The following is a 57,296-nucleotide window of genomic DNA, read 5'->3' as shown; positions in this document are numbered from 1 at the left end:
GTCAACTTAGACCATAAAATTGTCAACTTCCGCAATGAAGTATTTACCCTCGTTAATAATGAGATTAACCAAAACTTCACGGAGTCTCTCAAAACGACGATTTTATCAGATATCAAAAAACAGCAGTTCTACATTGATATGCAGTCAATCAAAGCTGAGGTGGAGAAGTTCTACGCCCGTTTAGGACAGTTTGAGAGCCAATTATATTTACGTGTTGAGCAGGGAGATACCCAACTTTATAATTGGACTCTCGAACAACTTATTGCCCTTCAAGGTTGCTTAACCGATCGCCAAGCTCTGGTTGAGATATTTGAGGTCTTTGCCAGTAACCTTAAAGACGAACTGAATGGTGCTGAATGTGTTCATCCTAGTCGGTTTACCCCTTGGGTAAGAAGAACTTCGCAAGCACAACTTGAGCCTAAGCGGTATTGAGTTAGGTCGAGGGGAAGATAATACTTCCCCTCGACCTAACTCAATACCTTCTAGCTTATAAAAATGTAAGCGTATTTCTTTATTGACTGGGTTGAAAACTGTTTCTACGTATTTCAATCGCCAGGACACTCGAAAATTGTCGATCTGTGCAAACTCATAAATCTTATCTGGCTCAAAAATTAATTCACTCATGACAACTCTGATACAGTTTACAGTTCATTTTCGGCTGACGAAAATCCTCAAGGCCCTATTGTTACTTAGCTCACTTGTTCATCAAAAATCGTCAATACATCAGGATGGCAGCGTTTAACGACGACTTTTATCCCCAAGGCTCCCTCGCTTTTAAGGTCATCAACGTATCCGGGGCAGGCAGCTTTCGCTTCAACAAAACTTTGAAAAGGACCAAAATAGTAGATGCAGTCAGGGCATTGGGTGGTAACTTCTGCCCAGTAATCACTCTTCAGTCCTTGGATAAATCCTCGAAGCAAAAATTTGATTCTGTTAAACACAAAGGAAAAGGTGAGAAGAATAGTTGCTATTAAACAGCATGACTATTGCTGTGATAGCTATCCTCTGCCGAAAGGATGAGGATATATAAAGTCAAATCACCACTTACTTCTAGTCGAGTAACAAAGAATAAATTGAGAAATTTCTAGATTCTACGAACGCTAATGTACAGCTGATTATTTCGTGAGCGGGTTTAACCTACTCGGTATCACCGTGGTCGGGTAGCAGGACTATATCGCTATAATCTTATTTCCCGACATCCACTTAAAAGCATCTACAGTAAAGCATTCAGCCGACTAACGCCGTTTTAATTTCTCCCTGACTTAAAGCCTTCACCACTTAGAAATTCTTCATTGATCAGCAAGAGAATTTTATCTGTGTCCTTTCCCTTGTTGGCATAGCTGGCAGGATTACTGGGGTCTTTCTTGTTCTCCATGCCGAACTTAGCATTATGGCTAATCACCTCATCCTTGTGAGCCTCAATCCAATCACGTACCAGCAACCCGTTACAGCCCGATAAATCTCTGAGTGCTTGGTTAGTAATTGCGAGGCGATCTGAGTCCCCAGTTGCCACAGTGTCATTGTAAAGACAGATAGCTTGATAAGACCTGCGGATTTTTTCTACAGCTGCTAAGGTTGCTTTACTTCCCCAGACCTCAACATCGGTTTTGGCTTGCCAGTCAATCTCTTCTTTGATGGGTGCAACCTTGGCAGGTGTGGCAGTAGTAGCAGGTGCTATTGCTCCCCCGTGAGTTACCTTGTTCACCACCTCAATAATTTTTTGTTCTAGCCAAGAATCTAACTCAGTGACATTTAGAGTAACTGTTTGGGGAAGATGTGCTGTGGTTTCCATTACTGCTTTCTCCTGTTGTAGTTGTTGGTTAGTTGTTTCTAATTGGTTATTGACTTGCTCTAACTGGTTATTGGCTTGGCGTAACTGCTTAACTTCCGCCTCTAGTTGAGCAGTTACGCGCTGTGCTTCTTGCAGAAGCTTTGCAACGTCAACGCGATTTTTGTGGTGTTCAATTAAGCGGCTAACTACTGATTGCTGGTTGGGTAATTGCCATTCACCCTGTAATTCCTTGAGATATTCAAAATCAGCAGGAATAGCGCGAATTTGAAATAATTTTTCTTTCTCTGGTGCATCTGGGAAGCCTACAGGCTTGGTGGTGTAGTAGTCTGCATACCCCAAAGTGGTTACAAGACTTTGTAAATCCTGATCAGTGGGAGCATCCTTGACAAAATGTCCGGCTAACCTTGCAGCATGGAGCATTTTAGAACCCGTTGAACGCTGGCAATCTCTCTCTGTAGCCAGCGCTAAATATGCAGCCCGGAGCGCTTTGCAGTTGTCTTGTTCTTCACCGTGTCGAAAATTTAAGATGGGGGCAATGTCTCCCTTGTCCCCAAAGTACCCACGCACAACCCGATTCAGGGAACCGTTGCGACGGCTGTCAATGGCACGATTTTGGGCTGCAATATCAGTTGGAAATTCATTTGCCACCTCTGCCAACAGTGCTTTAGTTGATGGTTCTTTTCTTAGCCAGTTCAACCGCTCGATGACGTAACTAGCAGGGTAAAGGGTAGCGATCGCAAATACTGGCTGATCTCCCCGTTTCTTCCCTTGTCCAGTGAACATTACCTGATAGCTTTGACCCTCAACAGCTGCAAACTTAGCACGAGCGAGAATTTCATGGGGACGGCGGCCAGTGGCAGCAATCAAGCCTACTGCTACCTCATGGAGGTCTTGGGATTCTAGCAGTTTACCCGTTACCTCTAAATATTCGTCTGGGCTGATTTCTTGAGCATTGTCCAAGCGTAAGCTTACCCGTGTGGTTTCGTTGCGTTCTTCCCAGTCTTTCTTATCCAGACCACACAGCAATAAAACATAGTGCTTTAACTCATAACCTGTTACGTTGCCTTGGGCATCATGCTTGGGTACAGAATCAGCGTTTTTCCCTTGATCTAAGGGGAGTGACTTGAATTTTTTATAGAAGCCAGCCCGACTCAGCACAGTGCCTAAGCTTTTAATGCTGTAGCTGGTTTTGGTGTTAATAAACTCGTTAAAAGCTTCGCAGTGTGGCTTGATCTCTTCAAGGCTTTGCAAATCCTTGACCGCTTCAAAAAGTTGCTCCACTTGCTCTTGAACTGCTTTTGACATCTGACTGACTCCCTTTTATTTATAAGCTGTTATTAATTTAACTAACAAGTTATTTAGTGTCAATAACCTGTAAGATATATTTAACAGGTTATTGACACTAAATAACAGGTTAAGCTACGCTAATAACAGGTTGAAAAACCACAGAAAAAGCGGGCTACTAACCCGCAGCTTAAAAATAAAAGGTATTCTCATGTTACTCACAATTGCTAAACCTCAACAATTCCAACCTACTAGCGACTACTTTGACGGAGAATTCGACGCGGCGATTGGATTACCACCCAAAAGCCAGGATGGAGACTACTGGCGGGGATATCTCGCCAAGGTAAACGAGACTGGTAACACACCGTTCTAAAACCCAAAGGGAGGCTAACAACCTCCCTTAATTTTGCTTACTTTGTCAATTTCTCTTGTGGCTGTATCACGGAGTTAACTGGTTGATTTGTAAATCTGCCAGCGATCGCACCCACGGACAATAGCCCGATCATGCTGAAAATGATTAGCTTAATTGGCAAGTCGCTAATGCTAAAGACGTGTAGCGATCGCTTCTCAAATTCCCAGTTAACCATCATAAATTGCACTGGATTAAAATCAAACCACTCTTGACTTTTGATTAACTCAACATTGCATTGGCTAAATTGTTGATGCAATTCACCCTCTACATCTGCCATATCCTCTACATAAATAGTCTTGAGGATTTTCACGTTACAAGGTGGTTGATTCCTATGAAAGTTATCAAGTCGAGCTTCGGGATTACGAGATAACCCAATTTTGCAACGACGGAGGTAACAACCAGGAATTATCCCGTGATAGCCCTCTGCTTCCATTAAATAGATAAATCCCGGCTCATGTTCATTTTTAGGCTGATAGATAATTGTCGTAATATCATCCAATTCCATATATTTATTTCCAAATTATTTTATTAGAAACTGTTATTTTTTTGCAGTTCAAACAGTAATATCTTTTATCCTTTCTTACGGTTAAATTTGCGTGGCCACAGTGGGGACAATAAGGCTTTGTGTCACTTTGGCAGCTACCCCCTATAGTCGGAAATCTAAATTGCGAGTCAATTTAGCTAGGTTAGACTCGCTGTTTTTGCCCTTTCCGTAGGTATTTAGGTAATGTCTAATTTTGGAAATGCCAATGATGATTTCGGTAAAAAGTGACCGATCATCGTTGGTAAAACCTGGGATTTGTTTGGTCATCACTGATTGACCCGACACAATCCAGCCGATGTTATTATGACCAAACTGTTTCAGAATCTTCTTGAGGTTTTCCCCTGCCTTGTATGGCTCACTGCAAGAATTCAGCGTGTTATCTAATTCATCCCATGCCCAAATTTGAAAGAAGTTAGCAGCGAATGTGGGGTTTTGAACTCGAAAATTTCCGTCGTCTAGGCAATCATCAAAGGATTTAATCGCGGCTGTTGTGTCGCCATACTTAAGGAAATGCTCTAAAGGATAATTACTATCTTTGAGTGAAGCAACAGCACCGGGGTAAGATACCGTAACCAGAGTATGAGGTACTTTTTCACCCTTGCCAGTATTGCCGCGAGTGCATCCAGCCTTGACAATTTCGCTAATCATTACCGCAGTGGTTGGGGTTTTACCAACGCCCGGATCTGCTATCAGCCGATAGCGGATAGGGTGACTGACTACATAGTTGATAAATTCGTCAGGAGTGCCAACCATCAGCTTAATTTCATCTGTTTTGATGGCTGGGCCCATACGGTAACTGACCACAATACAATCGGTTATTTCCAGCTTGCGAACGCTTGTTATTTTGAATAGCCCTAACTTTTTAGCCAGGGTTTCAGAATGCTTGCTGATAGCCTCTACAATCGCTTTAGGATGCACAGAGCGCGAATACCCATAACCAATGTCTACAACGCCGTCAGGCTTCACCTGGAACCCTTTAACGCTTAAAGCTAGCCTGAGATCACTAAACAAGGTACGCGCTATTTCGTTGGCGATTTTCCCGTTGATATCAAAGCCAAATTCACCATACACAGGTTCTAATAAATCACCAAGCAATTGTTGCTGTAGCTGACCTACACGCTCGTTCAGTAGCTCGATTTGCTCTATATAGTTTTGGCGCTCACTGGTGATCGCTTCCCCAACCTCATCTAAATTTTCGTTGTAGCTACTTGCCAAACTCTTGATAATTTCAGCTTTACTTTGATGCCCGTGGTGTACTTTCTCACCCCAGTTTTGCAACCTTCTGAATAGCTGCATAGCTTCAGAGGTAATAGAATCGTGTTCATGATAAATCTTTTCTAATTCCTGTGACTTGGCAAGTTGAAAGCGTTTGTTAGCCTCCGCTTCTACTTGAGTTTTAAAGTTCAATTCCCATTGCTCAGTCTCACTTTCCAGATATTCAATACGCTGGGTATCTTTTTGAGTCTGTGTAGATAATTGATTTAACTTGGCTTGCAGTTGAGCAATGAGAGCTGTGCTTTCTAGTTTGTTATGACCTAACGAGTTGATGGTATTTCTCGCTTCTTTGAGTTCATCTTTCAAAGATTCTAGCTGGCTAGTAACAGTGGCTAACCTTGACTTGCTCCTTTCAAAATCCCTGATGATTTTATGCAGAGTTTGACCTGCTTGTTCATTCTTACTTTCGGCATGGGTTAATAGTCTTTGTGATTTAGTATCCGCGACTAGATAAGTAATAAAACTTGCTGGCAACGCCCCTATACCAAGCATAGAGATTAGTTTGGCTGTATCGTTGGTAAACCCTCCAGAAGCAAATGCCAAGCCAGTACAGAAGCCAAATACACCAAGTCCTAACCCGTGTATTGCTTTCATTGCTTCACCTCTATATAATCGCCTAACTGTGCCTTAAAGCTTGATAATTTCCCTTGAGACTCAACAGTTTTTAGCCGTGATTCCTCAGCTTTAATGGAGGCTTGCAACAGCTTTTGATTTAGTTCGTCTTTGCTATGAATGGAAATGCTTGTATCGGCAACCGTCTTCACTTGGTTGACATCTAAAACAACTGATTTTTGGGTAGTTACTTCTTTTTGATTAAGGTAATCTAAATAATTCCCTTTGACTTTCTCAATCTCGGTAGCGGCTTGGATGCCAGCACCAAAAGCCTTTGAGTGTTTACCAATTACAGTGAATTTCTCGCGTGTCAGGTCAAGCGCTGCTCCGGTAAGTTTCAATGCCCGTGTAGAACCTTCATAGATTTTCATACCTTTATCTAGCTGGCTTTGGCTTGCCTGCGGAAGAGTTTCAGGAGGATTTAGCGGATCTGAAATATGATACTGATTGGGCTGGAATGGTGGCATCATTCCCGGTACTAAGTCAGGGGTGACAGTTAGTAAGCCAGGAATGCGACTATCTATCGGAATAGTGGCAGGTGATGTGGCAGATGTGGAATTAGTGCTAGATGTCGAGTTCTGTTTACGTCCTGCCAACTTTTCTGCTACAGCAATAGCAGCTGCTTTTGTAGTGTTAATTTTAGCCATTGTTCAAAAATTTTCTGGTGTTGACTAGGGATTGATATTTAATTTCCAATTGCCTAAATGCTTTGTCGATTTCGCTAAATTCAAGCGCTAATTCCTCATCTAAATCGTATTTTTTGAGGACAAGATTTAGCTCTGTTTCATCCGTCTTTGCATCCTGAATTTGGCTGTTTAAGTCATCTTGCATGGTAGTATTGACGGGTATCTGATGCTTAAAAGCTCTCAAAACTATTGAGAGTATTAATTCTGGCTTTATCTGCTACCGACTGTGTTCTGTGGAGTTGGCAGCAAGAATTATTCTGTAAAACCTTCAAACTTAGCTACCTCTGAGTCACTAGCAACAGCCCATTCGAGGTAGTTGAAATACTGCTTAACGTCACCAATAGCTACATCACAATCGAAGCGTAAGCCTTTAAATTGTGGATGTTGGCGGATTTGACCAAGTAATTCTTGGGCAAGAGAAACTAATTCTGGTAAGGAATTAGCGCTTATGCTTGCCTCTGGTTCAGTGCCGGAAATTGTAAAAGTCATGGCGTTAGTACTCTTTCTAATAACCAGTTAACAAAGTCGAGGGGAGATAACAGGATGTTGATCGCTCTCACACGATTAGCTTTTTTCCCAGTTCGGTGATGATGCCTTCAATTTCTTGGGTCAGGTCAGTTTCATCTGGGGTAACTTCTGGCTTTTGCTGTGCAAGTCCAGCCAAATCTCTAATCGCTCCCAAATATCCTTGCTTTTGGTGTTGCCAGTGCTGATTGATACCCTCTGTTAGTTCCGCATCTCGCACAGCCAAGTTATTTAGAATCAGTTGGTTCTTAACTTGGGCTATAGCGTCTACTGCTGCAATTTCTTCTGATGCCTGTCTAGTTAGCTGGTCAATCAGCGTCAGTTGGGCGTTAGGGCTTGAGTCGGGGGTAGGGGCTGTTAGATGTTGCTGTTGCCCTTGTAGAGATAGGGCATTTTGTGGCTGTTCTGTAGCTGGCTCAGATGTTTGCTGTGTTAAATTTTGTGAATTTTCAGGTAACTCTGAGGTGCTAGCCACAGTTGGTAATTCTGGCTGAAAGTATGAGGCGATCGCTTCTAAATCTAATTCCGAAACTGCCTTTACAGTGTCGAAATCATCAGGGCGAACATGGCTTAAAGCCAGTCTCAAACTCTGTTCCGTGGTCATATATCTTAAGCAAGCATCATGAATGCTTACTGTGTCTGCTGTTGGTGCTGTGGTTCTCTTCCGTGTTGCCATGATTTACGCTCCCTTTTGAATTTTTTGGATTTGCTGGAATGCTTGCTGATAGCGGTATCTAGAAAAATCATTCGGGTTTTTGGCGATATAGCCTTTGACGCGATCGCTGCGTCGGAGTTGAGCCATTAATCGCCCTACTCTCCCCAAAACCCATGCTTGATATGGCGACAAGGGCGACTCCCGATCGTGAGTGTTGTCGGCTTTTTTCGGGTAAGCATCTCTGAAACTAGGGATTCTCCAGAAAGCTAAATTCTCCCAAGTGACCAAAGTCGAACGGCTAACACCCAAGACCTCAGCTAAATATGTCTTGGTAGATGGGAAATCAAGGAAGGAGTCTAGGTCTGTAGAATGTTTGCTCCGTCTAGGTTTCATGGGTTTACTACAGTAATCAATGTGAATCAGATAGTAACTAGCTAGCAATCAGAATAAGTACACATCACAATGTCGCTCCTAATCGCTAAACCCCTTACTGTGTAAGTTGCTGGGGTACTCGTAGGACGCTAATTAGTGGCTTGTTGTTGATCGATTGCCTTAGATGCTAATATAGCAACAGGTGCGTCACTTAGTCAACTAGGAACTAAAAACCGCTCTTGGTAGGTATTTGGAGCCATAATTGAACAAAAGTGTTTATATAGTTGCTCTTATGCCTTCAAGCAAGCCACGAATAACCTTGAGATTAGATGAGGAGGATATAAAATTTCTAGACCATTGGGCGAATAAAGAGTTTTTAACGGTTCCCCAATTGACCAGGGTGCTAGTAAAACGGGCGATCGCAGAACAAAGGAAAGCAGAACAAGATAAATCAGTATGACAGAAGCACAAATTCAAGATATTTATTCACGCCAAGTTGCGATTGCCAAAATGATTGAGGCAGGACAATGACCGATATACCAAGACAATATAACGGGGGACAACCCAGCAGACTTGACCGAATTGAAGCACTCCTAGAACGGGTAGCCGAACAGCAAAATAATTTAATAGACAGGCAAGCTACCACACAGCAACAGTTGGATGATTACATCAACACCGCCCAAACAGTTTTAGCTCGTAATGCTGTTATGGATGATGTTTTGCTGGAACTACGCGACAGCCATGAGGAACTTAAGCAAAATTTTCTAGAGAATCAGCGCACTACTAACGCAGCATTAAATCAACTTGGCGCAATATTGGTACAGCTAACACGGATTGATCCGCAAAACTAGCGATGCCTACGGCGGCAAGCTACGCAATGGTGCTACTAGTATATGAAGAGATTCCCAGAGTAGGTGATCACCTTACCAATAGTTTGTATTTTGGAGGACTAGACAAAAGATATAAAACTTTAGCTCAATTCATCTAAAGTTCACAGAATGAATAGCAAAAAAAAATGCTAGTTACACAGCCTTCAGCTTTTTGAGTGCGATCGCAAGGATTAACCAACGGTAAGCACAAGCACGCACAAAGAAACGTCTGATAAACGTTTCACCACAAGACAATGCAACAAGCAAGTCTAACGAATTTATATATTCTTCTAGCTTACCGACTAATCCCTACAATCTGCAAATTTAAAAGTTAAGGGGCTGTCCAAACCAACAAAGGACAACCCAATGAATAAACCCCTCACTTCTGACAGACAGGGGTTTGCGAATGAAAAGCCTACTATTCTAACGCAAACTTTCCCCAACAATCAAGAATCTCGAATTTCGGAATTATCAAACCATATAAGCGATCGCCGAACTAGCACCAAATATTTAAAAGTGGGTTGCTGTGACGTTGCTCTAAGACCATGCCCCGACCCGGATGAGTTACTGCAATCACCTAACCTCAACTTAGAGGAGTCCTTTTACTTACAGCGATTAGTCAAGCTTGGCTGGTTTAGTGGTCAGGTGGCCGCCGTACTTCTCCAAATTGAAGCCAAGGTTGGAGGGGTGGCAGTATGAATCACAAAGGATTCGGCAAGATAGCCTCACCCCAAAAATCACTAAATCAAGAACTAAGGCAGGTTTTTAGAAAATTCAACAAGCGAGGTAAGCTCAGAAGTACCCCTTGGGCTTTGCATGAAATCTCAAGACTTGAGTCCAGAGATGGAAAAGTCCATCAATTTGTTGTAGCCTCCAGCCAAAATGACATGGCGCAAGGCGATGCCTGCTCTGGGCGTAGCCATCACCATGATAGCGAAATTCAAGCACTGGGTAATTATCAAGGATTCAAAGAGCCATCCGCACCTTATACTTTGCCAGCCAGAGAAGATTTTGAAGCAAGCCACTGGCAAGAGTGGGGTGAGAGTGGGATTGACAGTGAGATAGCGGCACTTAACTTCAAATCGCTGTCAGGGAATGCCGCTTTTGATTATCTCCTCTACTCCGATAAAATCAGCCGCCGCAACGATGGGCGGCTACGCGATGGGGATATGCGGCGATATGCTCACCTGTCTAATGGTGGTTGGTGGTGTAGCGGAATAAATATTATCACTGGTGAAGATTCCGATTGGGGATGCTTCAAGCCCAACACGCCAAGAATAGATGAGGGTAACAGCAAGGCAATTAAGTATGAGCATCCCCCCAAAGTTGACACAGAAATTTTTGCCTTACGGATTCCCGCCCGGATCTGGGAATTAATTAGCCGCCGCTACGATGTGGCACTACCAGAAAATTACCAAAGTTTACCTTTTGGTGATTTTTGGCGATGGGTGAGAGAGAATACCCAAATTCCCGTTATCATCTGCGAGGGTGCTAAAAAAGCAGCTGCAATCTTATCTTGTGGTTATGTCGCCATTGGTATACCCGGAGTATGGGGAGGCCGTCGCCAACCAAAGGATGAATACGGCGAAAATAACGGCGCACCATACCTGATCCCACAGTTAGCCGCTTATGCTCAATCAGGCAGGCGAATTTATTTCTGTTTTGATGCCGATGTGAAGCGCACCACGGTTAGAAGCGTGAATGGTGCGATCGCTAAAACTGCCAAGCTTTTATCTTTGCGTGGCTGTGAAGTCCGAGTAATGGGGTGGCATCTGGCATTAGGCAAAGGGATTGATGATGTACTAGCCGCTTACGGCCGCGACCAATTTGATACTATTTACTGCGATGCCCTGAAATTGGATGAATGGAATACCAAGCAACTAAGACGGCTCACATACACCCCAGATTTGAGCTTAAATCAGCGTTACTTGGGTGAGTTGGCTATTCCTTCTCTTAAGCAGCTAATAGGCTTGAAATCGCCAAAGAACACGGGAAAAACTCACTTACTCCAGTGGCTAACTGACCCGATAATTCGCGCTGGTGAGAGGAGAGTGTTAGTAATTACCCATCGGGTGCAACTGGCAACCCAGCTTGTAAAAAAACTGGGATTACCTTTCATTACCGAAGTGAAGCAGACTGAGCAAGGCTCACATTTCGGAATGGGGTTAGTAATTGATAGCTTACATCCAAAAAGCCAAGCCAAATTTAACCCTGATGAGTGGAAAGGGTGCTGGTTGATTTTGGATGAAATCATGCAGCTAATCTGGCATTTGTTGAGCAGTTCGACTTGTCAGACCGATCGCGTAGCCATCATCAAAAATTTCAAACGCCTGCTACAAAATGTTGTTAATTATGGTGGGAAAATCTTCATTGCCGATGCTGACTTAAACGATATTGGCATTGACTTTATCAAAGGACTAATTGGGCAAGAGATTGACACTTTTCTCGTGGAAAACACATTTAAGTTTGTAGAGCCTTGGCAGGTAAATTTAGTACAAGGTAATAATCCAGCACAATTAGTAAAAATCCTTACCCAAAAACTAGAGAATGGAGATAAGTGCTTTGTTGCTTTGTCTGGACAACGGGCTAGTTCTAAATGGGGTTCTCGCAATTTGGAGGCGTACTATAAAAAACTGCTACCACACCTGAGAATTTTACGAATTGATTCTAAAAGTACAACTACTCTTGGTCATCCGGCTTTTGGCTGTACAGATGATTTAAATGAAGTAATTAAAAACTATGACCTCGTTCTAACTACCTCGACCATTGAGACTGGGGTATCAATTGAAGAAAAACATTTTGATTATGTTTTTGGGATTTTTCAAGGCGTACAAACTACCGATGGTGTTAGACAGCATTTATCACGTTATCGCCCTCCAGTCCCCCGTTATATCTGGCTTAATCCAGTAGGCATCAATAGGGTAGGCAATGGCTCCAATAGTGTCAAGGCATTACTAGCAGGTGAGTACATCAAGAATAAAGCTAATATTAAAAAGCTTGTTGATTTGGGATTTGAGGAATCGATAGAAGGCAAATTTGAGAGCATTTGCATTAATACTTGGGCGAAGTTAGGGGCAATCATCAATGATGGGATGAATAGCTATGAATTGCAAATTATTAGTGATTTGAAATCTGAGGGACATATCATCTGTGAAGTCAGCGCGGATGAGTTACCTGAACCCGCAGAAGTAGAGACTACTAAGCAAGAAATTTACAACAACTGCAAATCAGAATATGCAGGACACTGTGAGAATGTAACTGCATCTGAAAGCATTACAGATGAACAGTTTTTGAAACTAGATAAACAGAATTGCAAAACTGAGTCCGAACAGTTAAAACACAGAAAAGGTGAGATTGAAAGGCGTTATAACGTGACCGTTACTCCCGAATTAATAGAGAAAGATGATCAAAACTGGTATTCTATAATTCGACTAGATTACTACCTTGGCGTGGGTAGGGAATTTCTACCGGATAGAGAAATAAACGTCATGTCTACCGCTTTAAAAAATGGCGGTGGAGATTATTTTATTCCCGATACTAATAAAAGCTTTATTGGGAAAAAAATTGATGCTTTAGACTGGATTGGGTACAAAGAGCTTCGAGAAACGGACGGATTGAGCAACAATCACCCATTAGCACAAACAGTATTTGAGAAAGCAAAAACTCATCAGTCCGATTTGAGCTTAATTCTTGGCGCTAAGAGTAATATGTTTGCAAAGCTAAATACTCCCATGCAAGTCTGTCAAAAACTAGCATCTCTTACTGGGTATAAATTCCCCCGATTGCGGCGAGAGGGAACACGAGGCAACCAAGTCTGGATTTACGGTGTCGCCGCGCCAGACTTCCAAAAAGATGATGAGGGGAATCTGGTTTTGGTCGATGGTCGCGCTGTTCCCGTTAGCGATCGCCGAGAAGAAGTTTTCACGGCATGGGTAGAGCGCGATATCCTAGCCAGAGAAAAAGCCGCCAAAGCAAAACTAGAGGCACAAGTACAAGCAACAATTCCCAATTCCCAATTGTCAGCACTTGCAGAAACCGAAATTAATACGCTGACCACATTACAAGAACAGTACGCAGAGCAAAAAACACAGACCCTAACAGAAGAAGTTGAGTCAATAGTCATCACTCATGACTCAGAAAGTCAGGTAATCATAGCTGAGTTACCAGTTGAAAATCATCAGCAGTACACAGAAGCAGTAATTGAGAAACTACTAAAAATTTCTAATTGGGGAGAAGTTGCGGCGAACCAAGCCGAGATTGATCAAGTTTGGCCGCTACTTTCAGAAAACCAGCGTTCGCATCTCTGGCAACTTCATCAAAAATATCAGCAGCAATTGTCTTTAGAGGAATTGGCACAGCAGGCCATCGCTACACAAGCTGAAATTAAGGAAACGGGTTTTGGTTCCCACTTCCGAAGCTATGTTTTGAAAGCTGTTAGAGGGGGAATAGCGATCGCTCGTAAATGCTGGGGCGACAAGCAAGAATGCTCAATTCCTTTAAATCAACTATTGCTAGCCACTGGTTAGAGTTTGTGTACCTAGTCAATTTTCAGAACACCAAACAATCATGACAAAAACAAAAATATCATATTTAGCAATCCCTGAAGAGGTAGCGGATTATTGGCAAGTCCTTTTGCAGACTTTCTGATGGATTAGACCAGATAAAAAACAGTTGAAATCCATCACAGATGTAACCAGAGCGGTTGAGGAGTGATTAGTCAGTGCGATCGCCGTCGCTGTGTGGTATCGAAATAATCCGCACTATGCATTATATAGTTGTGATACTGTACCTGTGTTCAATCATACGCAATTAATCCCGAACAAAATTTTTCTAGTTTACTGGGATTAAGCCCTTGGTGACTAACCTACTTTTCATCCCCTCGTGTTTTTGATCAAGTCTAAGGGCATGACAAATGGGGCAAAGGGTTCTCAAATTTGAAGCGTGGTTGTGTGGGCAGGATTACCCGGATCTGGTAGAGTAACTTCTGCTTCTAAATTTTTACACTTCTGGTGGCAACCATTCTCTATGAATGAGTATCGCTTCAGTTTCCCTGTTCAATAATCCACCACTCGCTAATTTCGTGTTCAAACTTGATAAATAACGGGAACAATAATTATGTAGATGTATAAATATATAAAATAACAATGAGTGGAAAAAAGAAACCCTGGCTGCCTATAGTTATCGCAGCACTTTTAAGTTGGTTTGGCGTTAGTAAAATCCTGCAAATTACGAAAGATTATTCAGCACACCAACAAGCGATTACCGATGTACAGGCAATCGTTAATGAAAATAGTAATATTAATAGTATTCCCAATTTGGATGCTTTAAAAGCAAACCAAACCAAGATACAGCAAACCATTGAAAAGCTAAAACTCGTTCCAAATCTACCAGGATATCCATATCAGAATGCCCAAAATCAAATATCACAGTTAAATCAATTACTTGCTAAAATTGACTCAAAAATCCAGGTTGAAGAAGCAGCTTTCAATAATTTACAAGCTGCACTTAAATTAGATGAGGAAGCAGCAATACTAGTCCAAGAGAAAGCTTACTCCAATAATTGGCAAGAAGCGAAAGGTAAATGGCAGCAGGCAATTAGCATTTTAGAGAAAATTCCTAGGGCTTAATCAATATATTGAAGAATCTGCCAAATATCTCAATAAATCTCCTGAAGACTGCAATATTATCTTTGCAGCCCTATCTGAAGCTCTCGAAGATATTGGTACTGTTGAATATTTAATGTCTTTGTGCCATTATCAATCTGCTTTTTGTCCAATCGAAAGTATTGCAATGGATGAGGATGGCTGCTACGACCATAGAGGTGAAGCAGTCGATATAATCTACCGCATATACCCAACAGAATGGATGGTAGAAGATAAAGACCCCGAATTTGGAGTAAGTCTCTGGGATTATTTTGAACCATTAGTCTATTCAAGGAAGCTAGCTTTAATTAATCCTGTCAGTGCTTTTGTAATGCAAAATAAAGCTTTAATGGCTTTAATTACAGAATTAGGAGTTGATTTTTTTAGTCAGAATAATTTGGCAGGATTTGAACATTTTCTACCTACATTTATGGAACAAGATAAAATCAATCCTCCCTTAGTGTCAAAACCCACTTGGGGGAGAGAAGGGAGAGAAGTTAAAGTTATTAAAAGTAATCAAGAAATAGCTTGTAACCCAGACCCAGAGTACGCTTATTTTGCTAAAATTTACCAAAAATATGCTGATTTACCAATTATCAAAGTAGAAGGAGAAGAGTATAGATTGCAGTTATCTTGCTTTTTGATCAATGGCGTTGCTGAAGGAGTGGCAGCAAGAATTGGTAAAGATGTGATTAATAATAACTCGAAATTTCTGCCAATTGGGTTTTAGGGGGAGAAGGGAAGAAACGGGAAAGTCGAATTTAGAATTTACCACCCAGCAGGCAAGGTAAGAAGGCGAACGCTTAACTTTGGGATTGAATCATGAACACGCTCTAAAGACTTGATAAAATTCTGAAAAGTCATAATTGTAGACAATTAAGATTGAATCAGACCATACTTGCAACTTACTGGGATTCCCAATTTGGGAATCTGGAAGTTTCGTTGTAGATTCCACTTCGGTCTGGTCATGCAGGGATCGCTCTTTTTCCTCATTGACTTGCTCAATATGACTGTGGTTTATATGCGTCGCTCTTTTTGGGATGTAAGCTAAAAGCACAAAAGATATGAGTTAACATCCTATGCAGCAGTCCACAAAAGGCAATTACCGGGATCTTTGGCGGCAGCTTGTTACTTTGGCTGCAATCTTTGGTGCTTTCGTTATCAACGTAGTATCGAACATTTTTCCGCTCAATGGACTCAGCATAGGGGAAATTTCCAATACTTTGTTTAAAAATGTCCTGATTATCCCTGCTAATTACGCCTTTGCTATTTGGGGGCTGATTTACCTTGGGTTGTTTGCTTTTGGGGTATACCAAGCTCTACCTGACCAACGAGATGACCCTGATTTACGTAAGACAGGTTATCTGTTGGTGATTGCCTGTGTTGCTCAAAGTATCTGGGTTTATCTGTTTTTGTCTCGGCTGTTTGCTCTTTCTGTAATTGCAATGCTTTTGATTCTGTTGCCCCTGATTGCTGTCTATGTGCAGTTAGAAATTGGCAATAAGCGTGTACCTCGGCTCAAGAAATGGTGTATTCAGTTTCCGATTAGCATTTATCTAGGCTGGATTAGCGTGGCAACCATTGTCAACGTAGCGTGTGCCTTGTATTTTCACGGGTGGAATGGTTGGGGGATTTCTGCTGTAATCTGGACTCTCATAATGTTATTGATAGCAACAGCAGTTGCAGCATTTATTGTCATCCAGCGTCGAGACATCGCTTATACAGGAGTAATACTCTGGGCATTGGTAGCGATCGCACTCAAACACTTTGATAACTCAATGCTCAGAAATGCTGCGTTGGTTTTGGCAATTGTCCTAGTTTTGACCGCTACGATTAACAGCTTACGCCCCCAACAAGAACATATTTAAGTGCGATGGCGTACCCGCCCACTGTAGGCTCACGCCCAAAAATTAACATTCATTGATGATGTCCTCACTAGCACCCTATTGGCGTAATACACTCAAAGTAAGAAGTCGGGTAGTTGACCGTGGAATTATCAACACTACAAGGACAACCAGCAAGTATTCTCGGTTTAGCAGGGCAATCGATAGATGCTGCAACTGTTTTGTTGGCATTTGAGGCGGGAATTAATTACTTTTTCTTTTACAATCTGGAATCTGAAAACTTTTTGGGTGGCTTAAAACCTCTGTTGCTAACAAAGCGTGAGCAAGTCTTGGTGGCAACGGGGAGTGAAAACCGAGATATACAATCTTTACGCCTTTACCTCGACTCTGTGCGCCATTGTTTAAATGTCGAAATGGTAGATGTATTTTTTATTGAATATGTCTCCCCTGCTGATGACATGACCCAGGTTCAGGTGTTGCTTGATGAACTTCGTTTGTGGAAGGATTCTGGACTTGTACGCTACGTGGGAGTTACCACACACAATCAAGCCATAGCTTTAGAAATGATAGAACGTCATCAGTGTGATGTGTTAATGCACCGTTACAATATGGCACATCGCAAGGCTGAACAAAACGTTTTGCCTGCCGCTCAAAAAGTTGGTATTCCCGTGGTGGCATTCACTTGCACGCGCTGGGGAACGTTACTCAAAGGTCATCACAACTGGTACGGAAAGTTACCCACGGCAGCAGATTGTTATCGCTATGCGTTAAATCATTCAGGGGTGCGTCTGGCGCTGACCGCCCCCAAAACTAGGCAGCAATTAGAAGAAAATCTTGCTGTTCTGTACGCACCCCAAATTGAAGCCCAAGAAGTAGCTAAATGGCACTCATACGGGAACTTAATTTATGGAACTGGGCAAGATGCGTTTGATACTCAATGGGTTTGAAAGGTGGAATGGTTGAGGGGAGCGATCGCACTGTGAGATAGCCACGTAATAGATGCTTGAATATAGAAGTCAACAAAAACCAATTATACCCATGTCAGAAATTGAAAACTTAGGAGTGAGTGTAGAGGAATATTTGGATGGATTGGCAGCAGGGATTGATGTTTTGGAATTGAAGCGGTTAGAAGCAAGGGGAATTCCCACAAACCTAGCTTTAGAAGTGATGGCGATTATGCCAAAGGTAATTGATGGCACGGCTACTCCTGAAGAGGTTGTCCGAGGGCTAATGATTATGTCGCCATCCTTAAGAGAGCAAATTGAATAGTTTCGAGAATTACCACATTGGTTTACTTTGGATTGTCGCCTTGCATCAGTGCATCCAACTGAGCTAACAACTTCTCTACTTTGGATTTTTTCTTCGGATCATCCCACACTTTAGCTTTTTTGAAGCGTTGAAAGGTATCATCAACGCGGTCTTTTATGGATGCTGATTCTGTTTGCTTTGATGACTCTGATTTAGACTGCTGCTCAATTTCTTGAATCTTACGCTTGATTTCGCTCAGTGAGAGATTGTAAGCGATCGCATCTTCTAAGAATTGAATTCTAGTTTTTTCATCTTGAATTCGGGCGATCGCTTTGGCTTTACTTGTCTCCAGTTTCCCCTGACGTAATACCTCTAAAATGTCACTGGGAAGATTCAGCAAGGGCAGACGATTGCTGATAAAAGAATCTAGCTTGATATTACCAAGGGAAGTAAGAACCTCCTGCACCACATCAATTACATCATTGCCAATAACGTTATTGGCAGCAGTTCTACCTCGCTGTTGATTTTGAATGTGATGTAGCAGTGGTGGTACTTCTTGGAGTGAAATCTTTAATTTGACAGCCAAAAGCCGCACAATCCCATCAGTTTCTTCAAGGTCAGTGAGTCCCGAACGAGCGAAGTTTTCAATTAGGGCAATTTCTAGAGCATCTTCATCACTGAGTTGACGAATGACTACAGGGACTTCTGCCAATTCCAGAATGTGTCCTGCTCTGTAGCGCTTTGCCCCTGCCACTACTTCGTGTTTGTCACTACCGGGAATAGGACGGACTAGGAGTGGTTCTAGAATGCCGTTTTTTCTGGCAGTAGCAACAATTTTGTCTACCTCTTCTGGGTCGATGTAGTACCGCAGTTCTGCTGTGGGCAGCACAATCAAACTGAGGGGCATAGTTGCCTTAGTTTGGTTAGCATCATCCCTAAAGATAAACTCTTCTACCATGCGTCTATCTCTTGCCATTGGTTACTCCCAAGGCTTCGGTAAAAAGTGCCTCAAAATCTTTGGCGGCGCGTTTAGCAGTTGCTCCTGGTAGTCCCCAAACCGTCGTGCCTTGCCCTGGTGCATCAGCAATTACTTGAAGGTCATACACCATTGTTTTTAGTAAAGGAAACCCTGTGTTTTTTTCGGATATTGCTCTTTGGGCATCTTTGAGTAATACAGTTCCTTTTTTTGCGTGATTTAAAAATAAACCAACATGGGGCATACCACCTCGCAGTTCTCTTGCCTGCCGCAAAATTCTTACCATCTTTGATGTACTGTGCATATCTAGACCTGCTGGTTTACAGGGTACTAGGGCTAGGTCACATCTAGATAAGATTGCCTTGGTTGTCTCGCTGAGGCTACCTGGCCCGTCTACAACTACAGCATCATATTGTTCTGCTAAAGTCGGCAGTTCATCAAATAAATCATCCGGGTCTATCATTGTTTTGCAGGGCAGTTGCAGGTCTTTCATCCAGTTAGTACTACTTTGTTGTGCATCTGCATCCACAATCATCACTGTTCCACGCTGGCTTAACCAATATGCCAAATGCCCAGATACGGTGGTTTTGCCTGCTCCCCCTTTTTGGTTCGTTAACCCGATAATCATAATTTTTCACGCATCTACGTGCTAAATTTACTACTGCGCTTGTATCCGTCACAATTAACTGTCACTGTTTATTTAGCAGCAATAGTATCAGTTTTTTTATGAGATGACTTGATAGTACTGCGATCGCATCCCATTTATGTGGTTTTGAAGATAGACCCGTTGCCAATAACGTTATTGGTAGAAATGCTTTTATTTAGAGAAGCTGATGCAAGTGAAAATCTTAGCTGGTATTGAGCCGATAGAAAAAGTAATCCACCAGGGAGGTACTGCCCCTCCTATGTCTGTGTTATCAGCACAGCGCCTCACTTTTCGGCTTCTGGTGGAAAGCGGAAGATGGAGGAATTGAACCCCCAGGTGTTACCCTGCTCTAGTTTTCAAGACTAGTTGCCCTCCCTTGAGCAGCATCTTCCATATAAGGGGTGTCTGGCGGGACTTGAACCCGTTATGACTGGTTCCACAAACCAGCGCCGCGACCACTTTGGCTTCAGACACCATCAATGGAATCAATGGGACTTGAACCCATAACCTCCTGCTTGCAAGGCAGGCGCTCTAGCCAATTGAGCTATGACCCCATGTGGCAGGAGTGACAGGATTTGAACCTATATAAAACCGTTTAGAAGACGGTTGCCTTATCCATTAGGCGACACTCCCATAAATTGGTAGCCCCGGCAGGGATTGAACCCGCGACTTCCTCTTTGTAAGAGAGGCACTCTCCCAACTGAGTTACAGGGCTAAGAAAGCGATCGACGAGACTCGAACTCGTACCGTGAGTTTGGAAGACTCTGATGCTGCCGTTACACCACGATCGCATTAGTCAAGCTGGTGACAGGAGTTGAACCTGCAACCTACTGATTACAAGTCAGTTGCTCTGCCAATTGAGCTACACCAGCATTTGGTAGCGGAGCCGGGATTTGAACCCGGTATGTGAAGGCTTATGAGACCCCAGAGCGCACCATAGCTCTATCTCCGCGATACCCCTGACTGGATTTGAACCAGCAACTTCCAAATTTTAAGTTTGGCACCTCTTCCACTTGGGTTACAGGGGCAAAATTTGGTGGGCGCTACAGGGGTCGAACCTGTGTCAGCCTGATTAAGAGTCAGGAGCATAACCGTTCTGCCAAACGCCCAAGATTTGGTGGGTCGCCCAGGGGTTGAACCTGGATAAGTCTGCTTAAAAGGCAGCTGCATATCCGCTCTGCCAACGACCCAATTTGGTACTCCCGACAGGAATTGAACCTGCAAAAATTCCGTCCCTCAAACGGAAGCGTTTACCAATTTCGCCACGGGAGTATGCTTGGGCAAATGCCCAGTACCCTTGGTGGGAGTTGAACCCACAAAATCTGGTTTCTAAGACCAGCACGTTTGCCAGTTTCGTCACAAGGGCAAATGGTCGGGATGGTAGGATTTGAACCTACGGCTCCTTGTCCCCAAAACAAGGCTTCTAGACCACTGAATTACATCCCGATATCTGGTACTCCTGACGGGAGTCGAACCCGTACACAGACTGTTTTTGAGACAGCCGCCTCTTCCAGTTGGGCTACAGGAGTATGTATAGGCTGGGAAGGAAGGAATCGAACCCTCAAACTTCGCATTCAAAGTGCGACGGCTTTGCCTATTTGCCTACTTCCCAATAAATGGCTGCCCCAGTAGGACTCGAACCTACAACCTCGCGGTTAACAGCCGCTTGCTCTGCCATTGAGCTATGAGGCAATGTGCCAGTCCCCCAGATCCGGATTGAACGGATGACCTCCTGTTCTTCTCCTATCGGAGACGCTACGCGAACAGACAGGCGCTACTACCAACTGAGCTACCGGGGGATAAGGCGAGAACGGAGAGAATTGAACTCCCAATCTTCAGTTTCGTAATCTGAGATGTTATCCAGTTACACCACGTTCTCATAAGGCGGAGAGAGAGGGAGTTGAACCCACAGTGAGATGATGAATCTCACGACTGTTTAGCAAACAGCTTGCCCTGCCAATAGCAATCTCTCCATAATGGGCCGGGCTGGAATTGAACCAGCAACACTGAACGCGGCGGTTTTACAGACCGTTACCTACACCAATAGGTGAGCCGACCCATGAGGCAGTGCCGACGGGAGTTGAACCCGCAAACCCAGGATTGAAAGACCTGTGGCTTTACCAATTTGCCTACGGCACCACAAACGCAGAGACTAGGATTTGAACCTAGAACAACAGTTTTGGAGACTGTGATGTTGCCGTTACACCATCCCTGCATTTGGTAGCAGTGGCGAGAGTCGTTCGCGCCAGTGTTCCCGAAGGGTACTCGCATATACCAAGTTATGAGCTTGGGGCTTTGCCGTAAATCGCTACACTGCAACGTTTGGAGTCCAGGGCGAGAATTGAACTCGCACAGTCGGTTTTGCAGACCAACACCCTACCATTAGGCGACCTGGACATACTACGAGGACGACAGGAATCGAACCTGTGACCACTTGCCTCGGAAACAAACGCTCTTTCCGACTGAGCTACATCCTCATTTGGAAGCCTTGACGGGAGTTGCACCCGCTTCTCCGTGCTTGAGAGGCACAGCGACTTGTCTATTTGTCCACAAGGCTACACGGGGATGATGAGATTTGAACTCACGGTCTTTCGCTCGACAGGCGACTGCTTTAAACCGGACTAAGCTACACCCCCACGTTGGATGGCAATTATTTAGTTTTCATGGTTCAGAAGTGTTTGCGCTATGCCTTTTTGAGAGGCTGTAGTGCTTTACTACATTTATGCTACATAATGTATTACAAGATGTCAAGGGCATACTACAAAATTTTTTGAGAACTGAGAGGGCAGTGTTATGTAATCGCGGTATTGCCCTCTCTGATTGAGTTTGAAGTAAATTACTCAGATTCACTTAGGCGTTGTGCGCTCCAAAACTGTTCAGCAAATGCTACTGCTGGGTGAATTGGGGCTTTAGGCTTACTTTTGAGAACCATTTCAGCTTCATGAGGTAAGCGATCGCTCTTAGTTGAATTACACTTCTCACACGCAGTTACAACGTTGTCCCAACTGTGCTGTCCACCTTTTGAGCGGGGTATTACATGGTCAAGCGTCAGATGCTTGCTGCTACCGCAGTATTGGCAGGTGTGGCTATCACGCTTGAGTACCTCACGCCGATTTACAGGTGGTACTTTCCAGTGGCGTTCGGGATTACCAACGGTCAAGCGAATATGTTCAGGAACTTGTAGTACAACACTGGGTGAGCGGACTTCCCACTGCTTTGTAGTGCCAAAATTCAACGATTCTGCCTGACCTGTGACTAATAGCACGATTGCTCGTTTAATGTTGATACGTGCTAGTGGTAAGTAGTTCTTGGAGAACACTACCACTGAATTTTGTAGTATTTGTGATTGCTGAAAAGGTGGTTGAGCTTCCATAAGTTGATTTACTCCTCAAAAAATAACCCCCGCCTCTGGTGAAAAGAAGCGGGGGTCACGTAGTTAATACTTTTTGACCTATGTCGGTGCTAGACAACATTTGCACCTCCCGCTTTGGATAAGTTGATCTGGATTCAGCCATCCGGCAATTGCTCCAAAAATACTTTCATGCTGCAATTTACAGCCGACAAAACAATACATTCCCTCAAACGCAAACAGCGCGAATACTCTGCCTAAACCCTTGTTGGGTCGGCAATGCATCACGCTGCTAATGGTTGAGGAGAATCTGCTTATCATTGAAGGTTTGTAGTATTTGTAATTGAGACTTATATCAATAATACAGTTGTAGTATGCGTTTGTCTACTGCACAATTCTGGGGACGGGCGAACGCTGCGTGAATGCCTTGGCGGTAAAGGCTAAATTTGCAGATGGGGCATCATTTTTTCTCAGCACAACCTTCTAAAACCTTATTCCCCAGGATAAAAATTGCCGAGTATGGATACTGTTTATCTGACATACCATCGCTACAGGCATCGACTTTTTTTATGATTAAGATATTGTTGCCTTTGCCTTGAAGTCGGTAAACTCGCACCAAGTCTGCGGGACGCGCCTCTGCTTTTAGAGGTGCAACGTAGGAGAAGGTTTGCTGTTTTGTGTCTGGCGAAGAGTAGACAATTCTCTTCTTGCTCACAGTAACACTCCAAAAGGGTTCTGTACCCCTAGCGATGAATTCTTCACTACTCGTAGTTTCTGCAACAACGAGACTATTGCTAGTAATAGATGATTCATTGGCAGTACTGGGACAGTTAGCTAGTAAGCTAGCGCCAAATAAGAGCAGAGTAACATAACAGATGAAACTTTTCATGTATCGAGGTATAGCTACTAATTTGCAATATTCTTGTATGTTATTGGACAACTGTAAATATACGGCACTCAAAAGACGTGGAACAGTTCTGCCCTAATGCTCCCCTCAAGTATCCGATTATCCTCTAAGAAATGGAGAAATATGATGGATGAAGACAAGCCCACAAAATCTAGAGTTATTACAGGAACATTTAAATATTGTAATTCTGGCAGAGAAGAAGAAAAAACAGTTACTTGTTTATTTACTGAAAGGTCAGAAAAGTTTGAATTAACAAAGGTGTATGTTGTTGAGTTTGGATGTGAGCTAATTTTTTGTAAATCAGATAACCACTTTTTAGTTAATGATTAGTGCGATGCCCACGGCACAATTTCCACAGTATAAATACTGTAATAATATGAAAATCCTAATTAAAATTTGGCTGAAACTTCTACTAGATGACACCCTTTATTTATTAGAAGAGGAGTGTTTTAAATAGATGGTAAATAGAAAACTTATCGTTTGGGAAGAAGATATTAATAATATTGAGCAGAATTGAATTAATGGCGTTGCTTGCCGCCGTAGGCATCGCTCCCACTTTCCTCTAAGAAAATTGTTTTATATAAAGGTGGGTAGAGTTTGAGATACTACTGCTACACTGTTGTTTTCAGTATTCTGTGAAACAGTAGCATATCAAATGACAAATTATCTTTTACCAGAAGACTTTAGGGTATACGTTAGTGACGAAGGGAGTGTTGTCAACTGGGCAACGCCTGGATATACAGAGAAAATTCTGCCCACCGTCAACAAGTATATGTTGCGAGATGGCGGTTATATTGCTTGTTATTCTCGCAATGAAGAAGGAAGTATTTATTCTGTTGGTGGTGGAATTTATGTAATGGGTCAAATCCGATTACAAGGTCGATACATTGGGCGGATATTTCACCCCTTGGGTTATGAGGGTAAAGATATTAGTGCTGCTGTTGAGTTCAAAACCCTTTGCAATCAAACATTTGCTGCTGCACGCAATGGCGGCTGGGCTGGTGGTGATACTGGCGGTTGGTTTGGAATCGAGTAATATCGTTTTTAATTTTCCGGAATCGCTAACTTTACTGTGGTAGTAACACACAGACAAGCAAATATAACGCACTTTCTATAATTAACCTTTGGGAATATACCCAACTCAAGCCTAGTCGTTATGACTAGGCTTTTGAGTTTGAGTCTGTTACCCGAAGAGTTAAAGCAGGTATCGCATTTACCACAACGATAACTGCCCCGGTGAAACATTAGACTTACCGCCTCTATGGTATAAAAGGTGACAAGCACTGCACAGAGCTATAAGGTTGCCTCTGTGATTATTTGCTGGATTTCTGTCCCAATGGTGTACCTGTAGCGTGTACACTCTACGTTTTGAGCGTGTAAGTTTTGCTGTGTTTTCTCCTGGGGGGATGCACTGTAACCCGCACTTTTGACAACGCCACTGGGCTTGTTGCTTAACTGAAGTGGCAAGTTCTGACCAATTGTCTGGGTACAGAGAATGGGTAAACGTCATCAGTGTAATTCAACTAAGGCTTGACCAATTGTAATGCGAATAGCAGCGCAAAAGCCTATTCTTCATCCTTATCGAAGGACACACAAGGACTATCAATTACAATTGCACTTTGGAATGAATTACAGAAAATGGCGGTTGAACAATTAACCCCAAACTCGTCAGGGTGAATGCACTGTATGGCTCCTTCTACATTGATATGAAAAGCACAGTCATTGCAAATAGTTTTAAATGGCAATGGTTGACAGTCGATTGAGTCGGACATCAGCTAATTTCGAGTTCGGTATCGGGGATGATGATAATATTTTAAATTTGCAGCATAACTTAATATATAGCGTTGGGCAATCGTCTGGTGGAGCAAGCTTATCGCCCTCATTAATCGAACTCTCCAAAAAAGTTAACCAAGAGAAAGCAACAAGGTGAAACAATAGTGTGAAACTCTTCATCCTACTTATCAATGCTCAAATTTACACGCTTTCACTTCGCCATTATTAGCAGTGCGTTGCTTTCATTTACAATAAGTGCTGGTGTACCTGCTGCCAATGCCCAATCCCAACAATGTGAAGCTGAATCCGTTTCAATTTCCCGCAGTGGAAAAATAGCCACGGAAATTACATTTGTCAACCAGCGAAGCACACCAGTAAGATTATATTGGCTTGATTACTCTGGTCAACGGAAGTTTTACGCCTTAATTGCTCCAAATAAGAGAATTACTCAAAGCACCTATGTAACTCATCCTTGGGTAATTACTGGTACTAAAAACAACTGTCTGGGTGTTTATTATCCTGATGGACAACCGCGCATAGTAGAAATTCTCTAACGCCCCAAAGCGATGCAAAAGGCGGCAAGCTACGCACTCCCTCTACTCATCATCATCATCATCTGGCAAATACAAGGCGCTGCTATCAGTTGGTCTAGCATGGAGATACATTTCCTCAAAATCTCGGCAGCACTGTACCGGTTCCCGCATCCTTCTTCACTCTTACATACCCCTTGGTAGTATCGCTCTTGCTATGTCCCAACTGGTCTTGCACCTGAAAAAGCGGTTTACTCTCCACCGCCCTCGTTGCATGAGAATGCCGCAACCAGTGACACGAAAACTTCACCTTCGCCACCTCAGATATATCCTGAATCAACTTTTTAATTGCCCGATCGCTCAACGGCAACCCCCTTTTTGCTGGGTCAGGTGAGATATTGGCAAACACGGGCATCTTATCACTAGCCATCCCCCGGTACTTTTTGAGAACGAGCGAAGTCTGATGGTCTAAGCCAATCTCGCGGTACTTGCCACCTTTGCCTCGGAACTTAATCGTATAGTATCCCCGGTTTCTATCCTCTGGTGTCGGGTCGGGATACCACTGGAAATTATGCCAATATAACCCCGGATAATCTTCCTTGGGTTGGCCCGGTTCATCACCTGGAACCGTCACGCGACCCACTTCACCAACCCGCATCCCACTGTAAAAAATCAAACTAAAAACTAGCCAATACTTACCCCCCAACTGCTTGGCTGCATCAGCTAGCTTCTTCATCTCGAAATCTTCTAGATATCGCTCTGCCTTCGGTAAATTACTGAAATTGTCGTAATTTATACTACTTGCTATATTCCGCAAAAAATAGCCAATACTCTCCCCGCTCCCATAGCTCCACAGCGATCGCAATATCAGCACTCGGTTACTTTTAGTATAAGGGGAAATCTCACCCCAACTAGCAATAAATTCGAGTAATTTTGGCTGCTGTAGCAATCTTAAATCAGGTATACCTTCATGACGTACCCAATCAAGCAATTTTTGACCAAATCGGTAGTATTTTCGTTTAGTTTGTTCGCGGTTTTGGCTTCCAGCCCAAGCCAAAATTAACTCCTCATCATTACCCACCGCAGGCGTGCGGTAATAATATTGCCGAATTACCTCCTCTACCAATTCTGGAGTTACTTGAGCATTAGTGTTTTTAATTACACTTGGTTGGGGAGTAGCAGGCAGAATTTCTACAGAGCCAATCTCAATATTAGTAACATCCATCTGGTCTTTAGGGTTACGCGACCATAAAAATATAGCTTCCTGGAAGTGATGTTTCAGGAAGCTTTTATATTCTACGACAACGCCGTGGATATGCCGGCACTCTTCGTTAATAATTCCAAAAGCCTGCACAAAAGTAGCAATATCCCTTCTAGGGCGAAAGACCCAAAACACGGCGGACGATTCCCGAACGGGTTTGTGCTTGAATCACCAATCCCTGATATGTTGATAGCATTGCTATCTACTTGATATCGATAGCTGTTGCTATCAATTGCGATATCACTATGTCTGACGAGAACAAACCCAGCGAGATGATCCGCGTACCCACTCCCCTGATTCCAGCAGTTAGGGAGTTATCCCGGCTGCACCGACAAGGACGAACAAGCGAGTTGCTTCACTCTTTGGATGAATTAATACTGGCGTTGGACAGTAACAGTAGAAGCGCCAACCCTACTTCCCAAACGATATTAGCTATTTGCGAACGACTGGATAAGCTGGAATCACAGAACTTCGGTGAATCTAATAGCAACGAAACTGGAGCAATCCATAATCTCGCCGATTTAGAACAAAAAATTGAGGGGATGACAGCCCGAATGACACAGTTTACCGAGGCGATTATTAAAATTCAAAATCATCTCAACAACCAACCAAGGCGGCAGAAGAAATCGTACTATAACAATTCATCCTATCAAGGGCATACTCCGCGAATCCAACCATTAACGGAAGAAGGTTTAGCTTCAAGACTTGGTGTAAATGTAGAAACTATACGTGAACAGCGAATTAATCTGCATCCACCGCTTTTTGTGGCATGGTGCAAGGGCAAGGATAGATCAGGTATGGGGTGGGAATTTAACGAAAATACGGGGTTATATCATCCGGCAAGTTAACGGCGCTCTTGCGATCGCCCCTAGTCTATTAGCTTGAACATGCCAAATATTCCCTAACTCACATCTTGCACCTAGCCTTAGCGATTATAAATCGCGGCTATATAAACGAAGAAACGAAGTCCGCCTGGTATTGTGAAGACTAACGGAAAATCAAGGTTCAAAACCCGCCTGCGCGGGTTTTGCCTGTGTAGCCGCGACTTCTAGTCGCCTGGTGCAAGATATAAGCTAATCGCACGCAGCATACTTGCACTACCTTTACTGTTAACCAAAAGAATCGGCGCAAGATGCGATGGACGATTCGCTTCAATAAAACCTGTGGCTGCGTGTTTAGCACTAGCCGTCACCATCACAACAATGTCAGAATTTCTCACCCACTGACGCAGCCTATCATTACCTCCCTTGTCATGACTGAGATAAACTGTCACTTCTTTACAAGCTGCTTCTAAAATACTTTTTACTCTGATTGCTGCGGTTTCTGTGAGAGTGTAAATAAGAACAGATTTACTCTTGAGTTTTTGGAAAATATTCACCTCAACTTCCAGATTTTGCTCGACTAAACTCGCTGGTTCGTCAAGCAAATCTGGAAACGATTCTCCTAAGTGTAAATCTTTTACCAAAGCGCGAAAGATTCCTCTTTGCACTTCATCAATACGTTCTGTAAAACGGCGTAGAGTTTCAGCCGTAGCAAATAGAAGTTGTTCGCGCTTTTCTAGGACTGGGCAGGGATATGATATTAGTACATCAATTAAGTCAAGCATCCAATCAACTTTTTTGGGTGAGGCGAACCTGTCCCAAAGCTCCAAAGCATAGTCTACAATCTCTGTATATTTTGCTGTATTAACTCCCAAAGTTAAAATAGCGATCGCTAAATCATTGAACAAAACCAAATCAACATCCCCACCCTCTGTACTCAGGACTAGCAGTTCTAGCAATGAGTAATAAAGGCTGAGAAACTCGCTACGGGGAAATTGCTCATCTTTCTGAAAAAATCCTAGCAAGTAAGGAAGCGCATCGTGCAGGATAGACTCAGCTGTTGAGCCTACTTTACTTAACAATTCGTCAAATTCTGCCACCGCCTGTGGTTGCATCAGCAAGCTAGTGACATCCCACTCGGCAGAACCCTGGCGTGCAGTGTATAACGCTCGTTCCCAGGTTGGCTTTTTATCAAGTTGCGATAACCACTCCAACCAATTCGTTGGGACAGATAAAGCTGTTGGGGTGTCTTTTGTTGTACCTTTTTGGCTTCCCCGCAGTTGAGTAAGAAAATCTTGGTTCCAACGTACCTTTAGCAAGGCTGTTTGCTCGTCAGCAGTCAACTCGTCAAAGGCTTGCAATACAGCTTTTTCCACCGCCAAAGTTTGCAACTCGTAGGCGCATTGAAGGAGCAAGCGAACTTTCTCTTTCGACGACGTAGCATTACAAAGCAATGAAAAAGCTTGATCAAAGTCTCCATTTTTGGATAGCTGTTCGGCTTGTTGCAGGGGGTCGCCTTCGCTGTTCGGGGTAGCATCTTTTAGCAGTGCAGCTAACCTTTGCAAATAGCTGCGGTGAGTTTCTTCAACTTCCCCAATTGCCAGCAGTTCGTCTCGAAGTGCAGGTTTCGTTGGTTCTCCACCCACCGCCAGCAGCATAAATAATTTCAATACTTCCGGGATTTTACTACCTGCACGGACAGCAAAAAGATTGTTGTAACGGGGGAAAACTACTTCTTGGAAATAGGCTACAGCACTGCCTGGGGCGTTATTGTCCTCAAAATGTTGTAGTTCAGTGCAGTATACTGCCTTCAGCAGAGCTTGGGTAACGGCGAAGGGGCGGCGAACCTGTAAAAGATTGCCTAGTTCCGGGAGGGTAAGCAACTCATTCCATTGCTCTAGTTCTGCTAAGAGTTGCACCCGCAGAAACAGCAGATTCAGCGCATCCAGACGATGCTGGTCTACAAGGTATTGTAGTGAGTTTTCCGCAGCAATGCGATCGCCTGCTTGCAATGCCATATAAAAGTCCCGCAGTACGCGACCTGTGGGACGGGGAATATCTGCGATCCGTTTCACCCGTCTCTCACTCACTCGGCGCATCTGCTCTAGTGCTTCCCAAACATCTGTCGCTTGTCCGCACAGTTTGACCGCAGCGCCTCCAGTAAATTCGTAAACTGCTAATTCTATAGGGTCTTGGGGGTTTAGTTGCGCTCTTTGTCCACGAAATGTCGAATATGTGGGGCCAACAAACGCCATTAATTCTTCACTCAAACGGCGTAATTGGCGTTCCGAAAAGGCGATGGCGTACCAATCTACACTCTCGGAACGCCAGCAGGGAAGAATTGTTGGCTGAGGTTCGCCTTTGGTCAACAACTCGACCCAAGGACGGATTTTGGCTTGTTTTCCTTCGCCACGTTCAATCTTGCCAAGGTCAAATTTGTTGTCAGTGCCAAAAAACTGCTCTAGGAAGTGGCGGATATCTGCATTGCTAGTATTAGTCATCGCTTTTGAATATCACATATTGGCATTGTATAAATGCGGAAGATTTGTATCACGCAGAGACGCAGAGGCGCAGAGAGAATAGGGAGTTTTAGATTTCAAGAGATAAAATTTCATTCCATGATTCACCAACGGCTACTTTTTAAATTACGAATTACGAATTACGAATTACGAATTACGAATTACACCCCATCGGTTAGTAAAAATCAACTGTTGTTCAGCGATCGCTTCTGGGGATGTTTCATAAGTTACAACTTCCTCATTGATTGTAATACCGTTGTAGGTAAAGTTCATCGAACCTGCAAGATAATACCCATCTCCCAGGATACCTTTTGCGTGGAGTTCTTCGGTAATGTGGAATCGCACGGGAACGTCCTGATAATCAGTTCTGACTTTGATTTGTTCAATAAATCTATGGTTGTGAGAGTCGGGACGGGTAGCAATGTGTACAGTCGTTCCCCGTTCAGCTAGGGTGGCGAGGACTTGGGAGAGGCGAATGCGGGAACGACTCCATGAGGGTTCTAAGCATAGGAAGGTGTTGGCGGTGTTATCGATAACGGGGATGTCAGATATCCACGGTGAAACAAGCCAAATGTATTGGCTGGGGGTGATAAGTTCGGCGACGAAGATTGTTTGGAGTAAGTCAGGGATTTGGCGGGAACTTAGGCGGGAGTGAATATAGCGGGATGACATTTCTTCTTATTCCTGACGTGGATCTAACTGGGGCGGATGCCAACCCGCTTCTACCCAAAAACGACGAGCAACTTGAATCGAAGGCTCATCCCGACGTTCATCATTGAAGTCAAAGCGATGGCTAGTAGCTCTCCCTGTAGAAGTTGTACCTACAATTTTTGTCCCGTCTTTTGTCCAGATAAAATGCTCAGACCATTGTTGCTGACGGGGATGAAATAGAGGGACTTGTTTTTGAGTGTTGGGATCAGTACCTACTGTAAAATTATAGTGACGCTCATTACAGCGATGACAAGCTAATGCCAAATTATCCAATTCATCAGAGCCACCCAAAGACTGCGGCATGATATGGTCAATGGTAAAACGGTCTGGACTCAAGTATTCTGGAGAGTGACAGTATTCGCAGAGATATTCAGCTCGTTTTCTTACAAGTCTTCGAGTTTGTTCGGACACCATTTACTTTTGGCTGCTAGTTGAGCGTTAATCAAGGTAAATATTCGCTCAAGTTCGGAAATGCCTACATATTCAGCTTCTTCTTCAGGAGTGAGCGCATCAGCTTTTTTCTTCTGCAACAGTTCTTCAAAGCGAGACTGTAGCTCATCGGTAAATTTAAAAAGATAAATATCACCGAATTCGCTCATCCTGATACCAGAAGACATTAAGGATGAGGGTTGAACCATCAATTGAGTAGTCATTGTGTGTTCACAGTGCCTTTGCTTCTATTGTGCCTCAATTAATCAATGATTATAACGGTGTGGGTGGGTGCGATCGATAAATTTTCATATTTGGACGATTGGTTTATTCATCATGTTGTTGATACGGTAACAGAAGTAGTAGGAGCAGGAACAGGAGACGAATTTAGCCAAAAATTAAAAATTTCTTGGAGAGCAACATTGAGTTTTTTACAAAAAAACTTTGTTTCTTCAATAGTAATCTTTTTGGAGTGTGATTTTGTTTTTTTATCTACTGGATGATCAACACGGTTCCGCATAGAGCCAAGTTCTTTCCAAGTTTCGTGGCCATTTGGAAGGGAAGCTGTGAAAACTTTTCTGTCTGTCAGAGATGCATAGCCATCATGTAATCCTGATTCTGAAGAAAAAGCATATTCATAAAAAGCAATTAAAGTAAGATGTGCAAATTGATGGAAAGTTCTGATATAAGCATTAGGTGATTTATGATAACTACTTACAGATTCTCGTAACTGCTCAACTGCTCTTTCGTAATGGACGCCATAAAACAGATAAAGATTGCTGTATGAAAATGAAACGTCATACATGGTTGAAAGTGTTTGATAGATAAAGCATATTTTGGGTGCGTCTGGTGATAAGCCAACATCTCTAACTAAATCTGATAGCTTGCTTATTTCTTGGTGATATGGCTTTAAATCATCCCAAGTAACTCTACATTTATTCATTTGTAGAAGATAAATAGCTAACCTGTGTAATATAGGGCTTTTGTCAGTACAAATTAAACGAAATAAGGCTAAAAGCTTATCATGTGATTTAATCCTCTGAAAAGCACTATAAGCTAACTCTTGTCTCAGCAGTGATGAAGCTTCTGGATCATCTTTAGTATTATGCTGTTCTTGCTGCAAGCATTCCATAAAATAGGAATGTTGAGCAGGAAGTTTTCCCAATATTCGTGCAGCTATCATTCTGGCATACCAATCTAGTCGAGTATCAGCTAGCCATTCTCGGCATAGGAATGAAGTATTTTTAGCTCCACTAATTTGATATAAAGACCATAGTGAATTGGCACGATGCCAAGAATATACCTTATGCTTATTTATAAAATTTTGCAATTCTTCTATAATAAATAAATCGTTTTTAAAACGTCCTAAACAATAACATACAGCTTCAGAACGCCAAGGCAGTCTGTCAAGTAAATCTATTATTTGCTTACGTATTGACTCATGAGGTTCTAGTCGGTATAAGCAAAACGTGAGATTTGATTCTGCTTCTTTACTTTTGTCTAAATTGTCTAAAAGTGAATAAGCTTCTAAAAATATCTCACGAAATTGCTCTTGCAGTTTTTCATTTCCATCTGTATCTATATTCAGATTTCTATTTGAAGAGGATATTTCAACCTCTTCTTCATCTAAACCTTCATCAAAATCTTCATCTAAATCAGGATAGATATTTGATACTTTTGTTTCTTCGTCTATACTATCGGTATTTGTTTTCTTAACATAATCTGCCGCTAATTCAGCCTGTTCACTTTGAGAAATAGTAGGCTCTTTAATTAGAGTATATTCTCCTGTTCCCGTGGGATCTGTAATTATAAAGCGTAAATGTGTAATTTCTTTATTTATATCCTCTATTTCATGAATGCTAGTTTTTGTGACCTGAGCTACTAATCCAGCCCGCTTAAGCTCTAAATCAAAAAGAATTAGTCCTTGCTGAACAGTTTGCTTGTCAAGTCCTAGAATACGTATATCGTCTACATAGCGTACATAATTATATCCTTGACAAATCATGATCTTATCAAGTTCATATAAAAATAAATTTGCTAAGAAATCAGAAGCATTACTACCTTGAGGAATTCCACGACTCATTTTTACATCTGCTGTATGTGCTGACCATTTTGAAAGACATTCTCTCAAGAGATTTTCAAATTTACTATCTCTTTTACATCTACAATATTTCCATAGAATCTGAATAAGTCTTTCGTGGTCAATAGTGTCGTAAAAAGACACAATATCTGTTGAAGCAATCCAAGAATTCCCCTTACGGTATAATCTTTCAACAGAATTAACAAAGTTATTATATTGTTGTTTCCAGGGACGGAGCATCCAGCGTTTACCTGAACCAGCATAAATATTACCAAAAATATGTTGATTCTGGTGAGTCACCAGATATTGATGACTTTCGTCAGCAATAACATTAACAACAGCTTGGTAAACAATAACATCAGGTACAGCCATCAACGACATTGTTCTCAATGTCGTTGATGGTTTGGGAACATACACTTTATGATCTGCTAGCGGTGTATAGGGAAAATCTTCCGCTTGTACTTGCCTTATTAAATCTTTTAAATTAGCTTCGAGATTAAAGGCAAATATTTTAAATCCCAACTCATCAATAATCATACGGCTAGTAACATTAATTGTTCTTTGCCAAGCCAGCAGAAAATTATCGTAAGTTAGAAATTTATCCCACAAATTTTCAGAAAATGTCATTTTTTATATTTATTACTTAGTCAATAAAATGTAAATTATCAAAGGCTTGTACTTATTTCAGTCCTTTCCTAAGAGAAGTTTTTAGTCTAGGATTAGAATCATAAAAAATAAAATAAGTGACTCTAAATCATAATATTAATTTAAGAAGTATACTCACTAAGTATACATAATTTATACTAAAAATATTTTTGTACACATGATCGCTGCACTACCTCCCGCACTGGCAGCCTCACCCGAAACCTTCGCGGATACCTCTGTACCCCCTCCACCAATGGATAAACCTGCAAAAATCAAAGTTCCATAGGTTCAACTGCTAAACTCAACATTGCTGATCTCAAATTATTCTGTGTATTAGGAGACACTATCAGCGAAACCGAAGTACCTTGCTTATCAGAACTTATCTAGAAAACACCTAAAAATATTGATAGGTCGGAGTTAGATTTTGTCAATTCGCAAATTTTGAGGATTTTTAAGAATAAAACGATTGCCTTCTCTGACTAAATCACCTGTGCAGCGAATTGGTAAACGCTCCTGATAGGCTTTAATCGCTAAGATATAATCATGGTCTGCTAGTTCAGTTTTAATTTCTTGCAACTTATCAAAAACTGTACATAGTAAAGTAATTTCTCCACTCAGTTTATCAATTTGAGGAGTGGCAATTTGCATAACCACACCTTGTACGGTGAAATTGGGATAGTTGGTAATAAATTCACTTAATATATCAACTTGGTCACGATTTTCTACTATCTCTAATGTTTTTAATATATCGCTGATTCTTTCAGCATAATCTCCTAAACTATGTTGAAGAGGTAACAAGATTTCATATTCATCGGCGGCATCTTTTTTCAGTCGCCAAATTGCCCCGGCATTATTATATATACGCCCTGTTTCACGCCAACCAGTAGCTAGCAAGTGTGCCTGTAGCACATCAGGGTTAACAGTTTTGAGTATTTCACTATCTTTGATAGTAACTTTCATGGCAAATCTCCAAAACTAATGCGTTGAATGATGGCTTGGAGTGCATCTGGCGTAAACTGATTACTACGGGGTACTTCAATAGTAACATTGGTTGTATTTTCGGTGTCTGGCATTCCGCGCAAGGATACCCAGTAAGCACAATGTCTCAGACACAGTTCGGATTCTGTTTGTTTTATCCAGTCTGTTATTTTTTCGGGAACTAAAACGACTACTAAAATCCGAGGGACAAGGGCATTGATTTTTAAATCGTTATAATTTTTGAGATTGAGGGGATATTTAATATAGCTCTCATCCAGAATACCTCTAGATGTACATTTTAGTTGTAGTTCTAGTCTAGGGGAAAGGATTTTACCTGTACCACCTCTACTTACTATGCCTAAATCTACGCTGTCGTTATCAACTTCTGGTCTATATAAAGAATAACCTGCAACGGCGGCGATCGCTCTAATATAGCTGATGCTAAATTGTTCTTTTTGTTGGTTAATATCCATATTGTGTTGGATGGTCAGACTTTATCTTCAAGCAGATTATTACTGCACCGTTTCTCGCACCCGTAGCCTCACCCCAAACCCTCGCGGATACCTCTGCACCCCCTCCACCAATGGATAAACCTGCAAAAACCCAAGTTCCATCGGTTCCACTGCTAAACTCAAAATCGCTGACTTTAAATCTCCTCTTGCATCAGGAGGCGCTATCAGCGAAACCGATGCACCTTGCTTAAACGCTTCCTCCACCTGTTCTCGCCAATTGGGTTCATTCAGCCAAACTGTGCGATCGCCCACTTGCAAAATATCCAGTAAAATTTCTCTATCAGCATCGGCAACCACAGCAAAGGGATTATAGGAAGATAAAGCACGCGATCGCACTATATTTCCCCTCGCCCACAACAGCCCATAAATCACTTGAAACCGCCAATAGGGATTAGGCTGCACTAAACCAAGATGCAACAATGCCTGATCCAACTGGTCATCGTTGCTGGCGACATAGGCAAACACCCGCGCATCAATTTCAATACCTAAACGCGCTTCTTCTTGATGCCACAAACGAATCAAATCCAGCAGTAGTTTATCGGTTTCTGAGGTACTTCCAGGACGCAAAACCCGTGCGTTAATTGCTGTCATCACCGGATGCGTTACCAAAATCCCCTTAGAGGACAGGACTTTGCGGAGGCGATCGCTTGCTTGTTTTAATTCACCATGTCCTTCGGCTAACCGCACATCAGCCATTGCATCGGCAACATCTGCACTGGTTTGGGTTAACTCCAATAACCGCGTCAGTTCCGAGTCCACAATCTCAAAATCCCCAGGTGACAACGCACTCCCCGCCAATCGGAAAAAATTCGCCGGATCAGCAGCATAGCGCCGCAAGATTTCCTCAATCACCCCACCGCCACCAATGGTAGACTCAGTTATCCAAATTTCCTCTACTTCCTCTGAAATAGCAGGTGCATCTGGTGGACGCGGGCCAGGATCGATATCTAAAATCAGGTCGCCCAAATCAAAGTGGGGACACAATTGCCCGCAAGCATCCAGCAGCGCCCCTCCCAAGGTCGCTTTAAAACGTAATGCTGCCCAAGAGTGCCACTCTTCATCAGGTTCTGACCAGAGAATCGGTGCAAGGTCATTTAATATAGTTTGGATGATGTCTGCGTTGGCAAGTGCCAGCAACCTATCATGTACCCTCTGCCGTCCCTGAATTTGTTCTGGTGCAGATTCTCCTTCTTCCAGTAGAGTTTCTTCGACATTCAAGGTTTGAAAGATATTGTCCAGAACCCTTGCCATTTCTTGACCCATATTTTCACCCAAAAGCGTCTCAAAAGCTTCAGGTAGTGAGATTTGGTCTACCAAGGCGCGGGCGGTAAGCATCGATATATATATTTGATAAAGCCACTCTCGTTGAAAGACATTTGTTAATTCACACAATCTGGCATCTATCAAAACCCGATATCGGAAATATGCCGTGCGAAACGCCCAAATCTTCTCTGGATTAGAATCGCTGGGACTGATGCTGAAATTAGGCGGAATACAAAAGCGAAATACTAGACCATCAACAGATTGGGCAAATCCTACAGCTGCTGGACTACCATCGTGTTTTTGGGTGAAGCGAATTGTCGTATCGAGTTCGTCCCCTTTTTGAAAACGGATGTTAGCATGGGAGGCGATCGCAAACCGCCGCACTTCAAGGGGCGATTGTTGGATGTGGGTAAAGCAGCAAACTTCTGTAATAATTTTGCACCACGAGGAACCTTGGGGTAATTCGAGTTTAATACCGGAGTCGGGAGGAATTATTTGACTGCACCATTCTAATTGGGCATTAGAACGAACGGAAATGCTGGCAGGAACTTGTGTAAGATTGATTGCCCAAGGACGAATGCAGCGAATATCTACAATTTCTCCATTTTGCCAAAGTTGAAAAATTCCCGCTTCTTCAAATTCAGTACAGTAGTCTTCTATTGGTAAATTTTGTTCTCTTTCTTGCCAATTCGGGGGAGCAATCCAGTGAGTTGCATGGATGTGTTGTACCCCAAAACGACGACTAGCCCTGCCTGGTGTAAAGGTTTTCAGTGCTTGAATAATGGGCATGAGGTTAATATCTGGCTGGCTATTACGCAATTGGGGAGGTGTCGTAATCTTTACTTCTGGTAAGAGCAAGTCGCTAAATAAACTGGGGGGAACGAAATCGGGTAAGGGGTCATTGGTTTGATAATCTTGGTTTGATTCATTTAGATGTACTGAAAAGCGATACCAATTAGACTTTAAACGCCGCAACAAAGTGGGAAGTACCACCATCATCAATGACCTTGGGGCTTCCCAGAGAATAGCTTCGACCTCATCTTTGCTCACATTCAAGGCTGATTGCAGATATGCTGCCAATTCGAGTTGTCTTGTTTCTGTTTCGAGAATCTTTTCAATTAGTTCTATTTCTAATTGCTGGCGTTTTTTTGCGTATTCAGATGGGCTGGCAAAATCATACCAAACACTTCCTTTGATTGCTGCTAACTGGTGTCCTACCCAATCCATAAAAGCGAAAACCGCAGATGTGCGAATAACATAGCGGTTTTGGATGGGGAGCGATCGCTTTTCTAAAACTGGGTTAAATAACATATCATAGCCTTGATAGACAATGCGATCGCGTCCGTAGTCAGAAAGCACTACCACTGTCCAAGGTCGCATAATTCGCCGTCGTCCAGCACGTCCTTTTCTTTGGAGAAATGAAGCCATATCTCGCGGTGATTTGTGCTGAATTACACCTCCAACCTCTGGGTCGTTGAATCCCACTTCCAGGGATGCAGTAGCAACAATTACATCACTATTTGGGGTAACTCCAGTATCTTGGGAACTAGTGCGGCCAATACTTAAAGGCAATTCCAACCCATGACCAATTTCTTCACATAAAAGCCAAGATTGCCCAGCAACCAAGCGTTCGCTCCCCTCAGATGCACTATGCGATCGCAATGCTGCAAATGGCTGTCTTCCCCGCAGAGGACGACCCCAACTGTCGCATCCTTCGGCATCCAAAAGGTTATGGAATAAGCGGTTGGTAACATCTAAATCGTCAGTAAAAGCAAAAACACGGGAACCATAGAACCCTTGACTGGGAGGGTCTTCAGATGGATCAAGGATGCGCCGTAGCAGCATCGAAGTTAGTATCGTTGTAGACAGTAAACTCGTTCCAGATACGGGGTCGCCTCTGAGAACTAATTGATATTCCGTGCCTTCCGCAACTTGATTTTCGCCGGGAGAAACTTCCTCGATAGAACCAGGATTTAAGCCTATAAGTTGGCTAAAAAACTCTGCTGCACTTTCTAATGTTGCCGAAAGACCCGTAAATTGGACTTTTGTGGCAATTATTTTCTGCCAACGTCGCAACAGGTAAGCAACCTGTGCCCCGTGAACACCCGTGTAAGTATGTACCTCATCAAGCAAAACTATCTGAGGCTTTTTCGCAGTTGCAATGCCGAATATATGACCGTAACGGGAGTCTCCCATAGACCGATTGAGCATTTCTGTGCTGGTAAAAACCAAGTCTGGGGGAGTTTTCGTCATGCGATCGCGTGTTAAAATTACTTCATCTTCTTGGATAACAGCACCGCAAGATAGCTTGAGACAAGAAAGTTGTTCTTTACCTGCTTCTAAATCAGCCCGTCGCCAAGATAGGGCACCCTCACATCTGGGACACCGCAGGTAAGGACAAGTAAACCCACCACTTTCAGCTTCCCATTTATCCTGTACCCGATCCAAAGTTGCGCTTCTGGGAGTTAAGCCAAAAAATGCACCAATAAGAATTTTACGCTTACCTTCTGCCTTGAGGACAGCATCAAGACGACGTGCTTCTTGATAGGTTTCAGAAAATTGGTCTTTGAGAAGTTCGTTACGGGGATAAATTGCTAGTCCCTTACTCCAATACTCATTCTTTTTCAACAACCCTGCAATATGCGCCAGTGCTGGTAAGTAAAAAGATAAAGTCTTCCCCGTTCCTGTCCCAGCACAGACAATCATCCCGCGACTTTTCGTGCTGTTTAAATCCCGCAGCATCCGGCTTGTAGCGCGTAGCTGAAAATCTGCAAGTTGAACCTCACCACGCAATGGCGAATTTAGTATAGCTGCAACAGCTTTTTTTCGTATTGGAGTTAATAGTTTATCTGCCTCTAGCTGTTTAATTACTGCTTCTGGCGTAATATATCTTTTGGGATAAATTCTCGGACGGATTTGTAGGCGATAATCAGCAACTAAGGTAGGAGATGTTTGCCAATTATTATTCGGGAACAGTTGGCGAAGACGGGCAAATAATCTCACCGCTTCCGCCATTCGGGTGCGGAAAAGGCGATCGCCTCTCAGGTTGAATTCAAACAACAATTTGCGATCAATGATTTGCTCTATAAAATCCCAAACATCCTCATCAATCTCACAATTTTTTAGAAAATCGCCAGCAAGTTCTTTAATTTCATCTTCAGAAAATCCACCATCAATAATTCCCCACGTCAAAAGTTGGACTTCCTGGCGTTCCAACTTATCTAAAAATTCTCTAATTATTTTATCCCAATTGGTAGTCACCCTTGCTCTGCCTTTACTTTAAGTCAAGCGAATTTTAAAAGAATCAGAAATGCCATTTTGATTAATCCAATCTTGAACTTCTGGAGTTAAAAGACTTAAATTCGCTCCTTCCTCAGATACTGCTTGGAGGAAATGCGATACAGCTTCTGGAAAATCATCAGACTTGAGACTCTTCCAAGAATGTTTTAATTGTTCTATTTTAAGTTCACATATTGCAAATTCAGCATTATTTTTAGGATAACGAATGTTTTTTAAATATTTCTCTCTATCCTGAATTTCTAGAACTGTTTGTTTAAAAGCTTCTACTTTAGCCAGCAGATTGAGTATTTCATTGTTAGTGCTAGGCATTTTTTGATCGCGATACCTTTGCCAATATTTACTCAATTGCTGTTCTAGCGTATTTTTTAGTTTTTCAGCATCGGACTTTAAATTATTAATTTCAGTGTTGTTAATATCAAAAATCCATTCATTATTATTACTTAAATTCTCCTCTATGTTGAGGATCAAATTCAATATTTTATCTGTTTTATTAGCCAAATCGATATCTATCATACCTCTTTGTCGAAAAGCTTGTAATGCTTCCGCTAGCGGCTGAATAGCAGCAATTGTATCATAGACTTTATTTCTTCTATCTTGAATAATTTGAAGATTAGCTGCAAAACTTTGCAGAGATTTTTTACGTTGAGATAAATCGACTAGTTCCTGTGATTTTTCTAAGAGCATTTTGTGTCCCCTTTAATTTCATTCATGAGATTCCGTAACTTAGCTAACCCCTCACAAATTTCTTGGTAACTAGATTCTACTGTTGTAGCATCAGATTTTTCTAATTCTGCAATACGACTTTTTGCTTCAAGAATCGAAGCATCGAGAAAATTATTAGTATTATCGAAGAATTCTGAAGAATCAATAATAATTTTTTGATAATCTTCACTCAAGTCTTGAAGTAATTTACCAACTTTAGTTTCTGGGTTGTCTTTCTCAGTTTGTACGCGCTTCATTGTATCTTGATACTTGGTAATTGCGGTACGTCTAAATTTATTTAGTATATCTTTCATTCCAACAAAGTCTTTCCTACCACGAAACACACCCTCACCTTGTGCTGAAATCATTGCAGTTTCGAGAGTCTTAATAACTTTCTCTTTATTAATCTCTTCTCCCAACTCAGATACTAGAGATTGATAAATACTAAACTGACGTTCGTACTCTTCTTGGATAGCTTTCTCTAGGAGTTCATCGACTTGTTGACGTACCTTTTGCAACTCTGGAAACTTATCGCAGACATCTTCAGGAATTGGCTCTTGAGGTTGCCAAGATTTACGTACTTTTTCTAGAGGTTCAATAATTTGAATTGCATCAATAATTTGAAACGTTGAATTACTACCTTTTGTACAAGCAATTCGACTTTTAACAATATCTAATAATGCTTCTCGGTTTCTCTTGAGACTAAAAGTATCAAACAGCTTTTTCCAACTAGATGCACGAGTTGTATCATCGCTTTTATCTAAGTCGATAAACAAAGAATTAATCAGATTTTCGAGCGTATTAGTAGGATACCCTGCCATCGTGGCGCTAATCGCTAGTAATTCCACCGCAGCAGGTACGGGGTTCCAAGGTTCACCAGATTCGCGGGGATAAAGGCGAATTTTTTCGACGACGTACTGACTCCAACGTTCTAGATACTTTGCGTACATCCGAAAATAGCGATCGCCATTTTCAAACTTCCAGTGCTTGTATTGATTGTATTTTAATATACCCTGAAATACGTATGCGGTTTCTGTAAATTCCTTATCATCATCTGGGTTGAGGGGAAGCGATAAAATAACCCCAGAATAAGTCCCTCTCTTGACTTTAGGGTTATAGAAAATGAGATTTCGCTGCTGAACCAACTTACCACCACTACCGATGAAACTACCTTTCAGCAGCATTTCAGTATCCCATTCAATTTTTTCGATGATAGCGGGGAAAAGCAACTCGCGGATATCTTTAGCGATCGCATCTGGTAGAATTTCTTGATTGTTCCAACTGTCGAGAATTTCCAATTTTTTTGTCAGCGTTTCTGGAATTTCCTGAACTAAAGTATCAATCTTATATTCCCCTGAAGGATCTACAACGCTTGGTGTTACTTTACGAGTTTGGGGTGTAACCTGCTGAATTTGTCTCGGTTTAGTCTTGACATCAAGCAGAGGTAAATTAAAAGCAGTATGAACTTCTGGCGACAAATTGCAAAGCTCATTACTATCATCCCACAAGTCTAAAAATACCTCACGACGCTTGGTATTTTGCGCGTCTTTAGCTTGGATATTTAACCTAACTTCAGCACTCAATCTCATGTTACCAAAGTGTTTTCCTAAAGTAACTGAAGGGAAACGCCCATTTTCAATATCATCAATAGAATTTTCCAAAGTGTATTTCAATACATCTCTAATTAAAATTCTGGGGTTAAATTCATCTGGATTTACCCTACCAAACATCTGTTCTAAAGCTTTAGAATTGAAAGGATAAAAACCCATTCCCTGAACATGACCAAAACCTGTATGACAAGCTTGGGAATGTTCGCATTCGCTACAAGCACTTTCTATTTCATCTCTATTTTGAGAATTAGCCCAGTTTTCAATGTCTTGTTCCTTTAAGCGAACAGCATTCAGATATCTAGCAACAAATACTTGAATATCATCCTGAGTAATTAAAGATTTCTCACCAACTGTATCAATATTAAGATTGACGCTGAAGGTAACGCGCTGTTGCACTGTATCAATCAAATTTTTAAAATAACCTGTAGTACAAGCTAATGCTGTACGCATAGCACATAATGGCTTATTTCCAGCTTGCTGAGGTCTTGCTAAAACTGCTTCCAATACTTCTCTATCAATACCTTGCAATTTAGCGAAATCTTCAATCAAAAGTACTAATTCAATATTTTTTTCTGCTAATGTCTCTCGTACTTCCCGCATTAATTGCTGCAAGTCTTCTCGACCAAAATTTAAAACTTGGGTGATAGCTTCATCTAAGTGATCATTCAACCAAGTCACAGTTTGCTTTTGTATATCCTCATCATTTATTAATAAACTATAAAATTCTCGTGCCTTTTCTCCAGCTTTTTGAATATCTAAAATATTAAGAGGCAAATCTTCGATAGAAAACTCACGACGTTCATTAATATCTTCAATAGTATATTGATATCCCAATGTATGAATTACTAAACGATGAATAATCTCTCCATCTCTTAATAAATGTTCTCGAAAAAAATCATCATATAGCAAAGCAGGTAAATTTTCTATCAAATATTCCTGAGTCTCTTCATCAGCAAGTTTAGCGCGTGTATGTTGTCCGTTAATGCCAACTTGAAAAGCTAAATTGTTTAATAATTGTTCTCTTGCACCCTTATCTGTGAAAGTACGGCTAGATTGATTTAAACGTTTGCGGTACTCATCTAATTTATCTGCCTCAAATTCTGCAATATTTAAAATCTTTTCAATGATATCTTTTAAATTTGTCCCAATTCTAGGGATGAGTAATACCTTCCGTCTATCAGTTGATTTTATATTAGCTTGCAACCAACGAATCAGGTGAGATTTTCCCGTACCCGTCTCACCCAAAACAGGTATAAAGGCAAAATCGTTTTCACCTAAAAAATCTTTGAGAAACTGTGCTTCATCATATTCCTTTTGTGATAATGCCTTAATAGAGTCCTGACGATACATTGCAATAGGATGATGTGTAGCTAGAAACAAATGATTTGAACTTTGGGTTGCTTCTACATTCATCACCTGACTAATCATATCCAGGTTCCAACAGACAAACTTTTCAAAAGTCATGAATTTTCTCCTTTCAAAATAATGTGAGAAATTCGCCCATCATTATCAACTTGGTTATTGACTTTTGGTAAAATCATAAAGGCTGAATCAGATTGTCTCTCAAGCTGAATTTCACCCTGATCGTGAAGTCGAAATAAGGCAAAAGCTGTACTGGTAGAAAGAAAATTGGCTTCGCGTGTACCAATTTGTGATTCTACCTCTTCTCGAAACTTTCCGGTTTCAAATAAAGGACATTGTTTTGCTAATCTATTAATAAAATCTTGGATTGTAATTTCTTGTTGTCCATTAAATAAAAGCTTGAGATTTCGTTTAATATAAGCTGTCGGGTCGGGAACTGTTACTTTTACTAGTTTTTCTCCCAAAGCTCCCAAAGTATGACCCCATGCAAAACCCAGGTAGCGCATCCAGTCGTCCATTTGCACAAAGAGGCGACTGCTGGACATTTTCAAAAAATCACCCACTTTTTGTTCGCTAACCCGATTTTCGACTTCTTCCCAAGTCCCAGGCGCATCATAAATATCCTGTGCTAAATACCAAGCACAAACCCGACCAAAGTCTGCTTCATCTTCATTATCACAGTTAAAAAACAGGTAAGTAAAAGTATCAGGTAATAGCTTGTCACCAAGCTGAGGATTTATTGCATCTTTTGGTAAATTTTGATTAATTGTAACTTCTTCATTCTCTTCGATTAAAAGTTTACATTTTATGCTTTCCCTAATAGCATCATTGAACATAGGATGAGAGGTTTTTTTGTCTTTTGATTTTTCTTCACTCGCTAAATGTTCGACTAATTTATCAGGAGATAATATTCTTTCTAATACGTCTCTCTTCTCACTTTGTCCTTGGGTATGAAGTAAATATCTAAATATTCCCCGCATTCTACTGGGATGAGCCAAACCTGTTTTTAAAACACTCATATACTAACCTCGGTACAAAATACATCAAATTTAAAATATCTGCCTGAGAAAATATTAATTAATAGTCTGTCTTCTCTCTCTAGGTCTGGTGTATTTATAGGAAGTAAAATGATGCGCGTTGTGCTTGATGTAGTGCAATTAGATAAATATTTTGCAGGTAGAGGTGTTCCTGGAGGATGAAAAATCAGAGTGGGTATTCGTGGCATAAGTACAGGTTCGTAACTATCAAATAGAAAAATAAATGAGTTATGTATTCTACTACTTTCTTTCAAAAATTGATTATATTCTGGAGAAATTACAATATTCCTCATACCCTGTTCTATTAGCCACTTAAACAATTTTCGACCTCGTTGAAACTTATTTAATTGTTCCAGTGAATCATAGAAAATAAGCAGAATTTTTTCACCTACAAGCACTCTTTGCATTTCTTTACCTGGAATAAAATTAGGTTTTTGCCATACAGGTCTAGAAGTAGGCATTATTCCCGGAAAAGGTGCGACTCCATTTTTTCTACAAACAGAACAACCTCCACAAGCACGAGAAACTATCACGGGATTTCTGTGTTCTGAAGTGTGACGTGAGGGAATACTATACGCTTGTGCAAATATTTCTGAAATACAACGTTTAGCTTTTAAAGTTTCTTTCATCAGTTCAAGGTTTTTATAACTCCAGTTTTGGCGTTGATGGCGAACTGGTTCAACTTCAGATTCCCAAATAAATTTTTCTAAATGGCATTCATTGCGGATACGAATACTGCGAGAATTTCGGTATAAATCCCAAGCTGCTTGATAAGCTTCTTCAGATTCTGATTCAGAGTTTTTCTTCTGAGGAGGTTCTTCTGAGTCGATTTCAATTAGATTTGCTCGGTTCATCAACGTTAAAGTGCGAATATTCCAAGCCCTGTTTTGGTCACTTTGCATATCAATATCTTTTTCTAGCAAAGAGGGAGGATTATTAATAGGCACGCGATATTTACCGTCTTTTAGGGCTTCTTTTTTCGCAAACATACTTTGCCAACGCTGCAATCCTCTCTCAATAGTAATTGTCGATTTTTCGTTTAAACCACGAGCAATATTGAAGTCTTCAGTTGTATATAATGTTAACGACATACATGCTTTTCCATCCCGTCCTCCCCGTCCGACTTCTTGATAGAAACGGTCAATGGTTTCGGGAATACAAATGTGAATTACTGCCCTGACATCTGATTGGTCAATACCTAATCCAAAGGCAGAAGTAGCAACAACTATATCAATCTTACCTTCCCGCCATTTTTCAATTAGTTGCTCACGTTGCTGAGGAGTAGATTTACCTGTCATCAGGTCACATCTTTTAAATCCAGCGCAGGTTAATTCTCGTTTACAATTCTCGACATCTTTAACTTTAGTTCCGTAAATAATTAACGGACGGGGAAGATGATAAACTGCCTCAAGTAGCCTTTGTTTTCTAACTTCTTCACTCTCACATTGCTTAAACCAATAAGCAGGCTCTGGTCGCAACTGTACAGCAGATATAACTTGTAAATCCTTCCCAAATAATGTTTCCAGGGTGTCTAAACAAGATTCTGTTAAAGTTGCTGTTAGTAATAAAGTTGTGAAGGAATTAAGACGCAATAAATCTCTTCGTAAACCAGGAATTTCTTGAAAGGCGGGACGAAAATCATCACCCCATTGCTCTACCATGTGCGCTTCATCGATAATAAAATACCGTAAAATTCCCAGTTTAGCTGCTTCGTACAGAGCAGGTGCCAGAGAATCCATTAAACTTTCAGGAGAGGTAAAAATTATCCTTTGGGTTCCGGCGCGAATGCGATCGCGTATCCCTTCTCTTCTTTCTTTACCTTCCACAGTATCATCGCTATAATACGCTGTGGCATGGTGTACAAAAGGTTTTAATGCCCGTTCTTGGTCAATAGCTAATGCTGTAGTCGGCACAACTACCACACTGACACCATTATTGTTTCTGGAGTTCAGCAATGCAGGTAGTTGAGCGCAAAGGCTTTTTCCCGCACCCGTAGGTAAGTTAATAATTAAAGTTGAATTATCAGGAGCAGTCAAAACTGCACGAATTGCTTCACGCTGTCCGATACTACGATAAGCATCTAACTCTACGAGTTGCAAAAACGGGTCGCGGACAACGGGTTCATAATTCCGTCGGTTTTCTTCTTTAAATAAAGGTGCATCTGGCGGATATTGGTCAGCGAGGTCAAGCCATTCCGGTTGCCAAGCACGGGCGCTGATGAGATAGTGTTCTTTATCTTCGCGCAGCACGGTTATACTAGCCGACTCCCAAATACTGCGATTAGGAAAAGGAGGTTTGCAAGGTACTAAAAGAGTCGTTGCAGAACTTCCACCCTGTTTTGCATCCTCGTGCCGCAACACATGACGCACCAGACTAACAATTTCCCCAGACCCAGACGAGTTACGCAGTGCATCCAACAAGCGCCGATGACAAGGTTCTGAAACATTACTAATATCTTCAGGAACTTCACCTGTTTTGAGAATTTCCCGAAGTTCTGAGAATGAGTCAATCATAAATCATCCTCCTCAGATTTAGCTGGAGGTCGCCCAGAAACGATAATAAAACCAACAGAATCAAGACGAATGCTAGGATGACGAATTCCTTCGATAATTACTTGGCTTAATGCCGTTTCGTTATTGAGTTCTTGCTCCAGTACCTTATTAGAAATACGCTCTTGGTTAGTAAGTCGGTTGAGACGCAAGCGCAATTGGTCTAGTCTCTTACCTAACTTTTGTTTAGCACGGATAGCGCTTTTTTCACATAATGAAATAAATTCGGGACGCTGACTAAGTAATTCTAAAGATGTGTCACGTGCCTGATAGCAAAATTCTTGCCAACTGCTAGACTCAATAAAATTATCAAGAATAGATAAACGATTTTTGGCTAAGTTGTAATCTCGACATTTACCGCCTTGGCCTTTATAAGGACGTTGCAGGATATTTAATAATGCTTCATCTTCAACAGCACACATTGGTTGATATCGTGCATCAATAAATATACTTTCTACAATGGGCGGGAATAACCCATCTACACGTCTTTGGAAAGTGTTATCTTTTGTGGTGTTTTTGTAATTCGTTAAATTTGTTTCAATAACGTAATTCAATCGGAAACCATACCACTCTTCACCTTCCCCAGAATCCCAAGTTTCTGCAACTCGCCACATAGCAAAACCTTGACCCCGATCGTCCCAATGAATATAAGATGATAGTGCGTCTACAAATTTTTCACCAATGCGGTAGAGTTTTGCACCAAGCTGTTGATTTGCTACCCTACGGTTAAAAGTCCCAAATTCTTCTAAAACCCCTGCAAAATTGCTGCTTAAATCGTTTGCTGGAATTAATGTATTTCCGGTAGGTTTATAACGCTTGAGCGTCGAAAAATTAGGATTAGTGATTGGCTGAAATCTCAATGCATCACAAATCCAATCTTCAGTTACTTGCTGGATTTCTTGATGACGGGCATCATAATCGTCTAAAGCTTGAAAATATTGGGTAGCGTTTTCATCCAGAGCATCAATTTCATCTAGGGCATTTTGTTCGTTAATTTTTACTTGCTCTTGCTGAATTTCTTTTTGAATGACTTCTATGTTTTCTAATAGTCCATTTGCACCCGATTTAAACACAATTTCTGCTAACAAGGGTAATTTCTCATCAACATAAAATTGGAGGCTGGCAATAGATTGCCCAAAGATATTAAACCCTTCTTTCAAGAAGCGATACCATGCATCATGGAGACTATCGGGTAAGTCTACGCCAGCAAATACTGTAAACTCAACTTTCAATAAACGACCAATCCGGTCTATCCTACCAATTCTTTGTTCTAGGCGATTTGGCGACCAAGGCAAGTCAAAACATATCATATAGTTGGTAAATTGTAAGTTACGACCCTCTTCGCCGGAGGAGTCGCAAACTAAAATAAAGCATTTGGGATCTTTTTTAAACCGATTTAAGTTCTCCTCCACTTGAGACCTAGTTTGTCCAACTTGGTGACTGACCATAGTCCCCTCACCAAAACGATCGCTCAAGTAACGGACAATTTCGGTGCAAGTTTGCACAAAGCTGGTAAATATAACAATTTTGGGCAGACTGTCTCCCGGTATCGGTCTTTTTAGCCGTTGTTGAACCTCTGCAAGCAATTTAGGGAGGTTAAATTTCAAGGATTGTACTTTTAAAGGTTCGCAGAGTTGATACAGAATGACTGTCTTGAGTAATTCGAGGCGATCGCCATACTCTGACGGTTGTTCTATAATTCGCAGTAGGCTTTGCAAAATATTTGCTTCCCCGTTAGCAAATTTAGGAGTTTCAGTCAGGATGCGAACACTATCAGCACCAAACTCCCGAATTAATTCCGCAGTGGACACACCACTTAAACGTGCTTGAATTACCTGTTTTAAAATACCCAGCCAAGTACCAGAAGCACGGAAAAACAATAGAAAAATGTGGTGATATTGTTTGTCATCAGGAGCTACTTCACGCCACTCCTCAATTAGTTCGTGGATGTCAGGCGATCGCTCGTCTAAATCGTACTCTGTTCTCAGTGTAATATTACGCTTAAAAATTACATCTTCTACGGAAGCGCGACGATTGCGAAGCATCCGGCGGTGAAGTCTGTAGGTATCGCTAATATGGGTACGAATTGCCCTGACAATTTCAACTGTATCCCCAGTCTTTGCTTGTAATCTATTTTCTAGATTGTCTACCAATTCCAGTAAATACTTATCTTCAGCAAACAGGTTACGGAGATTTTTGAGATTAGTTTTCAGGACGAAGGGGTTTGCGCCTTCTTTAAATGACAGGAGAATTCGACCAATGTCTTGGCGTTTTACTACCCGGTCACGAAAACCTGCTAAGTCATCAAGTTGATAGGTTGCAGGATCGAGTAGATGCAGCATTGCTAAAAAATCTTGCTCGTGGTTGAGAACGGGGGTAGCCGATAGTAAAAGCAGGCGATCGCTTTTATGAGCAATATTTTTGCAAGTCTCAAAATGCTGGCGCACTGTTGCATCGTTAGAGGTCGCCATTGCCGCGATGTGGTGTGCTTCATCTAAAATTAGCAAGCCAATATTCGCTTTCGGGTTGATTTTGTGAATATCCTCAACAGCAAGCACTGCTAGCCGTTTGGGAAAGTGGGAGATGTAAAACTTGTTTTCTAATTCCTGCTGCCATTGTTGGAGTAAATATTGCGGAACTAGCACTACCGCACGTCCAGAAGGTTCATCTAATAAATATTGACGAAGAATAGCACCAGCTTCGATGGTTTTTCCCAGTCCAACTTCATCCGCTAATAAATATCGTTGAATCGGGTCTTCAAGTACACGACGGACAACTTCAACTTGATGTGGATAAAGTTTAATATTGGCAGAAATTAATCCCGTCATTCCCCGACTGACAGCGCGTTGTAAAATTAAGCATTTAATAAAAGCAAAGCGTCTATCGTGAAAATAGGGCGTTTCTTGCCCCTTCATTGCTAGAGTTTCAATGGGGTCTGCTTGAGGTAAATTGCAACGCACGTATACTTGTTCTTCGTTGACTGCGATCGTTTTTTTATCAGGTAAGTCAATGCGATACTTATGAGCTTCCTCATCCCATTCGTAAATTCTGCCGTTAATCCATGCCTCTTGGCTCTCCAGGTAAATACAGCATCGAGTTTGACGCTCCAGTTTAAACTGATACAGGGAACTTAAGGGTAAGCTTTTTTCTATGCGTTGCCCAACCGAGTAAAAATATTCAACACTGGCCTGGGTATCAGATATATTAATGACCTTCCCTATGCCCAAGCTGTTATTTCGGGAACGTATCAACGAACCAAGTGTTATCATGCTCTAAGTCCACTAAGTACGTTAGCATTAACCTTCCCGTAGCACGCACATAGCGTATTGTATCCGCGTGCTATTCGCTTCTTCCAAGATAGCTTCTCTAACAGAGAGACACCGTTAACGCGGAGCCTAGCATAATCTAAACTTAGGCAACAGCATAACTCTAGGTGTCCTACCACTGTGGTAAAAGGTAAGTCACAAACTAACTTGTCAGCATGTATTTTCCAAATTGCTAATTTTTGCAGCTTGGTGTGTAATAAAGCAATTTGCATCACTATAAATTTACCAGTAGTACACCCAGAGGGTAGATAAGTATATATTTAATTATGCTTTCCTTAAAAATAAAAACCAATGATTTATTGTTAGAAACACATAAATCAGTAGAAGTACTGGATCAATAACAGTTAGCAGCTACATTACAACTTCTTGGAAACCATTCCTATTGCGAAACTTGCTGTCATATCAATACGGTTCAGTTAAGCCAAAAACCAGATAGGGGCTTCCAAGGAATAAATTACTCAACAAAAATCAAGAGTTCAAATTTAAACAATAATGATAATCATTCTGGGGAAGTAAAGCAACCTTAGCAGCTGTAGAAAAAATCCGCAGGTCTTATCAGGCAATTTGTTTGTATAACGATACTGTGGCAACTGGGGACAGCGATCGCCTAGCAATTACTAACCAAGCCCTGAGAGATTTATCGGGCTGTAACGGGTTGCTGGTACGTGATTGGATTGAGGCTCACAAGGATGAAGTGATTAGCCATAATGCTAAGTTCGGCATGGAGAACAAGAAAGATCCTAGTAACCCTGCCAGCTATGCCAACAAGGGCAAGGACACAGATAAAATTCTCTTGCTGATCAATGAAGAGTTCCTTAGTGGTGAAGGCTTTAAGTCAGGGAGAAATTAAAGTTATTTTTTCCTTTACAAACTCAGTCATAATCACCACTAAGTTTATGTAATTAGTGGATTTTAAAATGACGAAATTGTATACCAAACTACATTTTCTCCAGACTATGCCTAGACTATGTTTGGACTAAGCCTAGACTAAGCGCTCTTAATCAGTTTTTCAAGAAAGCAAGTTTCCTAGACTAAGCTTGAACTAAGCCTAGACTAAGCCACAACTTAGCGCTCTTAATCACTATTTTTTGCTGTCAACAATTCTTCGATTAAAGAATAAAATAACCGTACTTACTATGGTTATTTTGGGTTATTTTCATTTCAGCCATTTTCGCAGAGCATTTAAAACGAAAAAATGATTTATTCGGGTCAAAAATTATTTTAGTAGAGAAAGATGCCGGAGGCGATCGCGGCGGAGTCCCAATTAGATGAGGCGATTTTATTTGCGGTCAGAAATTGAAACTCAAAAAGTTATGCTAATTTTTCAGATATTAAAACTGAAGTTGGCAAGCGATTGCTATGGCTATCAGCCAAAGAAGGAGCGCGGTTATAGGAGTTATGCCACAGAAAAATCATAAGCCTAACTATTGGGGCGATGATGTAACCGTTCGACAGGCAATCGCCTTGGGAAGAAATAGGTTTGGTAAAATACAGTTTCCATAACCTATTTTTTAATCCTGGCCTGTTGTAACCGTCCAATCTTCCCAGTTTACTTATGAGAATCCTACTCATGAAAAGATGATTTCTTATAAGCAAGATTCTGATAAATGAAGAGCAGCGCGTCGCTATAATTATCTTTCCCCCGAATCTTGATACCCTTGTGCTGCTAGTCTTAAAAAATATACTACTGTTTTTCTTTATATTACGAGTAGCTAGCGAGGATCAAATTTTAAATATGGCTTTTGAGCAAATCGAAGCATTTTTAAAGAAAATGCAGTCTGAACCTGAACTTAAAAACGAGGTGCTTGCAGCACCAACCGCAGATGATGTTGCGCGAATAGCACTAAAGCTTGGTTTTGAATTTTCAGGTGATGAATTATTGAGAATGTCAGGTAAGAAAGTTGGCAGCATTACTGTTAGAAAAACTGATCTTCCTGGAGAGTACAACTAGGGGTCACGCGAGAATTTTTGAAAAAGGCAAATAAGCCGCGTAAATGTGGTGAATGGGCAAATAGCCAAGTTAGGAGATTAAAGGGACTATAGGCGATTGTGGCGGCGGTAGTAGGTGCGATCGCTCTCTCCTCATTCCCCGTGTCCCAATTACCTTTTTTTCTTTTGGTAGCGCGGCGGGAAGGCAATTTGATGTACTTTAGCCAATCGCGGAGAAAATTTGAGTTTTTGAAAGTAGTGTCAATTTTTTGAGAGGTGCGATCGCCCAATGCCCAATGCCCAATACCTAACCCTAGGATGAGGGATGGTAGCAGTAGGGTTAATTAAGTAGCTAGAGTATTAATTTATGCTCACAGACAACCGCAAGTACTTGCTAAAGATGGCTATTTAAAAATGGGACAGATAAAAACGCTATAACCATATACAGTATGGTCTAGATAACCGCAAGCAAGTAGGTTTTTGTTTAATAAAATAACCAAGTGCTTGCGCCAAAGTATTTACTTAGATTCTTGTTGGCTATGTAATTAAAAACACTAAGATTTTAAAGGGTAGCTTTCTGGGAATTCTAATTAGGTTAGGGAGACGCGGCGGAGTCCCAATTAGATGAGGCGATTTTATTTGCGGTCAGAAATTTAAACTTCAAAAGTTATGCTAATTTTTCAGATATTAAAACTAATGCATTGCTCATCCCAATAAATACAGATTGTTTCTCCAGCCCTGGGAACTTGAGGCATTTCAATACTTTTGAGAGTTAATTTTTTGGAATTGGGAGTGTAGACTAGTTTGATCTTCATCTCTGTAACTCCTATTATCGGTGATTGCTTTTGAGTCAGTTTTCCACATCTTGAGTATCACCGTAAGCAAGCTTGATAGCCTCTAACCACAATTCTTTAGGCGCTAATTTGACCGCTTCAACTAACCCAAAGGACTGGAGTGACATGGCTAGTAGTTGCTTGGCATCTTGTTTGGACTTCCCCATGTATCCATCTCTGAGTTCTAATTTCTCAGGGCAATGGGCAACGAAATCATCAAACTTAAGTGGTTGTGATTCCAAACCAATTTTTTCTAAATCTTTTTTCTTAACCATAGTTTGCACGGATCTAGAAAGGAGATAGGAGCAAGGTGAAGAGTTTGCCAGCGTAGCTAGCTTGCCACGGTAGGTATCGCCTTAGTCTCTCCACGCACCTATCCTATCAATTAACACCAGGATTTAGTGAACCGCGATCGCTCTTGACGGGCGGTTATGCGATCGCGCCGTTGTCATGCCAAGAATTGAGATCCTAGCGACAAGTGAGAGGATAGCCAAACTTGCCGCCCCTCGCAACACTTTCTCATCGCTCACTTCCAAGTATCTCTGCAACTGCTCCAAATTTCGATGCCCCGAAATTTCCTAAATTATCCGCAGTGGAATGGAACTTCTCGACAACATTTCCCCTAGCAATAACCGGATTTGATGAATTTCAACCTGTAGTTACTGAAGATCCGATTGGGGACAACTCTGATCGCATCTAGCAACAGAACCTAGTACATCTAGCTCTTCACACCAAATAATTTTTCCCACTGCCCTCTAGAATCAATTTTTAGAGGGCTTTTTATTGTCTATGCTAGCTATGCCAATAAAGGAAAGGACACAGATAAAATTCTGTTGGCTTCAAATGAAGAGTTGCTTAGTGGTGAAGGCTACCGCAAGGCTAAATCTCAATAGCGATCGTATTTGAAAAGAGTTAACCCCTCTTGCGGGGAAGTGAGGAGGATGACGGCGATCTGAGCAGAGAAAATTTTATCAGGTTGGTAGCTGAGGGTTTGTTTTGGGATTGCTAAGGATAGTGTCAAAAGTGGTGTATTAGTCGTGAGCGAATCAGAACAGCCTTCAAAACAAGACAAGCTTTCCGAAAAACAAATGATTGTCCAGGGTCTTCTGTTCGTTTTCGTGTTGGTTCCATCTGTATTTTTCGTTTTTAGTATTATTATTTCGGATTATTTGGCTCAAACGCCACCGGATCGCTCGTTTGATGATGCAGCTAGAAATTCAAAGGCTCTAGCTTGCGAATCAAAAAAGCAAAACGAGGGCGGTGAGCCGAGGGATTGTTGGAAATAACAAAACCTTGTGTGATACTCCTTTTTCTTGCGTGGATAGGTAGATAGGGGTGATCACTTGGTGTAAAGTGCTTGTTTTTGGTAGTCAGCTGGTACTTGCAGTTGTGCTGTACTCATTGCTTCCATCCCTGCATTGGAAATGCTTACAATCCGAGAGGTAAAGCGGATGGCTAGCTGTTTAGGGGTAGAGAACTACAGCAGCATGAGAAAGGGCAAGTTGATTGAAGAAATACTAGCCAAGGAATCAGTAGCGGCGTAATTGACCAGGGGTAGCCGTAACAGCGATACCCCTAACTTAGAGATTGTAGGCAAGCGATCGCTCTTGTAACGTGCGGGTACGCCATCACCATCCTCGTCTTTGACATGAGATTCCAGAAAAACCTCACGAATCAAAGCTGCTTGTGCAACAAAATTGTTTAATTGACCAAATTGCCTTCTGCCTAAGTTCTTCACCATCGACTCCATTAGCTGAGATGGTGAAAGGCAACCAATATTGTTTGAGGGTTAATATCACTATTTGAGGTAAGTTGCCTAAACCAAAAGGTTCTGTTTTCAGATAACTAATTACCTGCCCGTCGATAGTGTCTACACTTCGCTTAATTGAAAGAATTACTTGTTGGCTCTGTTTCATTTTTGTTATGCAAAAGTTTGTGTGGATTAATCACAGCAGCGTCGCGGGAGCTTTATCACTTTGCAGAATCAAAATGCAGAACTGAATTAAAGTCTAACCGAAATATTTTCCTTTACAAACTCAGTCATAATCACCACTAAGTCTATGTAATTAGTGGATTTTAAATGAGGAAATTGTATACCAAACTACATTTTCTCCAGACTATGCCTAGACTATGTTTGGACTAAGCCTAGACTAAGCCACAACTTAGCGCTCTTAATCAGTTTTTTCAATTTACAAGTTCCCACAACTTAGCCTGGACTATCCCTAGACTATGCCACAACTTAGCGCTCTTAATCGCTATTTTTTACCTGCAACAATTCTTCGTTTAGAGAATAAAATAACCATACTCACTATGGTTATTTTGGCTAAGTTAAATTTGAGCGATTTTTGGATGGCGTTTGAGGCGAAAAAATGAAAATTTCGAGTCAAAAATTATTTTAGCAGTGTTGGGTGGGATGGCTGAGGCGATTACAATCAGCCCAAATTGACTACAAAAGAACGACAAAAGCAGATCAAGTTTCACCCAATCCCTAATCTCCAATGTCTAATAGGGCGACCAGGGGAGTAGAGCGTAGGATGACTACGGGCGATCGCCTCTTCCCCAACACCCAATGCCCAATGCGTTGCGCCCAATGAATCTAATATTTTCAAGGCTTGGGTCAGCATTGGGTTTTTCTCGTGAGCGGTTGGCGTGAGATACACAAAGCGCAATGTTACCCCACTTTAATTTTTTTAGTCGCATGATGGCGTAACCGCTATGAGCCGGTGGCGATCGCTTCGGGAATTAAGCATAGGACGAAGAAGGTGGTTCGGCTAGCAAGAACCGCAGGCATCGCGGCCATTCATTGTCTAAGGCATTCTTCTAACTACTGCTGGGAGCAAAATCAAGAGCGGTGGCTTTAAGGTCTGAAGGGGTGAGGGAAGCGATCGCGCTGTTGTCATGCCAAACTTGCGGCTTCTTTTGTAGCCGGGGACTTAGACCCGCTGAAGCTTGTTAAAGAAACAAAATCCAAAAAAAAATTTACCCCTGTTTTTGACCCTTTTTTTGTCTATCTAATTGATAATTACTTTTAAAAATATCCGCTCAAACCCTGATTATTGACACATTTATCAAGAAATATTACAGTTTTGGCACTAGTTCCTTGATTTGATTAAATTCGTGAGTCTGAGAAAAAACCTCGACAAAACATCCATTTTCCCAATCCTCACCAACTACATTCAACATCTCCCAATATCTATCCAACATCTCCCAATTCTCTAATTTGTTTCTTACCTTTTTAGCCCTTAAACATCATCCACTCACAAAATTCTCATTAGCTCAAAAATTCCCAATAAATCCGAACAGTTCCCAAGACTTATAAGAAGTCTCCCATTTGCTCCCAATAATTTACCAATTATTGAGAAATTCGCTTAAGAGCTTTTAAGCTCTGTAATCCATCTTTTGATGACGCACAGTACGCCATATTTGGCGGAAAGTTTGTTGAGGTAAAAATCAAGAATCAGCCAAAAATGAGTCCGATAAAACTACAA

The 57,296-nt window shown here is 41.6% G+C and carries 53 protein-coding genes, 27 tRNA genes and 1 pseudogene (1 of these 81 running past the window's edge); 20 read left to right on the top strand and 61 right to left on the bottom strand.

Annotated elements, in window-relative coordinates; translation table 11 throughout:
- Positions 1–432, top strand: partial view of a hypothetical protein gene (locus RRG12_RS23905; RefSeq protein WP_420760896.1) — the 3' end only. It extends 1,986 nt beyond the left edge of the window; the window shows 432 of its 2,418 coding nt (coding positions 1,987–2,418); its start codon lies off the left edge, out of view; the stop codon is at positions 430–432.
- Between the two features lie 257 nt (positions 433–689).
- Here the strand turns inward: RRG12_RS23905 and RRG12_RS23900 are convergent, their stop codons facing one another.
- Both RRG12_RS23900 and RRG12_RS23895 read right to left on the bottom strand, forming a co-directional pair.
- Positions 690–920, bottom strand: a complete 231-nt coding sequence (locus RRG12_RS23900) for a DUF1816 domain-containing protein (RefSeq protein ID WP_199338422.1) — start codon at positions 918–920, stop codon at positions 690–692.
- 326 nt (positions 921–1,246) lie between these two features.
- Positions 1,247–3,097: a protelomerase family protein gene (locus tag RRG12_RS23895; protein WP_420760895.1), complete on the bottom strand. Its 1,851-nt coding sequence runs from the start codon at positions 3,095–3,097 to the stop codon at positions 1,247–1,249.
- Between the two features lie 190 nt (positions 3,098–3,287).
- On the opposite strand from RRG12_RS23895, the gene RRG12_RS23890 reads away from it, so the two are divergent.
- A complete protein-coding gene (locus RRG12_RS23890) occupies positions 3,288–3,449 on the top strand; it encodes a hypothetical protein (protein WP_176726887.1) in 162 nt (53 codons plus the stop codon).
- A gap of 37 nt (positions 3,450–3,486) precedes the next feature.
- Here RRG12_RS23890 and RRG12_RS23885 read toward each other — a convergent pair whose 3' ends face one another.
- The 7 genes from RRG12_RS23885 to RRG12_RS23855 form a co-directional block, all read right to left on the bottom strand.
- Positions 3,487–3,993 carry a GIY-YIG nuclease family protein gene (locus tag RRG12_RS23885; RefSeq protein WP_420760894.1) on the bottom strand — a complete coding sequence of 169 codons (507 nt, stop codon included), beginning with the start codon at positions 3,991–3,993 and terminating at the stop codon, positions 3,487–3,489.
- A 141-nt stretch (positions 3,994–4,134) separates the two neighbouring features.
- Positions 4,135–5,901, bottom strand: coding sequence for a hypothetical protein (locus tag RRG12_RS23880; protein ID WP_420760893.1), 1,767 nt, complete (start codon positions 5,899–5,901; stop codon positions 4,135–4,137).
- Positions 5,898–6,566: a hypothetical protein gene (locus RRG12_RS23875; RefSeq protein WP_420760892.1), complete on the bottom strand. Its 669-nt coding sequence runs from the start codon at positions 6,564–6,566 to the stop codon at positions 5,898–5,900. The genes RRG12_RS23880 and RRG12_RS23875 overlap by 4 nt, the downstream gene beginning before the upstream one ends.
- Positions 6,559–6,750: a hypothetical protein gene (locus RRG12_RS23870; RefSeq protein WP_176726888.1), complete on the bottom strand. Its 192-nt coding sequence runs from the start codon at positions 6,748–6,750 to the stop codon at positions 6,559–6,561. Before RRG12_RS23870 ends, RRG12_RS23875 begins: the two co-directional genes overlap by 8 nt.
- Before the next feature lie 107 nt (positions 6,751–6,857).
- Positions 6,858–7,094: a hypothetical protein gene (locus RRG12_RS23865; RefSeq protein WP_256874781.1), complete on the bottom strand. Its 237-nt coding sequence runs from the start codon at positions 7,092–7,094 to the stop codon at positions 6,858–6,860.
- 67 nt (positions 7,095–7,161) lie between these two features.
- Complete coding sequence (locus tag RRG12_RS23860; protein WP_335044102.1) at positions 7,162–7,806, bottom strand: hypothetical protein; 645 nt, start codon at positions 7,804–7,806, stop codon at positions 7,162–7,164.
- Positions 7,807–7,809: 3 nt separating this feature from the next.
- Positions 7,810–8,178: a hypothetical protein gene (locus tag RRG12_RS23855; RefSeq protein ID WP_193947043.1), complete on the bottom strand. Its 369-nt coding sequence runs from the start codon at positions 8,176–8,178 to the stop codon at positions 7,810–7,812.
- A gap of 271 nt (positions 8,179–8,449) precedes the next feature.
- Between RRG12_RS23855 and RRG12_RS23850 the strand changes: the two genes are divergently transcribed.
- The 9 genes from RRG12_RS23850 (at position 8,450) to RRG12_RS23810 (ending at position 17,781) form a co-directional block, all read left to right on the top strand.
- Complete coding sequence (locus RRG12_RS23850; RefSeq protein ID WP_167756046.1) at positions 8,450–8,617, top strand: hypothetical protein; 168 nt, start codon at positions 8,450–8,452, stop codon at positions 8,615–8,617.
- 67 nt (positions 8,618–8,684) lie between these two features.
- Entirely contained in the window at positions 8,685–9,008 is a 324-nt protein-coding gene (locus RRG12_RS23845) for a hypothetical protein (protein ID WP_334853840.1), read from the top strand.
- Positions 9,009–9,392: 384 nt separating this feature from the next.
- On the top strand, positions 9,393–9,725 hold the full coding sequence (locus tag RRG12_RS23840) for a hypothetical protein (RefSeq protein ID WP_420760891.1): 333 nt from the start codon (positions 9,393–9,395) through the stop codon (positions 9,723–9,725).
- The gene (locus RRG12_RS23835) at positions 9,722–13,552 is read left to right on the top strand and encodes a plasmid replication protein, CyRepA1 family (protein WP_420760890.1); all 3,831 of its coding nucleotides are present in this window, start codon (positions 9,722–9,724) and stop codon (positions 13,550–13,552) included. The genes RRG12_RS23840 and RRG12_RS23835 overlap by 4 nt, the downstream gene beginning before the upstream one ends.
- A 618-nt stretch (positions 13,553–14,170) precedes the next feature.
- Positions 14,171–14,653, top strand: coding sequence for a hypothetical protein (locus RRG12_RS23830; protein WP_420760889.1), 483 nt, complete (start codon positions 14,171–14,173; stop codon positions 14,651–14,653).
- A 7-nt stretch (positions 14,654–14,660) separates the two neighbouring features.
- The gene (locus RRG12_RS23825; protein WP_420760899.1) at positions 14,661–15,398 is read left to right on the top strand and encodes a glutathionylspermidine synthase family protein; all 738 of its coding nucleotides are present in this window, start codon (positions 14,661–14,663) and stop codon (positions 15,396–15,398) included.
- Between the two features lie 349 nt (positions 15,399–15,747).
- The gene (locus RRG12_RS23820) at positions 15,748–16,536 is read left to right on the top strand and encodes a hypothetical protein (RefSeq protein ID WP_069068068.1); all 789 of its coding nucleotides are present in this window, start codon (positions 15,748–15,750) and stop codon (positions 16,534–16,536) included.
- 119 nt (positions 16,537–16,655) lie between these two features.
- Positions 16,656–17,459 carry an aldo/keto reductase gene (locus RRG12_RS23815; protein WP_190898884.1) on the top strand — a complete coding sequence of 268 codons (804 nt, stop codon included), beginning with the start codon at positions 16,656–16,658 and terminating at the stop codon, positions 17,457–17,459.
- 91 nt (positions 17,460–17,550) lie between these two features.
- Positions 17,551–17,781 carry a hypothetical protein gene (locus tag RRG12_RS23810; RefSeq protein WP_069068069.1) on the top strand — a complete coding sequence of 77 codons (231 nt, stop codon included), beginning with the start codon at positions 17,551–17,553 and terminating at the stop codon, positions 17,779–17,781.
- Between the two features lie 22 nt (positions 17,782–17,803).
- Here RRG12_RS23810 and RRG12_RS23805 read toward each other — a convergent pair whose 3' ends face one another.
- From RRG12_RS23805 to RRG12_RS23655, 31 genes are all read right to left on the bottom strand, one after another.
- A complete protein-coding gene (locus RRG12_RS23805; RefSeq protein ID WP_420760888.1) occupies positions 17,804–18,736 on the bottom strand; it encodes a ParB/RepB/Spo0J family partition protein in 933 nt (310 codons plus the stop codon).
- A complete protein-coding gene (locus tag RRG12_RS23800; RefSeq protein WP_420760887.1) occupies positions 18,723–19,364 on the bottom strand; it encodes an AAA family ATPase in 642 nt (213 codons plus the stop codon). The genes RRG12_RS23805 and RRG12_RS23800 overlap by 14 nt, the downstream gene beginning before the upstream one ends.
- Before the next feature lie 327 nt (positions 19,365–19,691).
- Positions 19,692–19,774, bottom strand: a tRNA-Ser gene (locus RRG12_RS23795).
- An 8-nt stretch (positions 19,775–19,782) separates the two neighbouring features.
- A tRNA-His gene (locus tag RRG12_RS23790) sits at positions 19,783–19,856 on the bottom strand.
- A gap of 6 nt (positions 19,857–19,862) precedes the next feature.
- Positions 19,863–19,936, bottom strand: a tRNA-Ala gene (locus RRG12_RS23785).
- A 3-nt stretch (positions 19,937–19,939) separates the two neighbouring features.
- Positions 19,940–20,015, bottom strand: a tRNA-Arg gene (locus tag RRG12_RS23780).
- Positions 20,016–20,021: 6 nt separating this feature from the next.
- Positions 20,022–20,097, bottom strand: a tRNA-Val gene (locus RRG12_RS23775).
- Between the two features lie 5 nt (positions 20,098–20,102).
- A tRNA-Gly gene (locus RRG12_RS23770) sits at positions 20,103–20,173 on the bottom strand.
- Positions 20,174–20,181: 8 nt separating this feature from the next.
- Positions 20,182–20,254, bottom strand: a tRNA-Thr gene (locus RRG12_RS23765).
- Positions 20,255–20,257: 3 nt separating this feature from the next.
- Positions 20,258–20,335 (bottom strand) — tRNA-Met (locus tag RRG12_RS23760).
- A gap of 1 nt (position 20,336) precedes the next feature.
- Positions 20,337–20,410 (bottom strand) — tRNA-Leu (locus RRG12_RS23755).
- 6 nt (positions 20,411–20,416) lie between these two features.
- Positions 20,417–20,491 (bottom strand) — tRNA-Lys (locus RRG12_RS23750).
- A gap of 6 nt (positions 20,492–20,497) precedes the next feature.
- Positions 20,498–20,572, bottom strand: a tRNA-Lys gene (locus tag RRG12_RS23745).
- A 4-nt stretch (positions 20,573–20,576) separates the two neighbouring features.
- Positions 20,577–20,654: transfer RNA gene (locus RRG12_RS23740), tRNA-Leu, on the bottom strand.
- A 20-nt stretch (positions 20,655–20,674) separates the two neighbouring features.
- A tRNA-Leu gene (locus RRG12_RS23735) sits at positions 20,675–20,748 on the bottom strand.
- 3 nt (positions 20,749–20,751) lie between these two features.
- Positions 20,752–20,828 (bottom strand) — tRNA-Pro (locus tag RRG12_RS23730).
- Between the two features lie 5 nt (positions 20,829–20,833).
- A tRNA-Leu gene (locus RRG12_RS23725) sits at positions 20,834–20,911 on the bottom strand.
- A 9-nt stretch (positions 20,912–20,920) separates the two neighbouring features.
- Positions 20,921–20,994: transfer RNA gene (locus RRG12_RS23720), tRNA-Gln, on the bottom strand.
- A gap of 5 nt (positions 20,995–20,999) precedes the next feature.
- Positions 21,000–21,074: transfer RNA gene (locus RRG12_RS23715), tRNA-Asn, on the bottom strand.
- 9 nt (positions 21,075–21,083) lie between these two features.
- Positions 21,084–21,181, bottom strand: a tRNA-OTHER gene (locus tag RRG12_RS23710).
- Positions 21,182–21,187: 6 nt separating this feature from the next.
- Positions 21,188–21,261: transfer RNA gene (locus RRG12_RS23705), tRNA-Arg, on the bottom strand.
- Positions 21,262–21,267: 6 nt separating this feature from the next.
- Positions 21,268–21,355: transfer RNA gene (locus tag RRG12_RS23700), tRNA-Ser, on the bottom strand.
- Positions 21,356–21,359: 4 nt separating this feature from the next.
- Positions 21,360–21,441: transfer RNA gene (locus RRG12_RS23695), tRNA-Tyr, on the bottom strand.
- Between the two features lie 6 nt (positions 21,442–21,447).
- Positions 21,448–21,521, bottom strand: a tRNA-Glu gene (locus RRG12_RS23690).
- A 5-nt stretch (positions 21,522–21,526) separates the two neighbouring features.
- Positions 21,527–21,597 (bottom strand) — tRNA-Trp (locus RRG12_RS23685).
- A gap of 108 nt (positions 21,598–21,705) precedes the next feature.
- A tRNA-Cys gene (locus tag RRG12_RS23680) sits at positions 21,706–21,779 on the bottom strand.
- Positions 21,780–21,785: 6 nt separating this feature from the next.
- Positions 21,786–21,859: transfer RNA gene (locus RRG12_RS23675), tRNA-Arg, on the bottom strand.
- A gap of 3 nt (positions 21,860–21,862) precedes the next feature.
- Positions 21,863–21,939 (bottom strand) — tRNA-Glu (locus tag RRG12_RS23670).
- 3 nt (positions 21,940–21,942) lie between these two features.
- Positions 21,943–22,018: transfer RNA gene (locus RRG12_RS23665), tRNA-Asp, on the bottom strand.
- Positions 22,019–22,218: 200 nt separating this feature from the next.
- Complete coding sequence (locus tag RRG12_RS23660; protein WP_420760886.1) at positions 22,219–22,755, bottom strand: HNH endonuclease; 537 nt, start codon at positions 22,753–22,755, stop codon at positions 22,219–22,221.
- Positions 22,756–23,191: 436 nt separating this feature from the next.
- Positions 23,192–23,620: a COG3650 family protein gene (locus RRG12_RS23655; RefSeq protein ID WP_420760885.1), complete on the bottom strand. Its 429-nt coding sequence runs from the start codon at positions 23,618–23,620 to the stop codon at positions 23,192–23,194.
- A 141-nt stretch (positions 23,621–23,761) separates the two neighbouring features.
- Between RRG12_RS23655 and RRG12_RS23650 the strand changes: the two genes are divergently transcribed.
- The 4 genes from RRG12_RS23650 (at position 23,762) to RRG12_RS23635 (ending at position 25,965) form a co-directional block, all read left to right on the top strand.
- Positions 23,762–23,968, top strand: a complete 207-nt coding sequence (locus RRG12_RS23650; protein ID WP_100904372.1) for a hypothetical protein — start codon at positions 23,762–23,764, stop codon at positions 23,966–23,968.
- 325 nt (positions 23,969–24,293) lie between these two features.
- On the top strand, positions 24,294–24,674 hold the full coding sequence (locus tag RRG12_RS23645) for a hypothetical protein (RefSeq protein WP_420760884.1): 381 nt from the start codon (positions 24,294–24,296) through the stop codon (positions 24,672–24,674).
- Between the two features lie 708 nt (positions 24,675–25,382).
- Positions 25,383–25,568 (top strand): hypothetical protein, encoded by a 186-nt coding sequence (locus tag RRG12_RS23640; RefSeq protein WP_420760883.1) that lies wholly within the window; start codon positions 25,383–25,385, stop codon positions 25,566–25,568.
- A gap of 34 nt (positions 25,569–25,602) precedes the next feature.
- Positions 25,603–25,965 carry a hypothetical protein gene (locus tag RRG12_RS23635; protein WP_069068075.1) on the top strand — a complete coding sequence of 121 codons (363 nt, stop codon included), beginning with the start codon at positions 25,603–25,605 and terminating at the stop codon, positions 25,963–25,965.
- A gap of 115 nt (positions 25,966–26,080) precedes the next feature.
- Here the strand turns inward: RRG12_RS23635 and RRG12_RS23630 are convergent, their stop codons facing one another.
- The gene (locus tag RRG12_RS23630; RefSeq protein ID WP_420760882.1) at positions 26,081–27,337 is read right to left on the bottom strand and encodes a tyrosine-type recombinase/integrase; all 1,257 of its coding nucleotides are present in this window, start codon (positions 27,335–27,337) and stop codon (positions 26,081–26,083) included.
- A 110-nt stretch (positions 27,338–27,447) separates the two neighbouring features.
- Here RRG12_RS23630 and RRG12_RS23625 point away from each other — a divergent pair, with 110 nt between their 5' ends.
- A complete protein-coding gene (locus tag RRG12_RS23625; protein ID WP_324981480.1) occupies positions 27,448–28,050 on the top strand; it encodes a hypothetical protein in 603 nt (200 codons plus the stop codon).
- Positions 28,051–28,250: 200 nt separating this feature from the next.
- Here RRG12_RS23625 and dpdD read toward each other — a convergent pair whose 3' ends face one another.
- From dpdD to dpdE, 13 genes are all read right to left on the bottom strand, one after another.
- Positions 28,251–30,524, bottom strand: a complete 2,274-nt coding sequence (dpdD, locus tag RRG12_RS23620; RefSeq protein WP_420760881.1) for a protein DpdD — start codon at positions 30,522–30,524, stop codon at positions 28,251–28,253.
- A gap of 165 nt (positions 30,525–30,689) precedes the next feature.
- Positions 30,690–31,214: a phospholipase D-like domain-containing protein DpdK gene (dpdK, locus tag RRG12_RS23615; RefSeq protein WP_420760880.1), complete on the bottom strand. Its 525-nt coding sequence runs from the start codon at positions 31,212–31,214 to the stop codon at positions 30,690–30,692.
- A 6-nt stretch (positions 31,215–31,220) separates the two neighbouring features.
- The gene (locus tag RRG12_RS23610) at positions 31,221–31,667 is read right to left on the bottom strand and encodes an HNH endonuclease signature motif containing protein (protein WP_323322080.1); all 447 of its coding nucleotides are present in this window, start codon (positions 31,665–31,667) and stop codon (positions 31,221–31,223) included.
- A complete protein-coding gene (locus RRG12_RS23605) occupies positions 31,637–31,906 on the bottom strand; it encodes a hypothetical protein (RefSeq protein WP_104900801.1) in 270 nt (89 codons plus the stop codon). Before RRG12_RS23605 ends, RRG12_RS23610 begins: the two co-directional genes overlap by 31 nt.
- 110 nt (positions 31,907–32,016) lie before the next feature.
- Positions 32,017–34,389 (bottom strand): reverse transcriptase domain-containing protein, encoded by a 2,373-nt coding sequence (locus RRG12_RS23600; protein ID WP_420760879.1) that lies wholly within the window; start codon positions 34,387–34,389, stop codon positions 32,017–32,019.
- Between the two features lie 435 nt (positions 34,390–34,824).
- Positions 34,825–35,367, bottom strand: coding sequence for a hypothetical protein (locus RRG12_RS23595; RefSeq protein WP_420760878.1), 543 nt, complete (start codon positions 35,365–35,367; stop codon positions 34,825–34,827).
- Positions 35,364–35,858 carry a DUF4365 domain-containing protein gene (locus RRG12_RS23590; RefSeq protein WP_420760877.1) on the bottom strand — a complete coding sequence of 165 codons (495 nt, stop codon included), beginning with the start codon at positions 35,856–35,858 and terminating at the stop codon, positions 35,364–35,366. Before RRG12_RS23590 ends, RRG12_RS23595 begins: the two co-directional genes overlap by 4 nt.
- Before the next feature lie 39 nt (positions 35,859–35,897).
- On the bottom strand, positions 35,898–40,421 hold the full coding sequence (gene dpdJ, locus RRG12_RS23585) for a protein DpdJ (RefSeq protein ID WP_420760876.1): 4,524 nt from the start codon (positions 40,419–40,421) through the stop codon (positions 35,898–35,900).
- Between the two features lie 18 nt (positions 40,422–40,439).
- Positions 40,440–41,144, bottom strand: a complete 705-nt coding sequence (locus RRG12_RS23580) for a hypothetical protein (RefSeq protein ID WP_420760875.1) — start codon at positions 41,142–41,144, stop codon at positions 40,440–40,442.
- Positions 41,135–44,236, bottom strand: coding sequence for a protein DpdH (gene dpdH, locus RRG12_RS23575; RefSeq protein ID WP_420760874.1), 3,102 nt, complete (start codon positions 44,234–44,236; stop codon positions 41,135–41,137). Before dpdH ends, RRG12_RS23580 begins: the two co-directional genes overlap by 10 nt.
- A complete protein-coding gene (gene dpdG, locus RRG12_RS23570; RefSeq protein WP_420760873.1) occupies positions 44,233–45,153 on the bottom strand; it encodes a protein DpdG in 921 nt (306 codons plus the stop codon). Before dpdG ends, dpdH begins: the two co-directional genes overlap by 4 nt.
- Positions 45,150–47,684: a protein DpdF gene (gene dpdF / locus RRG12_RS23565; protein ID WP_420760872.1), complete on the bottom strand. Its 2,535-nt coding sequence runs from the start codon at positions 47,682–47,684 to the stop codon at positions 45,150–45,152. The genes dpdG and dpdF overlap by 4 nt, the downstream gene beginning before the upstream one ends.
- A complete protein-coding gene (gene dpdE / locus RRG12_RS23560) occupies positions 47,681–50,989 on the bottom strand; it encodes a protein DpdE (RefSeq protein ID WP_420760871.1) in 3,309 nt (1,102 codons plus the stop codon). The genes dpdF and dpdE overlap by 4 nt, the downstream gene beginning before the upstream one ends.
- Positions 50,990–51,614: 625 nt before the next feature.
- Between dpdE and RRG12_RS23555 the strand changes: the two genes are divergently transcribed.
- A complete protein-coding gene (locus RRG12_RS23555) occupies positions 51,615–51,896 on the top strand; it encodes a hypothetical protein (RefSeq protein WP_420760870.1) in 282 nt (93 codons plus the stop codon).
- An 885-nt stretch (positions 51,897–52,781) separates the two neighbouring features.
- Positions 52,782–52,997: a Nif11-like leader peptide family natural product precursor gene (locus tag RRG12_RS23550; RefSeq protein WP_069068113.1), complete on the top strand. Its 216-nt coding sequence runs from the start codon at positions 52,782–52,784 to the stop codon at positions 52,995–52,997.
- Here RRG12_RS23550 and RRG12_RS23545 read toward each other — a convergent pair.
- From RRG12_RS23545 to RRG12_RS23530, 4 genes are all read right to left on the bottom strand, one after another.
- Complete coding sequence (locus RRG12_RS23545; RefSeq protein WP_420760869.1) at positions 52,963–53,265, bottom strand: hypothetical protein; 303 nt, start codon at positions 53,263–53,265, stop codon at positions 52,963–52,965. The genes RRG12_RS23550 and RRG12_RS23545 overlap by 35 nt on opposite strands.
- Before the next feature lie 390 nt (positions 53,266–53,655).
- Positions 53,656–53,790: a hypothetical protein gene (locus RRG12_RS23540; RefSeq protein WP_420760868.1), complete on the bottom strand. Its 135-nt coding sequence runs from the start codon at positions 53,788–53,790 to the stop codon at positions 53,656–53,658.
- Between the two features lie 35 nt (positions 53,791–53,825).
- The gene (locus RRG12_RS23535; RefSeq protein ID WP_420760867.1) at positions 53,826–54,083 is read right to left on the bottom strand and encodes a hypothetical protein; all 258 of its coding nucleotides are present in this window, start codon (positions 54,081–54,083) and stop codon (positions 53,826–53,828) included.
- 123 nt (positions 54,084–54,206) lie between these two features.
- Positions 54,207–54,338 carry a hypothetical protein gene (locus tag RRG12_RS23530; protein ID WP_258551464.1) on the bottom strand — a complete coding sequence of 44 codons (132 nt, stop codon included), beginning with the start codon at positions 54,336–54,338 and terminating at the stop codon, positions 54,207–54,209.
- A gap of 507 nt (positions 54,339–54,845) precedes the next feature.
- On the opposite strand from RRG12_RS23530, the gene RRG12_RS23525 reads away from it, so the two are divergent.
- Entirely contained in the window at positions 54,846–55,094 is a 249-nt protein-coding gene (locus RRG12_RS23525; RefSeq protein ID WP_193947052.1) for a hypothetical protein, read from the top strand.
- A 138-nt stretch (positions 55,095–55,232) separates the two neighbouring features.
- Positions 55,233–55,283: pseudogene (locus RRG12_RS23520) on the top strand (hypothetical protein); the annotation flags it as partial.
- A 2-nt stretch (positions 55,284–55,285) separates the two neighbouring features.
- Here RRG12_RS23520 and RRG12_RS23515 read toward each other — a convergent pair.
- From RRG12_RS23515 to RRG12_RS23505, 3 genes are all read right to left on the bottom strand, one after another.
- Positions 55,286–55,486 carry a hypothetical protein gene (locus RRG12_RS23515; protein ID WP_420760900.1) on the bottom strand — a complete coding sequence of 67 codons (201 nt, stop codon included), beginning with the start codon at positions 55,484–55,486 and terminating at the stop codon, positions 55,286–55,288.
- Positions 55,476–55,724, bottom strand: coding sequence for a hypothetical protein (locus tag RRG12_RS23510; protein ID WP_420760866.1), 249 nt, complete (start codon positions 55,722–55,724; stop codon positions 55,476–55,478). The genes RRG12_RS23515 and RRG12_RS23510 overlap by 11 nt, the downstream gene beginning before the upstream one ends.
- A gap of 561 nt (positions 55,725–56,285) precedes the next feature.
- Positions 56,286–56,432, bottom strand: a complete 147-nt coding sequence (locus RRG12_RS23505) for a hypothetical protein (RefSeq protein WP_420760865.1) — start codon at positions 56,430–56,432, stop codon at positions 56,286–56,288.
- Between the last annotated feature and the right edge of the window lie 864 nt (positions 56,433–57,296).

It is taken from the genome of Nostoc sp. CALU 546 (assembly GCF_048836525.1).
This window is presented reverse-complemented; position numbering and strand designations above follow the sequence as displayed.

Bases quoted from the DNA above. Each gene is read 5' to 3' on its own strand.
- RRG12_RS23510 (WP_420760866.1), bottom strand. From the start codon at position 55,724: ATGAAACAGAGCCAACAAGTAATTCTTTCAATTAAGCGAAGTGTAGAC.
- RRG12_RS23895 (WP_420760895.1), bottom strand. From the start codon at position 3,097: ATGTCAAAAGCAGTTCAAGAGCAAGTGGAGCAACTTTTTGAAGCGGTC.
- RRG12_RS23850 (WP_167756046.1), top strand. From the start codon at position 8,450: ATGCCTTCAAGCAAGCCACGAATAACCTTGAGATTAGATGAGGAGGAT.
- RRG12_RS23880 (WP_420760893.1), bottom strand. From the start codon at position 5,901: ATGAAAGCAATACACGGGTTAGGACTTGGTGTATTTGGCTTCTGTACT.
- dpdD (WP_420760881.1), bottom strand. From the start codon at position 30,524: ATGACTAATACTAGCAATGCAGATATCCGCCACTTCCTAGAGCAGTTT.
- dpdH (WP_420760874.1), bottom strand. From the start codon at position 44,236: ATGACTTTTGAAAAGTTTGTCTGTTGGAACCTGGATATGATTAGTCAG.
- RRG12_RS23625 (WP_324981480.1), top strand. From the start codon at position 27,448: ATGTCTGACGAGAACAAACCCAGCGAGATGATCCGCGTACCCACTCCC.
- RRG12_RS23650 (WP_100904372.1), top strand. From the start codon at position 23,762: ATGATGGATGAAGACAAGCCCACAAAATCTAGAGTTATTACAGGAACA.
- RRG12_RS23655 (WP_420760885.1), bottom strand. From the start codon at position 23,620: ATGAAAAGTTTCATCTGTTATGTTACTCTGCTCTTATTTGGCGCTAGC.
- dpdG (WP_420760873.1), bottom strand. From the start codon at position 45,153: ATGAGTGTTTTAAAAACAGGTTTGGCTCATCCCAGTAGAATGCGGGGA.
- dpdF (WP_420760872.1), bottom strand. From the start codon at position 47,684: ATGATTGACTCATTCTCAGAACTTCGGGAAATTCTCAAAACAGGTGAA.
- RRG12_RS23660 (WP_420760886.1), bottom strand. From the start codon at position 22,755: ATGGAAGCTCAACCACCTTTTCAGCAATCACAAATACTACAAAATTCA.
- RRG12_RS23800 (WP_420760887.1), bottom strand. From the start codon at position 19,364: ATGATTATCGGGTTAACGAACCAAAAAGGGGGAGCAGGCAAAACCACC.
- RRG12_RS23645 (WP_420760884.1), top strand. From the start codon at position 24,294: ATGACAAATTATCTTTTACCAGAAGACTTTAGGGTATACGTTAGTGAC.
- RRG12_RS23610 (WP_323322080.1), bottom strand. From the start codon at position 31,667: ATGGTGTCCGAACAAACTCGAAGACTTGTAAGAAAACGAGCTGAATAT.
- RRG12_RS23820 (WP_069068068.1), top strand. From the start codon at position 15,748: ATGCAGCAGTCCACAAAAGGCAATTACCGGGATCTTTGGCGGCAGCTT.
- RRG12_RS23540 (WP_420760868.1), bottom strand. From the start codon at position 53,790: ATGAAGATCAAACTAGTCTACACTCCCAATTCCAAAAAATTAACTCTC.
- RRG12_RS23885 (WP_420760894.1), bottom strand. From the start codon at position 3,993: ATGGAATTGGATGATATTACGACAATTATCTATCAGCCTAAAAATGAA.
- RRG12_RS23805 (WP_420760888.1), bottom strand. From the start codon at position 18,736: ATGGCAAGAGATAGACGCATGGTAGAAGAGTTTATCTTTAGGGATGAT.
- RRG12_RS23580 (WP_420760875.1), bottom strand. From the start codon at position 41,144: ATGCTCTTAGAAAAATCACAGGAACTAGTCGATTTATCTCAACGTAAA.
- RRG12_RS23870 (WP_176726888.1), bottom strand. From the start codon at position 6,750: ATGCAAGATGACTTAAACAGCCAAATTCAGGATGCAAAGACGGATGAA.
- RRG12_RS23640 (WP_420760883.1), top strand. From the start codon at position 25,383: ATGGTTGACAGTCGATTGAGTCGGACATCAGCTAATTTCGAGTTCGGT.
- RRG12_RS23635 (WP_069068075.1), top strand. From the start codon at position 25,603: ATGCTCAAATTTACACGCTTTCACTTCGCCATTATTAGCAGTGCGTTG.
- RRG12_RS23605 (WP_104900801.1), bottom strand. From the start codon at position 31,906: ATGACTACTCAATTGATGGTTCAACCCTCATCCTTAATGTCTTCTGGT.
- RRG12_RS23835 (WP_420760890.1), top strand. From the start codon at position 9,722: ATGAATCACAAAGGATTCGGCAAGATAGCCTCACCCCAAAAATCACTA.
- RRG12_RS23830 (WP_420760889.1), top strand. From the start codon at position 14,171: ATGAGTGGAAAAAAGAAACCCTGGCTGCCTATAGTTATCGCAGCACTT.
- RRG12_RS23535 (WP_420760867.1), bottom strand. From the start codon at position 54,083: ATGGTTAAGAAAAAAGATTTAGAAAAAATTGGTTTGGAATCACAACCA.
- RRG12_RS23810 (WP_069068069.1), top strand. From the start codon at position 17,551: ATGTCAGAAATTGAAAACTTAGGAGTGAGTGTAGAGGAATATTTGGAT.
- RRG12_RS23590 (WP_420760877.1), bottom strand. From the start codon at position 35,858: ATGGATATTAACCAACAAAAAGAACAATTTAGCATCAGCTATATTAGA.
- RRG12_RS23855 (WP_193947043.1), bottom strand. From the start codon at position 8,178: ATGAAACCTAGACGGAGCAAACATTCTACAGACCTAGACTCCTTCCTT.
- RRG12_RS23860 (WP_335044102.1), bottom strand. From the start codon at position 7,806: ATGGCAACACGGAAGAGAACCACAGCACCAACAGCAGACACAGTAAGC.
- RRG12_RS23840 (WP_420760891.1), top strand. From the start codon at position 9,393: ATGAATAAACCCCTCACTTCTGACAGACAGGGGTTTGCGAATGAAAAG.
- dpdE (WP_420760871.1), bottom strand. From the start codon at position 50,989: ATGATAACACTTGGTTCGTTGATACGTTCCCGAAATAACAGCTTGGGC.
- RRG12_RS23865 (WP_256874781.1), bottom strand. From the start codon at position 7,094: ATGACTTTTACAATTTCCGGCACTGAACCAGAGGCAAGCATAAGCGCT.
- RRG12_RS23890 (WP_176726887.1), top strand. From the start codon at position 3,288: ATGTTACTCACAATTGCTAAACCTCAACAATTCCAACCTACTAGCGAC.
- RRG12_RS23595 (WP_420760878.1), bottom strand. From the start codon at position 35,367: ATGAAAGTTACTATCAAAGATAGTGAAATACTCAAAACTGTTAACCCT.
- RRG12_RS23600 (WP_420760879.1), bottom strand. From the start codon at position 34,389: ATGACATTTTCTGAAAATTTGTGGGATAAATTTCTAACTTACGATAAT.
- dpdK (WP_420760880.1), bottom strand. From the start codon at position 31,214: ATGTCATCCCGCTATATTCACTCCCGCCTAAGTTCCCGCCAAATCCCT.
- RRG12_RS23505 (WP_420760865.1), bottom strand. From the start codon at position 56,432: ATGCTGACCCAAGCCTTGAAAATATTAGATTCATTGGGCGCAACGCAT.
- RRG12_RS23875 (WP_420760892.1), bottom strand. From the start codon at position 6,566: ATGGCTAAAATTAACACTACAAAAGCAGCTGCTATTGCTGTAGCAGAA.
- RRG12_RS23845 (WP_334853840.1), top strand. From the start codon at position 8,685: ATGACCGATATACCAAGACAATATAACGGGGGACAACCCAGCAGACTT.
- RRG12_RS23550 (WP_069068113.1), top strand. From the start codon at position 52,782: ATGGCTTTTGAGCAAATCGAAGCATTTTTAAAGAAAATGCAGTCTGAA.